This window comes from Methylobacterium sp. 001424705, assembly GCF_059816145.1.
The window spans coordinates 1-54,289 of the sequence record NZ_JCBANU010000006.1 but is presented as its reverse complement, the minus strand read 5'-3'; the positions used below and the strand labels follow the sequence as shown (position 1 = coordinate 54,289).

General features: G+C 71.0%; 56 protein-coding genes (1 of these 56 cut by a window edge). 28 read left to right on the top strand and 28 right to left on the bottom strand.

Going from position 1 to position 54,289, the window contains the following annotated elements:
• The 4 genes from AC6EUL_RS06790 to AC6EUL_RS06775 all read left to right on the top strand — a co-directional run.
• On the top strand, window positions 1-1,252 hold the 3' portion of the coding sequence (locus AC6EUL_RS06790) for a TolC family protein (protein WP_056270522.1). The gene continues 284 nt to the left of window position 1, outside the view; 1,252 of the gene's 1,536 nt are visible here — the last part of the coding sequence; the start codon falls outside the window, past its left edge; the stop codon is at window positions 1,250-1,252.
• A gap of 41 nt (window positions 1,253-1,293) precedes the next feature.
• On the top strand, window positions 1,294-2,712 hold the full coding sequence (locus AC6EUL_RS06785) for a multicopper oxidase family protein (protein ID WP_056382703.1): 1,419 nt from the start codon (window positions 1,294-1,296) through the stop codon (window positions 2,710-2,712).
• A 166-nt stretch (window positions 2,713-2,878) separates the two neighbouring features.
• The gene (locus AC6EUL_RS06780) at window positions 2,879-3,169 is read left to right on the top strand and encodes a copper-binding protein (protein ID WP_056270518.1); all 291 of its coding nucleotides are present in this window, start codon (window positions 2,879-2,881) and stop codon (window positions 3,167-3,169) included.
• Window positions 3,170-3,247: 78 nt separating this feature from the next.
• Window positions 3,248-3,949 (top strand): copper-binding protein, encoded by a 702-nt coding sequence (locus tag AC6EUL_RS06775; RefSeq protein WP_056382701.1) that lies wholly within the window; start codon window positions 3,248-3,250, stop codon window positions 3,947-3,949.
• 447 nt (window positions 3,950-4,396) lie between these two features.
• On the opposite strand, the gene AC6EUL_RS06770 is transcribed toward AC6EUL_RS06775, so the two are convergent.
• From AC6EUL_RS06770 to AC6EUL_RS06755, 4 genes are all read right to left on the bottom strand, one after another.
• Window positions 4,397-4,837, bottom strand: coding sequence for a glucokinase (locus AC6EUL_RS06770; protein WP_499869567.1), 441 nt, complete (start codon window positions 4,835-4,837; stop codon window positions 4,397-4,399).
• Window positions 4,838-4,856: 19 nt separating this feature from the next.
• The gene (locus AC6EUL_RS06765; protein ID WP_499869565.1) at window positions 4,857-5,216 is read right to left on the bottom strand and encodes a c-type cytochrome; all 360 of its coding nucleotides are present in this window, start codon (window positions 5,214-5,216) and stop codon (window positions 4,857-4,859) included.
• Window positions 5,213-5,590 (bottom strand): SPW repeat protein, encoded by a 378-nt coding sequence (locus AC6EUL_RS06760; protein WP_056220126.1) that lies wholly within the window; start codon window positions 5,588-5,590, stop codon window positions 5,213-5,215. The genes AC6EUL_RS06765 and AC6EUL_RS06760 overlap by 4 nt, the downstream gene beginning before the upstream one ends.
• Window positions 5,591-5,705: 115 nt before the next feature.
• Window positions 5,706-5,945 (bottom strand): biotin/lipoyl-containing protein, encoded by a 240-nt coding sequence (locus AC6EUL_RS06755; protein ID WP_056220123.1) that lies wholly within the window; start codon window positions 5,943-5,945, stop codon window positions 5,706-5,708.
• Between the two features lie 211 nt (window positions 5,946-6,156).
• On the opposite strand from AC6EUL_RS06755, the gene AC6EUL_RS06750 reads away from it, so the two are divergent.
• The 8 genes from AC6EUL_RS06750 (at window position 6,157) to AC6EUL_RS06715 (ending at window position 11,242) form a co-directional block, all read left to right on the top strand.
• Complete coding sequence (locus tag AC6EUL_RS06750) at window positions 6,157-6,774, top strand: potassium channel family protein (RefSeq protein WP_499869562.1); 618 nt, start codon at window positions 6,157-6,159, stop codon at window positions 6,772-6,774.
• Window positions 6,771-6,986, top strand: coding sequence for a hypothetical protein (locus AC6EUL_RS06745; RefSeq protein WP_056348500.1), 216 nt, complete (start codon window positions 6,771-6,773; stop codon window positions 6,984-6,986). Before AC6EUL_RS06750 ends, AC6EUL_RS06745 begins: the two co-directional genes overlap by 4 nt.
• Window positions 6,987-7,011: 25 nt before the next feature.
• Window positions 7,012-7,302, top strand: coding sequence for a hypothetical protein (locus tag AC6EUL_RS06740; RefSeq protein ID WP_499869560.1), 291 nt, complete (start codon window positions 7,012-7,014; stop codon window positions 7,300-7,302).
• The gene (locus AC6EUL_RS06735; protein ID WP_056220114.1) at window positions 7,299-8,642 is read left to right on the top strand and encodes an NRAMP family divalent metal transporter; all 1,344 of its coding nucleotides are present in this window, start codon (window positions 7,299-7,301) and stop codon (window positions 8,640-8,642) included. Before AC6EUL_RS06740 ends, AC6EUL_RS06735 begins: the two co-directional genes overlap by 4 nt.
• Window positions 8,643-8,704: 62 nt before the next feature.
• Window positions 8,705-9,235 (top strand): response regulator, encoded by a 531-nt coding sequence (locus AC6EUL_RS06730; RefSeq protein WP_244479974.1) that lies wholly within the window; start codon window positions 8,705-8,707, stop codon window positions 9,233-9,235.
• A complete protein-coding gene (locus tag AC6EUL_RS06725; protein WP_056348492.1) occupies window positions 9,232-9,879 on the top strand; it encodes a BON domain-containing protein in 648 nt (215 codons plus the stop codon). Before AC6EUL_RS06730 ends, AC6EUL_RS06725 begins: the two co-directional genes overlap by 4 nt.
• 75 nt (window positions 9,880-9,954) lie before the next feature.
• Window positions 9,955-10,764 (top strand): universal stress protein, encoded by an 810-nt coding sequence (locus tag AC6EUL_RS06720; RefSeq protein ID WP_056220108.1) that lies wholly within the window; start codon window positions 9,955-9,957, stop codon window positions 10,762-10,764.
• Between the two features lie 31 nt (window positions 10,765-10,795).
• Window positions 10,796-11,242 carry a host attachment protein gene (locus AC6EUL_RS06715; protein WP_499869557.1) on the top strand — a complete coding sequence of 149 codons (447 nt, stop codon included), beginning with the start codon at window positions 10,796-10,798 and terminating at the stop codon, window positions 11,240-11,242.
• Between the two features lie 132 nt (window positions 11,243-11,374).
• Here AC6EUL_RS06715 and AC6EUL_RS06710 read toward each other — a convergent pair whose 3' ends face one another.
• The 6 genes from AC6EUL_RS06710 to AC6EUL_RS06685 form a co-directional block, all read right to left on the bottom strand.
• Window positions 11,375-12,235 (bottom strand): universal stress protein, encoded by an 861-nt coding sequence (locus AC6EUL_RS06710; protein WP_499869555.1) that lies wholly within the window; start codon window positions 12,233-12,235, stop codon window positions 11,375-11,377.
• A gap of 14 nt (window positions 12,236-12,249) precedes the next feature.
• Window positions 12,250-12,597 (bottom strand): c-type cytochrome, encoded by a 348-nt coding sequence (locus AC6EUL_RS06705; protein WP_499869553.1) that lies wholly within the window; start codon window positions 12,595-12,597, stop codon window positions 12,250-12,252.
• Window positions 12,597-13,412: a universal stress protein gene (locus AC6EUL_RS06700; RefSeq protein WP_499869551.1), complete on the bottom strand. Its 816-nt coding sequence runs from the start codon at window positions 13,410-13,412 to the stop codon at window positions 12,597-12,599. The genes AC6EUL_RS06705 and AC6EUL_RS06700 overlap by 1 nt, the downstream gene beginning before the upstream one ends.
• A 446-nt stretch (window positions 13,413-13,858) precedes the next feature.
• Window positions 13,859-14,506, bottom strand: coding sequence for a BON domain-containing protein (locus tag AC6EUL_RS06695; RefSeq protein ID WP_056348475.1), 648 nt, complete (start codon window positions 14,504-14,506; stop codon window positions 13,859-13,861).
• Window positions 14,507-14,538: 32 nt separating this feature from the next.
• The gene (locus AC6EUL_RS06690; RefSeq protein WP_244480207.1) at window positions 14,539-14,727 is read right to left on the bottom strand and encodes a hypothetical protein; all 189 of its coding nucleotides are present in this window, start codon (window positions 14,725-14,727) and stop codon (window positions 14,539-14,541) included.
• Window positions 14,728-14,837: 110 nt separating this feature from the next.
• The gene (locus tag AC6EUL_RS06685; RefSeq protein WP_056382678.1) at window positions 14,838-15,848 is read right to left on the bottom strand and encodes a zinc-dependent alcohol dehydrogenase family protein; all 1,011 of its coding nucleotides are present in this window, start codon (window positions 15,846-15,848) and stop codon (window positions 14,838-14,840) included.
• Window positions 15,849-16,526: 678 nt separating this feature from the next.
• Here AC6EUL_RS06685 and AC6EUL_RS06680 point away from each other — a divergent pair.
• From AC6EUL_RS06680 to AC6EUL_RS06670, 3 genes are read left to right on the top strand one after another with little or no spacing between them, the layout of a single operon-like run.
• Entirely contained in the window at window positions 16,527-19,055 is a 2,529-nt protein-coding gene (locus tag AC6EUL_RS06680; RefSeq protein WP_499869547.1) for a phosphoketolase family protein, read from the top strand.
• A complete protein-coding gene (locus tag AC6EUL_RS06675; protein WP_499869545.1) occupies window positions 19,052-20,221 on the top strand; it encodes an acetate/propionate family kinase in 1,170 nt (389 codons plus the stop codon). The genes AC6EUL_RS06680 and AC6EUL_RS06675 overlap by 4 nt, the downstream gene beginning before the upstream one ends.
• A 55-nt stretch (window positions 20,222-20,276) precedes the next feature.
• The gene (locus AC6EUL_RS06670; RefSeq protein ID WP_056270463.1) at window positions 20,277-20,477 is read left to right on the top strand and encodes a polyhydroxyalkanoate synthesis regulator DNA-binding domain-containing protein; all 201 of its coding nucleotides are present in this window, start codon (window positions 20,277-20,279) and stop codon (window positions 20,475-20,477) included.
• Between the two features lie 139 nt (window positions 20,478-20,616).
• On the opposite strand, the gene AC6EUL_RS06665 is transcribed toward AC6EUL_RS06670, so the two are convergent.
• The 4 genes from AC6EUL_RS06665 to AC6EUL_RS06650 are packed head-to-tail and all read right to left on the bottom strand — an operon-like array spanning window position 20,617 to window position 23,383.
• Window positions 20,617-21,093 carry a hypothetical protein gene (locus AC6EUL_RS06665; RefSeq protein WP_200941273.1) on the bottom strand — a complete coding sequence of 159 codons (477 nt, stop codon included), beginning with the start codon at window positions 21,091-21,093 and terminating at the stop codon, window positions 20,617-20,619.
• An 11-nt stretch (window positions 21,094-21,104) separates the two neighbouring features.
• Entirely contained in the window at window positions 21,105-21,755 is a 651-nt protein-coding gene (locus tag AC6EUL_RS06660; RefSeq protein WP_056220072.1) for a BON domain-containing protein, read from the bottom strand.
• A 52-nt stretch (window positions 21,756-21,807) separates the two neighbouring features.
• Window positions 21,808-22,155 (bottom strand): DUF1476 domain-containing protein, encoded by a 348-nt coding sequence (locus AC6EUL_RS06655; protein WP_056220069.1) that lies wholly within the window; start codon window positions 22,153-22,155, stop codon window positions 21,808-21,810.
• A 49-nt stretch (window positions 22,156-22,204) separates the two neighbouring features.
• On the bottom strand, window positions 22,205-23,383 hold the full coding sequence (locus tag AC6EUL_RS06650; protein ID WP_499869665.1) for a S41 family peptidase: 1,179 nt from the start codon (window positions 23,381-23,383) through the stop codon (window positions 22,205-22,207).
• Window positions 23,384-23,768: 385 nt separating this feature from the next.
• Here AC6EUL_RS06650 and AC6EUL_RS06645 point away from each other — a divergent pair, with 385 nt between their 5' ends.
• From AC6EUL_RS06645 to AC6EUL_RS06630, 4 genes are all read left to right on the top strand, one after another.
• Window positions 23,769-24,815 (top strand): bifunctional enoyl-CoA hydratase/phosphate acetyltransferase, encoded by a 1,047-nt coding sequence (locus AC6EUL_RS06645; RefSeq protein ID WP_499869542.1) that lies wholly within the window; start codon window positions 23,769-23,771, stop codon window positions 24,813-24,815.
• Window positions 24,816-24,929: 114 nt separating this feature from the next.
• Window positions 24,930-25,205 carry a hypothetical protein gene (locus tag AC6EUL_RS06640; protein ID WP_499869540.1) on the top strand — a complete coding sequence of 92 codons (276 nt, stop codon included), beginning with the start codon at window positions 24,930-24,932 and terminating at the stop codon, window positions 25,203-25,205.
• A gap of 769 nt (window positions 25,206-25,974) precedes the next feature.
• Window positions 25,975-28,569, top strand: a complete 2,595-nt coding sequence (locus AC6EUL_RS06635) for a cation-translocating P-type ATPase (RefSeq protein WP_499869538.1) — start codon at window positions 25,975-25,977, stop codon at window positions 28,567-28,569.
• A 115-nt stretch (window positions 28,570-28,684) separates the two neighbouring features.
• On the top strand, window positions 28,685-29,545 hold the full coding sequence (locus AC6EUL_RS06630; protein WP_056220066.1) for a universal stress protein: 861 nt from the start codon (window positions 28,685-28,687) through the stop codon (window positions 29,543-29,545).
• 514 nt (window positions 29,546-30,059) lie between these two features.
• On the opposite strand, the gene AC6EUL_RS06625 is transcribed toward AC6EUL_RS06630, so the two are convergent.
• From AC6EUL_RS06625 to AC6EUL_RS06610, 4 genes are all read right to left on the bottom strand, one after another.
• Window positions 30,060-30,248, bottom strand: a complete 189-nt coding sequence (locus tag AC6EUL_RS06625; protein ID WP_499869536.1) for a hypothetical protein — start codon at window positions 30,246-30,248, stop codon at window positions 30,060-30,062.
• A gap of 149 nt (window positions 30,249-30,397) precedes the next feature.
• Window positions 30,398-31,084, bottom strand: coding sequence for a helix-turn-helix domain-containing protein (locus AC6EUL_RS06620; protein ID WP_056220062.1), 687 nt, complete (start codon window positions 31,082-31,084; stop codon window positions 30,398-30,400).
• A 124-nt stretch (window positions 31,085-31,208) separates the two neighbouring features.
• Window positions 31,209-31,520: a hypothetical protein gene (locus tag AC6EUL_RS06615; protein ID WP_244476302.1), complete on the bottom strand. Its 312-nt coding sequence runs from the start codon at window positions 31,518-31,520 to the stop codon at window positions 31,209-31,211.
• A 7-nt stretch (window positions 31,521-31,527) separates the two neighbouring features.
• Entirely contained in the window at window positions 31,528-31,896 is a 369-nt protein-coding gene (locus AC6EUL_RS06610) for an SPW repeat protein (RefSeq protein WP_056270439.1), read from the bottom strand.
• 284 nt (window positions 31,897-32,180) lie between these two features.
• Between AC6EUL_RS06610 and AC6EUL_RS06605 the strand changes: the two genes are divergently transcribed.
• On the top strand, window positions 32,181-32,498 hold the full coding sequence (locus AC6EUL_RS06605) for a phasin family protein (RefSeq protein ID WP_056270437.1): 318 nt from the start codon (window positions 32,181-32,183) through the stop codon (window positions 32,496-32,498).
• Window positions 32,499-32,578: 80 nt separating this feature from the next.
• A complete protein-coding gene (locus AC6EUL_RS06600; protein ID WP_499869532.1) occupies window positions 32,579-32,884 on the top strand; it encodes a hypothetical protein in 306 nt (101 codons plus the stop codon).
• 102 nt (window positions 32,885-32,986) lie between these two features.
• Here AC6EUL_RS06600 and fixJ read toward each other — a convergent pair whose 3' ends face one another.
• Both fixJ and AC6EUL_RS06590 read right to left on the bottom strand, forming a co-directional pair.
• Window positions 32,987-33,595: a response regulator FixJ gene (gene fixJ, locus AC6EUL_RS06595; RefSeq protein WP_056220050.1), complete on the bottom strand. Its 609-nt coding sequence runs from the start codon at window positions 33,593-33,595 to the stop codon at window positions 32,987-32,989.
• Window positions 33,585-35,135, bottom strand: coding sequence for a PAS domain-containing sensor histidine kinase (locus AC6EUL_RS06590; RefSeq protein WP_499869529.1), 1,551 nt, complete (start codon window positions 35,133-35,135; stop codon window positions 33,585-33,587). The genes fixJ and AC6EUL_RS06590 overlap by 11 nt, the downstream gene beginning before the upstream one ends.
• A gap of 302 nt (window positions 35,136-35,437) precedes the next feature.
• Here AC6EUL_RS06590 and AC6EUL_RS06585 point away from each other — a divergent pair, with 302 nt between their 5' ends.
• Window positions 35,438-36,304: a universal stress protein gene (locus AC6EUL_RS06585; RefSeq protein WP_499869527.1), complete on the top strand. Its 867-nt coding sequence runs from the start codon at window positions 35,438-35,440 to the stop codon at window positions 36,302-36,304.
• A 197-nt stretch (window positions 36,305-36,501) separates the two neighbouring features.
• Here the strand turns inward: AC6EUL_RS06585 and AC6EUL_RS06580 are convergent, their stop codons facing one another.
• The 4 genes from AC6EUL_RS06580 to AC6EUL_RS06565 form a co-directional block, all read right to left on the bottom strand.
• Window positions 36,502-36,843: a BLUF domain-containing protein gene (locus AC6EUL_RS06580; RefSeq protein ID WP_244472509.1), complete on the bottom strand. Its 342-nt coding sequence runs from the start codon at window positions 36,841-36,843 to the stop codon at window positions 36,502-36,504.
• 121 nt (window positions 36,844-36,964) lie between these two features.
• Window positions 36,965-37,288 (bottom strand): c-type cytochrome, encoded by a 324-nt coding sequence (locus AC6EUL_RS06575; protein WP_499869525.1) that lies wholly within the window; start codon window positions 37,286-37,288, stop codon window positions 36,965-36,967.
• Window positions 37,288-38,103, bottom strand: coding sequence for a universal stress protein (locus tag AC6EUL_RS06570; protein ID WP_056220428.1), 816 nt, complete (start codon window positions 38,101-38,103; stop codon window positions 37,288-37,290). Before AC6EUL_RS06570 ends, AC6EUL_RS06575 begins: the two co-directional genes overlap by 1 nt.
• Window positions 38,104-38,178: 75 nt before the next feature.
• Window positions 38,179-40,125 carry a heavy metal translocating P-type ATPase gene (locus AC6EUL_RS06565; protein WP_499869523.1) on the bottom strand — a complete coding sequence of 649 codons (1,947 nt, stop codon included), beginning with the start codon at window positions 40,123-40,125 and terminating at the stop codon, window positions 38,179-38,181.
• Between the two features lie 266 nt (window positions 40,126-40,391).
• Between AC6EUL_RS06565 and AC6EUL_RS06560 the strand changes: the two genes are divergently transcribed.
• Genes AC6EUL_RS06560 through AC6EUL_RS06550 form a run of 3 tightly spaced genes read left to right on the top strand, consistent with a single transcriptional unit; the run spans window position 40,392 to window position 42,981 of the window.
• Window positions 40,392-41,834 carry a cytochrome ubiquinol oxidase subunit I gene (locus AC6EUL_RS06560; protein ID WP_499869522.1) on the top strand — a complete coding sequence of 481 codons (1,443 nt, stop codon included), beginning with the start codon at window positions 40,392-40,394 and terminating at the stop codon, window positions 41,832-41,834.
• Between the two features lie 5 nt (window positions 41,835-41,839).
• On the top strand, window positions 41,840-42,853 hold the full coding sequence (gene cydB / locus AC6EUL_RS06555; RefSeq protein ID WP_056270418.1) for a cytochrome d ubiquinol oxidase subunit II: 1,014 nt from the start codon (window positions 41,840-41,842) through the stop codon (window positions 42,851-42,853).
• Window positions 42,854-42,864: 11 nt separating this feature from the next.
• Window positions 42,865-42,981, top strand: a complete 117-nt coding sequence (locus AC6EUL_RS06550; protein ID WP_082486892.1) for a DUF2474 family protein — start codon at window positions 42,865-42,867, stop codon at window positions 42,979-42,981.
• A 221-nt stretch (window positions 42,982-43,202) separates the two neighbouring features.
• Here AC6EUL_RS06550 and gyrB read toward each other — a convergent pair whose 3' ends face one another.
• Both gyrB and AC6EUL_RS06540 read right to left on the bottom strand, forming a co-directional pair.
• A complete protein-coding gene (gene gyrB, locus AC6EUL_RS06545; RefSeq protein ID WP_499869519.1) occupies window positions 43,203-45,650 on the bottom strand; it encodes a DNA topoisomerase (ATP-hydrolyzing) subunit B in 2,448 nt (815 codons plus the stop codon).
• 220 nt (window positions 45,651-45,870) lie between these two features.
• On the bottom strand, window positions 45,871-46,515 hold the full coding sequence (locus tag AC6EUL_RS06540; RefSeq protein WP_056220021.1) for an MBL fold metallo-hydrolase: 645 nt from the start codon (window positions 46,513-46,515) through the stop codon (window positions 45,871-45,873).
• Window positions 46,516-46,851: 336 nt separating this feature from the next.
• On the opposite strand from AC6EUL_RS06540, the gene AC6EUL_RS06535 reads away from it, so the two are divergent.
• A complete protein-coding gene (locus tag AC6EUL_RS06535) occupies window positions 46,852-48,486 on the top strand; it encodes an ABC1 kinase family protein (RefSeq protein ID WP_499869516.1) in 1,635 nt (544 codons plus the stop codon).
• 15 nt (window positions 48,487-48,501) lie between these two features.
• Here AC6EUL_RS06535 and AC6EUL_RS06530 read toward each other — a convergent pair whose 3' ends face one another.
• Window positions 48,502-48,801, bottom strand: coding sequence for a HigA family addiction module antitoxin (locus tag AC6EUL_RS06530; protein WP_499869514.1), 300 nt, complete (start codon window positions 48,799-48,801; stop codon window positions 48,502-48,504).
• A 140-nt stretch (window positions 48,802-48,941) separates the two neighbouring features.
• Between AC6EUL_RS06530 and AC6EUL_RS06525 the strand changes: the two genes are divergently transcribed.
• Window positions 48,942-49,202 carry a DUF3892 domain-containing protein gene (locus AC6EUL_RS06525; protein WP_056270413.1) on the top strand — a complete coding sequence of 87 codons (261 nt, stop codon included), beginning with the start codon at window positions 48,942-48,944 and terminating at the stop codon, window positions 49,200-49,202.
• A gap of 80 nt (window positions 49,203-49,282) precedes the next feature.
• Here AC6EUL_RS06525 and AC6EUL_RS06520 read toward each other — a convergent pair whose 3' ends face one another.
• Window positions 49,283-50,950: an alpha-amylase family protein gene (locus AC6EUL_RS06520; protein WP_499869512.1), complete on the bottom strand. Its 1,668-nt coding sequence runs from the start codon at window positions 50,948-50,950 to the stop codon at window positions 49,283-49,285.
• Between the two features lie 227 nt (window positions 50,951-51,177).
• Here AC6EUL_RS06520 and AC6EUL_RS06515 point away from each other — a divergent pair, with 227 nt between their 5' ends.
• Window positions 51,178-54,246 carry a penicillin-binding protein 1A gene (locus AC6EUL_RS06515; RefSeq protein ID WP_499869510.1) on the top strand — a complete coding sequence of 1,023 codons (3,069 nt, stop codon included), beginning with the start codon at window positions 51,178-51,180 and terminating at the stop codon, window positions 54,244-54,246.
• Window positions 54,247-54,289: the final 43 nt, after the last annotated feature.

Here is a 54,289-nt window from a genome sequence, read left to right as displayed (position 1 = left end):
GGATGGCGCCGTCCAGGTCGCGCTTCTCAGGAACAGGGGCTTGCAGGCCGCCTTCAACGGCCTCGGCGTCTCCGAGGCGCAGTACGTGCAGGCGACCCTGCCGCACGCCCCGACCTTCTCGATCACGCAATGGGGGCTCGGGTTCAACACGGAGATCGAGCGCTCCGTGGCCGCCAGCGTGCTGGACCTGGCGACGCTGCCGGCCCGCGCCGAGATCGCCCGCCAGCGTTTCCGGGGCGACCAGTACAACGCGGCGGACCAGGTCCTGAAACTCGCGGGCGAGGCCCGGCGCCAGTTCTATCGGACGGTGGCGGCCAACCAGGCCATCGCCTTCCTCGAACAGGCGCTGGCGAGCACCGAATCCGCGTCGACCCTGACCCAGCAACTCGGCGAGACGGGCGCACTGAACAAGCTGGAGCAGGCGCGCGAGCACGCCTTCTACAGCGAGTTGGGGGCGCAGCTCGCCAAGGCGCGTGTCCAGCAGCGGGCGGAGCGGGAGCGCCTCACCCGCCTGCTCGGCCTCTGGGGGCGGGACATCGAGTTCCGCCTCCCGAAGGACCTTCCCGCGCTGCCCAAGCGCCTCGTGGACGGTCGAGGCATTGAGGTGGAGGCGCTGAGGCGGCGGGCCGACGTGCAGGCGGCCCGCTTCGAACTGCAGTCGCTTGTCGGGCAGTTCGGCCTGGACCAGGCCACTGGCTTCATCAGCGTCTTCGACGTGGGCTTCGCGAACCAGTACGCCCGGTCGCGGACGTTCGAGAGCGGTGCCGCCCCGAAGGTCGACAAGGGCAGCCTGAACGGATTCTCGGCCGACCTGACCATCCCCATCTACGATTTCGGCACGACGGCGGTCCGGGGCGCGAAGGAGGCCTATCTCGCCACGGCGAACCGGCTGGCGGAGCGTGCGGTGAACGCCCGCTCCGAAGTCCGCGAGGCCTATCAGCGGTACCGCGGCCAGTACGACATCACCCGGCATTACCAGACGAGCGTCCTACCCTTGCGCAGGACGATCCAGGACCAGGCCCTGCTCCAGTACAGCGGCATGCTCCTGGACGTGACGACGCTCATCATCGACGCCCGGGCCAGGATCCTGAGCAACATCCAGGCCATCGAGGCGAAGCGCGACTTCTGGATCGCGGCGACCGACCTCAAGGCGGCGACCGTCGGCGGCGGGTTCTCGGCGGACAACTTCGGCGGCGAAGCCGCCGGAGGCACCCCGGGCGAGAGCCTCGCCGTCGGGACGCCCGGCGGTTGAGCCCCGAAGCCCGGTCCGCCCATGTCATTCGGAGAGGCCTCATGACCGACATCTCGCGCAGAAGGATCCTGGGAGCGGGCGGCCTCGTGCTCGCCGGCACGTCGATGATCAGCGGACGGGTCCAGGCCGCGGGCCTGCCGGAGGCCCCGATCATGGACAAGGCGACCATGCAGCCGCCGCTCTATCCGACGAGCGGGCCGGACTACCAGCCGGTGGTGACGCTCAACGGCTGGACGCTGCCGTGGCGCATGCGCGGCGACTGGAAGGAGTTCCACCTGATCGCCGAGCCGGTCGTGCGGGAGATGGCGCCCGGCATGAACGCGCGGCTCTGGGGCTACAACGGGCAATCGCCGGGCCCGACCATCGAGGCGGTCGAGGGCGACAAGATCCGCATCTTCGTCACCAACCGCCTGCCGGAGGCGACCGCCGTGCACTGGCACGGGCAGACGCTCCCCAACGGCATGGACGGGGTCGCCGGGCTGACCCAGCCCGGCATCCCCCCGGGCAAGACCTTCGTCTACGAGTTCATCCTGAGGCGCTCCGGCACCTTCATGTACCACCCGCACTCGGACGAGATGGTCCAGATGGCGATGGGCATGATGGGGTTCGTCGTCGTGCATCCGCGCGACCCGGCCGAGCGGCGGGTCGACCGCGACTTCGTCTGGTTGCTGAACGCCTACGACATCGAGGCCGGGTCCTACGTGCCCAAGGTCAACACGATGCTCGACATGAACCTGTGGTGCTTCAACAGCCGCGCGTGGCCCGGCATCGACCCCCTGGTCGTCCGCCAGGGCGACAAGGTGCGGATGCGCTTCGGCAACCTCACCATGACCAACCACCCGATCCACGTCCACGGCTGCGACTTCAAGGTCACCGGCACGGATGGCGGCTGGATCGACGAGCGCTATCAGGTGCCGGAGGTGTCGGCCGACGTCGCCGTCGGACAGATGCGGGTGATCGAGTTCAACGCCGACAACCCGGGCGACTGGGCCCTCCACTGCCACAAGTCGCACCACACTATGAACGCGATGGGCCATGCGGTCCGGACGTATATCGGCGTCAACCTGAAGAGCACGGTCAAGCAGATCCAGAAGATCGCGCCCGGCTACATGCCGATGGGTTCGACGGGCGGCGGCATGATGGCCGAAATGGAGATGCCGCTCCCTGAGAACACGCTGCCGATGATGACCGGCGCCGGTCCGTTCGGCTCCGTCGAGATGGGCGGGATGTTCACGGTCCTGAAGGTGCGGCCTGGACTGGCGGCCGACGATTATCGCGACCCGGGTTGGTACCAGCACCCGGCAGGCTCCGTGGCCTACGAATGGACCGGCGAGCCGATGCCCGAGCCGGCGCGCGCGCCGGGCACGACGAAGGGCCGGCGGGCGCGCCAGACCGACCTCCGGGCCGTGGATCCGCGCACGCGGCGCACCGCGTCCAACGCGGGCGGCCATGAGCCCTAACCGGTCGACCGCGCGTCGCCCGCGCCCGCGGACGGCCCCCCCTGGGCTGCCGCCCGGGCAGATCCGTTCGGACCGGGAGCGATCCCGTCCGGACTCCGCCGCACCGGTCGCCGATCCGCTCGACGGGGCCGGCGTGGTGCTTCGCTGGTTTCAAGGAGAACCGACCATGAGACGCAAGATCCCGCTCGCCGTCCTCTCGATGGCCTTCCTGGCGGTCGCGATGCCCGCCTGGGCGCAATCCGTGAGGGGGACGGTGACGAAGATCGACCCGGCCGCCGGCAAGGTGACCCTCGACCATGCCGCGATCCCGAAGCTCGACATGGGCGCGATGACGATGGCGTATCCGGTCAAGGACCCTGCGGTGCTCAAGGGCCTCAAGGCCGGGGACAAGGTCGATTTCGACGTGGTCGAGACCGGCGGTGCGTACACCGTCACGACGATTCAGAAGGCGAAATAGCGCCCTCCCCCCAGGGGCCCTCGCACGATCGCCACCCGGTCCGGTGCGAGGGCCGTCGAGCCTTGAAATGGAGCCCCGATGCGACGCCTGATCCTGTCCACCGCGCTCGCGGCCGTGCTTGTCGGTTCGGTCGCGCCTCCCGCCGGCGCACAGCCCGCGACGGGCGCGCCCGCAGCCCTGGAGCGGGCGCGCGACACGATGGCGACCCGGTTCCGGGACACGAAGCTTACCGGAGACCCGGACCGGGATTTCGCCGCGCTGCTGATCGCCAGCCTCGAGGAGACGCTGTTCCTGGCCAAGGCGCAGCTCGATTACGGCGCCGACCGTCAGCTGCGCGAGATCGCGCAGACGATCCAGGACACGCAGCAGGCGCGGATCGACGCCCTGAAGCAGTGGCAGGTCCGCAGTCGCGAGGCGGGCTACCGGCCGCAGCCCAACCAGACGCCGCCGGGCGAAGGCCCCCTCGACCGGGCGGTCCAGGCGGCGCCGGCGAAAACCCAGCCCGCATCGCCCCCCGCTCCGGAGAAGCCGGCCGCGTCGGCGACGCCCGCCAACGCGCCCCTCGTCGCCGGGACGGTGAAGAAGGTCGACGAGGCTGCGGGCAAGGTCACCCTCGACCACGCGTCCATCCCCAATATCGACATGGACGCGATGACGATGGCCTACCGGGTCCAGGACCCCGCTCTGCTCAAGGGTCTCAAACCGGGCGAGAAGGTGCGCTTCTCCGCCGAGCGCATCAACGGTTCGATCGCGGTGACGCGGATCCAGAAGGCGAAGTGAGGGCCGGCGGCGGGCATCCTGGCCATCGTCTCGCGATCGAGCCCAAAACCCCGGGCTGCCTCGCGACGAGCGTTGCCGCCGATGAAACCGAACCGCCACGGAGACCTCCACGGCAAACATCCTGGGGCCCTCCCGAAAGCGAAGCCTCCCACTGGCGGGCTTTGACCCGCCCGTATCCGCCCTTCGCGGACGCTCTCGGGGAGGGCTCTCGGGGAGGGGCTTGTCACCGCCCGACACGGACAGGTCGCGGGTACAACGGCCGAGCAGGCGTGCGTACGGTTCGATTGCCTCGCCTGCGACCGCGTTCTTGAACCGCACTTGTGGACCGCACTCTTGGACCGCATGGCGAGGACCCCCGCTGGCAGGGGCCGGTCGATCGCGGCATCGCCTGCCGCCGCGAGTGCCCGGGCTCCGTGGTCCGGAACAGGAGGCGGTCACCGGCCGGGATCAGGGCCCCCGCGCCGAAGTCTCTGCCCGGCCCGATGACCCCGTGCCCGAGGGGGGCCCCGGGGGACCGATTCGCACCAGTTCGGCCGGGTTCTCCTGGTCGAGGATCGTGAGGGCGGCCGCGAGCGGCACGTAGTCGTTGACCAGCCTCACGGCATCGAGGCCGAGCGCGATGCCGATCTCACCGGGGTCGAACCGCCAACCCGCGTTGGTCAGGCGCGTCCCATCGCCCCCGACCCGCCCGGCGACGGCGAGGAAGGCGGCGCACGGCCTGACCGTGCCGGGTCGATCGAGATAGGACCGAATGGCCTCCACAGGGCCGGGGAAGCCGGCGGTCGCGACCTTCCAGATCGGCGTCGGGTCGGCGCCCGGCCGCGGCAAGACGGCGAACCGGGCGTAGGTGCCGCCGATGTCGGCCAGGAGTACGGGAAAGGGAAGCATCGCTTTCGATCTCCGGGCCTCAAGGCCTCGCGGCTTCCGCCGTCTTCAGGCTGAGGACGTAGTCGATGACCGCATCCAGCTCGTCCCGGTCCAGCCGCACGCTCGGCATCCATTGATGGTGGCTCTGCAGGAAGACGTTGAGCGCGACGCCCGTGGTCGAGGGCATGGCGGCGATGGTCCGGAAGTCTGGTCCGACGTGTCCGCCGTCCTGTGGCTCCCTGCCGATGACGTGGCACCGGCTGCAAAGCTGCGCGGCCACGGTCCAGCCCCGGATGCGGTGATCCTCCCCCGGGCCGGAAGTGGCCGGAAAACCCAGCGTGACCACCGCCAGCCCCGAACAGGCCAGCCATCCGATCCGGGATGGTGTCGCTGGGGTCATGGCTTTCGCGCCAGCTTGAGCCATGCCAGAGCGGAGGCGAGACTCACGCCGCCGAGCGTCACGTGGGCCCAGGTCGCGACATCGTTGGCGGCGAACCCGAGCATCCAGGGGGCCAGCAGCGTCCAGGCCCCGATGAGCGCGATGGCACGCTCCAACACGGCGCGGAAGCGAAGCTGGTTGGCGGTGGACAGCCCGAAGACCAACAGGCCCGGCAGGAGCGCGGAGGCGCCGGGGCGGCCTTGGTCGACGAGGATGAGGACCCACGCGGCCAGCACCAGCGCGACGCCGGCCGCGTGCTGCAGGGCGCCGAGCAGGATCTCGTCCGTCCGCCATTCCGGTGGCGAGGGGCGCGCGTGCAGGTTGGATCGAGCCATGGGACGCCTCCGACCGGTGCCCGCGACAACATCCGCCGCGGTTCGCTGCCGTCATCCTCTCGCCGCGCGGGCCGGCCGGCCTTGATCTCGCTCAAAGTCTCTCCGCGGCGCGGCGTCAGGCATGAACCTCGGCGATGATGCAGCCTGGGTCGACGACCTCGCTGGCCGGCGCAACGACCTCCAGGCGCCCGCCGACCGGCGAGACGATGTCGTGGAGCGCCTCGCCGATCCGCACGGCGGCCACGGCCTCCCCGGCCCTCACCCTGGCCCCGTCCTCGACCAGCCAGCGCTCCAGGATGCCTTCGGGCAGCATCCCCGTGGACCACAGATCCTCGGATACGCGAACGTCCGGCATGGCCGGCCTCCCTTGCTGACGCGCGCCCGGAAGATCGGGGCGCAGTGACAAGGTAATGTTACGGGATCGGGTGACGCGTTGATCTGGATCAGGACCCGCTGACCTCCGGCCCACGACGGCGGGGCGGACGTCGGGGCCGCGTTGAGGCAGGTCAAGGCGCCCGGTGCGGCGCGGCGCATGCTGCTCCCGGGTTCCTTCTCGGGACAGCCGCATGCTCCTCGCCATGTCCGCCAGCGTCGCCCTCGTCATCACCACCATCCTGGTGCTGTACGAGATCCTGCGCCTGACCTCCGAGCACCTGGCGGAGCTTCCGATTCCACCGCGCGCCCGCATCCTCGTCGTGGTGCTGGCGGCCTTCGTCGGGCATACGGCGGCGGTGTGGATCTATGCCGGCGCCTATTGGCTGCTCGTGCTGCGGCTCGGTAACGGCGCCTTTGCGGGCGTACCGGTCACCACCTTCGAGGACTGCCTGTACTTCTCGGTGGTGACCTACACGACGCTCGGCTTCGGCGACCACTTCCCGGTCGGGCATGCGCGCCTCATCTCCGGCGTCGAGGCCCTGAACGGCCTGTTGCTGATCGGCTGGTCGGCCTCGTTCACCTATCTCGCCATGGAGCGATACTGGCCGCTGCACGGCAAGGGCCAAGCCCATCGGGTGGCGTCGTCCGGCTCCGGCAGCACGCTCCTTGCGCCGAAGCGGACGCGCTTCTTTCCGCAGACGGGGGCCGAGTTTGCGGCAGATCAAGGCGCCCAGCCGGATCCGGGGTCAACTCCGCTCGCGGGGGACGCGGCGGCGTCTCGTCGCGCGCGCACGGAGGCGACCCGATGAGGATGTTCCTGGTCACGTTCCACAAGCTGGTCAGCGACGATACCGGTCACGAGCGGCCTGCGCGCCAGCACCAAGTCCTCGTTCCGGCCACGTCGGAGGCCTCCGCCCGCGCAGCCGGGCAGGCGCTGTTCTGTGAAGCCAACGGCATCGTGGATTGGCGGCTGCGTGCGGACTCCTGCGAGGCCGCCGCGGTGCAGGAAGAACGCGCCTAGCGGCGCGAGGATCGGGAGCGAGGTCATGGCGCACGAGCTTACCGAACCGGTGCACTGGCGCGGGCGGCAGTGGGCCGTCACCGGCTACGGCATCGAGGCACTCGATGGGATGTACCACGTGTCGGCCGCGGAGATCTGGTCGGGCCCCGACGGCACGCTGCCGTGGCTCGAAGCCCTGCACCGTCGCTACGGCACGGACCGCGAGGACCTGGACGCGGCCCTGAAGGTCGCCCGCACGATCTGGTCCGCCCCCGATGCCCTGCCCCCGCTTGGGCACGACACGGGCCCTCGTGGCGCGCACGGCATCGACCGATGACCGAGATACCGGTCCCGGTCGCAAGCGTCCTGACCGAGCCGAATGACCCGGAGGGCCTGAGCGCCGCCGTCGGCCCCTCGAAACCACGCCTGCTGGGTGTTCTCGGACCGGGCCTGATCACCGGGGCCTCGGACGACGATCCCAGCGGCATCGCCACCTACGGGCAGGCCGGGGCGCAGCTCGGGTACGGCCTGTGCTGGACCATGCTCTACAGCCTGCCCCTGATGGCCGCCGTGCAGATGGTCTCGGCCCGGATCGGGCGCACCACCGGCCACGGCATCGCCGGCGTGCTGCGCCAGCACTATCCCAACGGCCTGCTCCAGGGCGTGGTCCTGCTCCTGCTCATCGCCAACATCCTGAACCTCGGCGCCGACCTCGGCGCCATGGCCGATGCCCTGAATCTCCTGCTGCCGGGCCCGCGCTGGCTCTATGTCGGGCTGTTCTCGGGGGCCTGCGTGTTCATGCAACTGGTGCTGCAGTACACCCGCTACGTCGCCGTGCTGAAGTGGCTGACCCTGAGCCTGTTCGCCTATCTCGGTGTGGTCGTGTTCGCCCATGTCTCCTGGTCCGAGCTCGGATGGGCCATGGCCGTGCCGCGTCTCGACGGCAGCGGGGCGAGCCTCACCACCCTGGTGGCGATCTTCGGCACCACGATCAGCCCGTACCTGTTCTTCTGGCAGGCGGCGGAGGAGGCCGAGGACCTGCACGCCTTCCCGCGGCGGCGCGACCTCGCCCACGCACCCGAGCAGGGAAAGGCGGCCCTTCACCGCATCCGGGTCGATACCCTCGTCGGCATGACGTTCTCGAACATCGTCGCCCTGGCCATCATGGTGACGACCGCCGCGGTGCTGCACCCGCACGGCATCACCGACATCCAGACCTCGGCCCAGGCCGCCGAGGCGCTCCGGCCCATCGCCGGCCCCCTGTCGGCGGGCGTCTTCGCGCTTGGCATCGTCGGCACCGGGCTCCTGGCGGTGCCGGTCCTGGCCGGCTCGGCGGCCTACGCGGTCGGCGAGGCGCAGCACTGGCCGGTCGGATTCGGACGTCACCTGCTCGAGGCACGCGCCTTCTACGGGACGGTGGCCCTCGCGACCCTCGTCGGCATGATCATCAGCCTGGGCGCCGTCGACCCGATCCGGGCGCTCTACTGGAGCGCGGTCGTCAACGGCGTCATCGCGGTGCCGATCATGGCCGTGATGATGCTGGCCGCGTCCCGCACCGACATCATGGGGGCCTTCGCCGTGCGCGGGCCGCTCCGGTGGCTCGGCTGGGCGGCCACCGCCTGCATGATGCTCACCGTCGCCGCGATGCTGATCAGCGCCGTCCTTCCGTTGCGATAGATCAAGGTCGACCGGACCTCCCTCCCCGATTCTCGGCGCCTGCAGCTTTGGAAGGACGGGCCATGCCAGGGACGGATCAAGCCTCGAGACGGGTCGTGCTCGTGGCCGAGCCGCAGGCGCTGCCGGCCATGTGGCTGGAGGACACGCTGACGGATGAGGGCTACGCGGTCGAAGGCCCCTATCCCACCTGCGAGGAGGCCGTGGACGGGTTGGCCCGCAGCGAGCCGGCCTTCGCCCTCGTCAGCGTCGACCTGCAGGAAGGCCCCTGCTTCCCCCTGGCCTGCGCGCTGCGCCGCCGCGGGATCCCGTTCGCGCTGTTCGCGGGCTCGATTCCCGTTCCAAAAGCCTTCGGCGACGTCCTCGTCCTCGACCGCCCCTGCCTGACGGAGGCCGTCGCACGGGCGATCCGGCTCCAGCGATTGGCGGAAGGGGCGCGGGCCGAGCCCAGGGAATGCCCGATGGAGGGCGGGATCCGCTCCGGCCAGGCCCTTGAGGTGGATCAATGCCCCGCGGCCTGCGGAAGCCAGGATACGGCACCCGGCCATCGTCACGAGGACGGATGCCGGTCCCTCCCCGAAGGAGATCTCTCATGAACGACAAGATCCTCCGCCAAAGCATCGTCGACGAACTCGACTTCGAGCCCAGCATCGATGCGGCCAACATCGGCGTCGCCGTGGACAACGGCATCGTCACGCTCACGGGCCATGTCGGCAGCTACACCGAGCGGCTGGCGGCCGAGAAGGCGGCCCGGAAGGTGCGCGGCGTGCGCGGCGTGGTCGAGGAGATCAAGGTCCGCTTCGCCGGCGAGGCACCGCCCCGCGACGAGGACCTGGCCCGACGCGCCGTTCAGATGCTCGACTGGTCCGTCAGCGTTCCGCCGAACGCCATCCAGGTGAAGGTGCAGGACGGCTGGGTCACGCTCACCGGCGAGGTCGCGTGGCAGTACCAGAAGGAGGAGGCCCAGGCCGCGCTCAAGCGCCTCTCGGGCGTTGCCGGCATCATCAACATGATCGAGGTCAAGCCGGCGGCGAGCGCCACGGACGTGCGCGCGAAGATCGAGGCGGCGCTCAAGCGCAACGCCGAGGTCGAGGCCGACGCGATCAAGGTGACGGTCAAGGACGCCAAGGTGACCCTGGAGGGCAAGGTGCATGCCTGGCACGAGCGCAACCTCGTCGAGAACGCCGCCTGGTCCGCTCCCGGCGTGCGCTCCGTCGTGGACCACCTGACGCTCGCTTGAACGACCGACCGGGGTCGGGCTCGCCGCCGGCCCCGCGCCGCCCCTTCCGAAGCCGACGCCGAACGGGAGATCCCCATGTCCTATGCCAGCCTCATGGTCTCGGTCGATCTCGGCGAAGCTGCGCGCGGCCGGATCCGCCTCGCCGGGCACCTCGCCGACGACTTCAAGGCCCGCCTCATCGGCATCGCGGCCGAGATGCCGGCTTACGAGGCTGCGCCCATCGGCCCGATGCTCGGAGGCGCCTTTTGCCTCCCCTCGGTTCAGGAGGCCGTCCTGAACGACCTTCGGATCGCGCACGCGACCTTCGACGAAGCCGCCGCCGGCCGAAGCCGCGTCGAGTGGCGCTCGAACCTGGACTTTCCGCTGGAGTTCCTGGCCCGCCAGTCGACCGCGGCGGACCTCGTGATCGTTGGCCGGGGCGACGCGGGCAACCCGCTCCTGTCGGTCGATCCAGGGGATGCGGTGATGCGGCTCGGCAGCCCGGTGCTGGTGGTCCCGCCGGAGATCGACCACCTCGATGCGCAGCGGGTGGCGGTCGCGTGGAAGAGCACCCGCGAAGCGCATCGGGCCGTCCGCGATGCGGTGCCCTTCCTGAAACGGGCGTCCCATGTCGTCGTGCTGACCGTCGATGAGGGCCAGGGCGCCGGCGATACCCGGGACATTGTCAGCCTCCTCCAGGCCCATGACGTCCACGCCACCGCCATGCCGAAGGACGCCTATGGCGCCACGACCGCCGAAGCGCTCGTCGAGGCGGCTAGCGAGTACGCCGCCGACCTGATCGTGGCAGGGGCCTATGGCCACGGCCGCCTGCGCGAATGGGCCTTCGGGGGCGTCACCCGCAACCTGCTCGCCGGCTGCCCCGTCTGCTGCCTCCTGAGCCACTGACGGAGACGAACGCTCGGCTTGGAGCGACCCCATGACCGGCAGGCTGAACCTCATGATCCCGCACGACGGCTCCGTCGTCGTCTGCGACGGCCGCAAGGCCTTGGTGCTCCGCAACGAGGGGCACCCGCGCGCCCTGGACCTGCGAATGGAGAGGGTGTTCGACGCCCCGCCCAACCCGCCGACCCGCGAGCAGGGCACGGACAGGCCTCCGCGGGTCAGGCTGGGCGACCGCCGCAGTTCCATCGAGCAGACGGACTGGCATCGGATGGCCGAGACCCGCTTCGCCCTGGACGTGGTGACGGCCCTGGACCGCATCGATCCTCTCCTCGCCTTGGTCGTGGTCGCACCGCCGAGGATGCTCGCGGAACTTCGGCGTGTCCTGCCCGAGCGCTTGCGGCGGGCCATCGTGGCCGAGGTCGACAAGGACCTGACCAAACACCCGGTCGAGGAGATCGGGCGCCATCTCGCCGATGCCTGAAGGACCGACCCCGGGCCGCCGGCCCGAAGCCGATGGTGGGCGACTCCACAGGCCGCCCGCAAGCCGGGCCTGCCGGGTGAGGCGAGAACGGGAGGATCCGGGCGCGGAGCGCGGCGTGCCGGGACCGGCGCCTCAGTGAGCCATCAGCACCGGCATCCGGGCGTTCTCGATGACGTGGCGGGTGACGCCGCCGAGCAGGAACTCGCGGACCCGGCTGTGGGTGTAGGCGCCCAGCGCGAGCAGGGAGGCGTCTCGCGCCTCGGCCTCCGCCAGGATCGCCGCCCCGACCGAAGCCGTTGCCGTCATCGGCAGGTTCACCGTCTCGGCCACGATGCCGTGCCAGCGCAGGTGTTCCGAAAGGTCGGCGGCGCAGGCCTCCGCGAACCGCTCGGTGCGGACGTGAAGGACGGTCACGCGGGTGGCCTCGCGCAGGAGGGCGATGGACTGGCCGATCAGGCGCGTCGCTTCCAAGCTGCCGTTCCAGGCAATGACCACATGGTAGAGCGGATCGTAGGTGACGGGCTCCCCGATCATCAGGGTCGGTCGGCCGACGGAGAACAAGGCCGTGTCGAGTGCCCGCCCGGTGAAGGGCCGCGCCGGATCGGGGCGGTCGACGATGATGAGATCGTTGACCCGGCCGAGGCGCGTCAGGAGCGGTTCGACCTCGCCGGAATGTTCGGACCAAGCCGCGAAAGTGGCATCGAGGCGCTCGCCGGCCGGCATGAACGCGACGCCCTGCCGGGCGCACCAGGCTTGCAGGGCTGCCTTTCCGGCGATGGCGGCCTCGCGCACGCCCTGCTCGATCGCCTGGATGGTCAGGTCGTCCACGGCCACCAAACTCGCCATTCCGGCGAGGACGTGCTCGGGACCGGGGGCCATGAAGCCGACCCCGATATGGGCGTGCAGGCGGCGGCTGAGGCGCAGCGCGGCATCGAGCCGGGGCGTCGCGTCGTTCCCGGGGGCCGTGGGTACGAGGAGGCAGCGCAGGTACACGAGTTCCTCCTCGATCAGCGTTCCAGCGTCTTCAGGTAGGCGATCAGGTTGTCCGCCTGGTCTGGTTCGAGGCGAAATTCCGGCATGGCGGGATGCCCGGTGGTGATGCCCTCCGCCAATGCCTCCGCGAGATCCTCGACGGGGTAGTGCGTGTGCAGCTCACGGAATGGCGGTGCGTCCCGGAGCGGGCTCGCACCCTGCCGCCCCACGGCGTGGCACCTGGCGCAGTTCGTCCGGGCGATGGTCTCCCCTTGCTTCGCCTTGAGGTCCCAGGCGGCGGCGGGGGCGAAGACGGACAGCCAAAGGAATGGCGCCGCGCTGATCGCCAGCAGATCACGTCGTTTTTGGGAGACGCGGCGCATCAGTGGCTCATCAGGCAGCAGAGGGGGGTCGTCTGAAGGATGTCGCGGGTGACGCCGCCGAAGATCCATTCACGAAGGCGGCTGCGCCCGTAGGCCCCCATCACCACCAAGTCGGCCTCCTCGCGCCGGGCGAACCGAAGGATCTCCTCAGCGGGGCTGATCTCCGGGCTGCGCAGCAGATGCGTGGTGACCGTGACGCCGTGGCCGGACAGATAGGCGGCGGCATCCTCGGCCCCCTCCTGGTCCGCCGCCGGGCCGACCACGGCGATGTGGACCTTGTCCGCCCGTGCGAGGAGCGGCAGAGCGTCATGGACGGCCCGGCGCGCCTCGCGGGTGTCCTTCCAGGCCACCACGATCCTCTTTGCCGCGAGATGTGCGAGTCCGGGCGGCGTGAGCAGCACGGGGCGTCCGACCTCCATCAGGAGCGGACCGACCGAGACAGCCATCACCCCCGGGTCGCCGTCGCCCGGCCCCTGCCGTCCGACGACCACGAGATCGGCGCTGCGCGCCTGTGCGGCGAGGTAGGCCAGGGGCGAGCCGGTCACGGATCTCCAGGCCCGAGACTGCGCCGCTGCCGCCTCGCGCGCGAAGAGGGCCTGGGCCGCGGCGAGATCCTCCTCGGCCGATCGCTCCTCGGCCGCCCAGGCGCGCTCGGCCTGCAGCACGTCCCCGATCGGTATCGGACCGAGGACCGGGCGCCCGGCGACGCCGGTGAGCTTGGACCCGAAGCGCTCGGCGAGGCCGGCGGCAAGCCGAACGCGGTCCGACGCAGCGGCCCCGAGATCGACCGAGACCATGATGTTGGAGATCGTCACGAGTTCCCCCCCGAGCCCGGGCTCGACCGCACTGTCGGGACACCTTGCCTGCGATGGCCCCCGGGGCCTTTGATCCATCTCAAGGACCGGCGGATGGCCGGCCACGTCCGCTTCGCGGCAGCGGCGTCTGGCGCGCGACGGTCCTTCGCGAGGGCGCGCCTGGCGGGGAATCGGGCGGGCGCCGAAGCCCTCCCCGGTCCCCGATCGAACGACCCGAATCCGGGCTTCGCCCTCCATCGGGCCCATCCTCTGCGCGTCCCGCGCATGACGGGGAGTGGCCGCCGCCCGTCCCTTGGACAATCCCTGAAACAGTCCCTCGGACAGCTTCGTGCGCCGCCCCCGCGGGAGGAGACGTCCGGATTGGCAGCGCGCCATCCGGCCCCCCTGATCCGCGTCGGTCATTCCGAACCCGCCTGCATCGGTGGGGCGGGGAAACACCGGTCCCGTCACCAAGCCAGCCGGAGGCGGTCGTCGACGGCATGGACGCCCGGGGTCGACCAGGCCGCACGCTCCGCGAGCTCGCGCTCCCGCCACAGGTCGACGCATCCGTCGAGGATCACCGTGTCGCCCTCCACGCGCACGGTAATCGTGTCGGGATCCCGCGCCGTCCGTTTCAGGGCTGCGAGCACCTTCGCCTTCACGTCGCGCGACCGAACGGAGGGCTTGACCGCGAGGAGGTTCAGGACCTCCCGGACTCCGGCGAGCTTCGCCACTGCGGATTGCGCCGCAGCCCTCTGATAGTACCAGGGGACGCAGCCATCGAGGGTGACACGGCCCTCCTCGACCTTGACCTTGATGGCTTCGTCCGGGACCTGGACGTTCCAGGCCAGAACCTTCACGACGCGGGCGGCGAGCTCCTCGTCGCCGGTTTTCTGGTCTGCGGGGTAGCGGACCTCGATCTCCTCGACGACGGCCCGGACTCCGCGGACCCGCTGCGCGACCTTCTCGGCGGCGATCTTCTCGGCATAGGTGGCGACGTGGCCGGACAACGTCACGAGACCGTCCCGAACGGCCACGCCGATATGCGCCGCGTCCACCTTCGGATCGAAGTCCAATTCCTCCAGCACGTGCTGGCGCAGGGTCCTGTCGTCCATCGTCCGTCTCCCGTTCGCGTTCACGCGGGGCTTCAGAGCACGAGCCAGAGCAGGGCCGGCGTGACCAGCGAGGCCACAATCGCGAGACCCAGGGCCTGCAGGCTGCCGATGCTTCGGTAGCGGTGCCCGTTCGAGACGACCGAGGGTGCATCCGTATTGTGCGCCCGAAGCGTGACCGGCATCCGGACATGCTGGACCGGCCGGATGTAAGTGGATCTCATGACCAGGGTCATCGTCGGCTCCCGTTCGCGATTACGCGAGGCATGATGACCGTCGGACCGGCGACGGCCTTGAGATGGATCAAGGCCGTCCCCTTCGGGGCCTGCGGGCTTCACGTCGTCGGGCGCCGGGCGAGCGGCTGAGGCACCAGGACGGCCGCCCCCCGCAAGATCCCGGACCGGTGATCCGCGATCGCCTCGTTGGCCCGCTCCAGCGGGTAGGGACGCGTGTGGGTGACGATGCCCGCCCGCGGGACGAGCGCGAAGAAGCTGCGGGCGTCCTCGCGGGTCAGGTTCGCCACCGACAGCACCGCGCGCTCGCCCCAGAGAAGTTCGTACGGAAAGGCGGGGATATCGCTCATGTGGATGCCGCCACAGACGACCCGGCCACCCTTGCGCACCGCTTTCAGCGCCGTCGGGACGAGGGCCCCGTCCGGCGCGAAGACCAGGGCGGCGTCCAGCGGCGCCGGCGGCGGCGCGTCCGTCCCGCCGGCCCACTCCGCCCCGACGGATCGCGCGAAGGCCTGGGTCTCGCGGTCGCCGGGGCGGGTGAAGGCGAAGACACGCCGGCCCTGCCATCGGCAGACCTGGGCGATGATGTGGGCCGCCGCGCCGAAGCCGTACAGCCCGACCGTCTCCGCCGCGCCGGCCATCCGCAAGGTTCGCCATCCGATCAGGCCGGCGCAGAGCAGCGGTGCCGTCGCGACCGGGTCGAGATCGGCACCGAGGGGGATCGTGAAGGCTGCCTCGGCCAGGATGTCGGTCGCGAAGCCGCCGTCGCGCGTGCAGCCCGTGAAGCCGGGCGCGTCGCAGAGGTTCTCGCGGCCGGCCTCGCAATGGGAGCAATGCCCGCAGGCATGCCCGAGCCACGGCACGCCGACCCGGCTGCCCAACGGTGGCACTCGGACATCCGGGCCGCGCGCCGCGACGATGCCGACGACTTCGTGGCCGGGCACGATGGGATACGTCGCCTGCGGGAGTTCTCCGTCGATGAGGTGGAGGTCCGTGCGGCAGACCGCGCAGGCCTCGACCCGGATCCGGACCTCGCCGGGCCCCGGTTCCGGGGTCGGGCGGCACTCGGGGGCAAGGAATCCTCCGGCCTCCCGCAGGACCATCGCGAACATGGTGCCCTCCTCCGACAGCAGGCGCGTTGCGGACGTTCCGCAAGGTGACGTCGCGCGACGACCCGCCGGCGCGGCCGGTGATTGCCCCCGCGGACGCTCTGTCGGCCCTCACCCGGCGGTGCGACGGCCGCGTGGCTTCGGGGGCGGTGACCGAGCTTCGACGACCGCTGCGGGTCTCGGATCGAAGGGGAGCACGGAGGCACCGGCGGCGATGATGCCGGCCAGGGTCCGCACATCGTCCGGCATCCTCGGATCGCGCGCGATGCGTTCCGCCTCGCGCTGCAGGCGCAGATTGCAGGGGGCGGGAGGCAGGCCGGCGACAGGGGTACAGGCGTCGTGCCGTGCGCACGCCGCATCGAGGGCGTCGATGGGAGGGAGAGGGGCGTTGTTGCCCAGGCCGCAATAATTGCCGTGAAAGACCAGTGCGGGCGCAGGGGACTGCGCCCGCGCCGGAAGCGAGACGCTCAGACAGACTATGAGGGGGAGAAGGGCAGCCGCCGGCATCATGGTCCGCATCCCCGTGCGCGCAGAACGATCCGCAGGCTGCCTCCGGCAGGACGGAGCGGCGTTGATCCAGCGCAAGGCGGGACGTTTGGCAGACCGCATCATGTCCGGAAGATCACCGCACCCCGGGACCCCGACATGGATGAGCCGCTCACAGGAGGCTTGGATGGAGGCTTGGACGCCGCCAGCGGAGGCACCCCGCTCCCGCCTGCCGACTCCTTCGCGCCCGGTCCCCTCGGCCCGGACCAGTTGCGGGAGATCCACGCCTACTGGCGGGCCGCGAACTACCTGTCGGTCGGGCAGATCTACCTGATGGACAACCCGCTGCTGCGCGAGCCCCTGACGGCGGAGCAGATCAAGCCGCGGCTCCTCGGCCACTGGGGCACGACGCCGGGACTGAACTTCGTCTACGCCCACCTGAACCGCGTCATCCGGCAGCGCGACCTCGACATGCTCGCCGTGTGGGGGCCGGGCCACGGGGCGCCGGGCCTCGTCGCCAACGCCTACCTGGAGGGCACCTACAGCGAGACCTACCCGGACGTGGCGCAGGACCTCGACGGCATGACCCGTCTGTTCCGCCAGTTCTCCTTCCCCGGGGGGATCCCGAGCCACGCCTCGCCCGAATTGCCGGGTTCCATCCACGAGGGGGGCGAACTCGGCTATTCACTGGCGCATGCCTTCGGGGCGGCCCTCGACAATCCGGACCTGACCGTCGCCTGCATCGTCGGCGACGGCGAGGCGGAGACCGGGCCGCTGGCCGCCTCCTGGCACGCGAACAAGTTCCTCGACCCGCGCCATGACGGGACCGTCCTGCCGATCCTGCACCTCAACGGCTACAAGATCGCCAACCCGACACTTCTCGCCCGCATCCCGCAGGCGGAGCTGCGCAGCCTTCTCGTCGGCTACGGCTACGAGCCGGCCTTCGTCGAGGGCCACGAGCCCGCCGCGATGCACCAGGCCATGGCGACGGCTCTCGACGCGGCCTTCGACGCCATCGCGGCGATCAGGAGCGCCGCCCACCGGGGCAAGGTCGAGCGGCCGCGCTGGCCCATGATCGTGCTGCGCAGCCCGAAGGGCTGGACCGGCCCCGAGACCGTGGACGGCAAGCCCGTCGAGGGGACCTGGCGCGCGCACCAGGTTCCCGTCGCCGCCGTGCGGGACAACGCGGACCATCGCGCCATCCTGGAAGCCTGGATGCGATCCTACCGGCCCGAGGAGCTGTTCGGGCAGGACGGCGCGCTGGTTCCGGAGCTCGCGGCACTGCCCCCGAAGGGCCGACGGCGCATCTCGGCCAACCCGCACGCCAATGCCCACACGAGCGCGCCCCTACGCCTTCCAGACCTGCGCCGCCTCGCCGTCGCGGTGCCCGAGCCCGGCCGGGTCCGGGCCGAGGCGACCCGCGTGCTGGGGACCTACCTGCGGGAAGTCCTGATCCTCAACGCGGAGGCCCGCAACTTCCGCATCATGGGTCCCGACGAGACCGCCTCGAACCGCCTCGACGGCGTCTTCGCGGTGACGAGCCGGGCGTGGCAGGAGGCGATCCTACCGGGCGACGACCACCTCGGGCGCGACGGGCGCGTCATGGAGGTGTTGAGCGAGCATCTCTGCGAGGGCTGGCTCGAAGGCTACGTCCTCACCGGCCGGCACGGCCTGTTCGCGACCTACGAGGCCTTCGCGCACGTGGTCGATTCGATGGTGAACCAGCACGCCAAGTGGCTGAAGTCCGCGCGCGAGCTGCCCTGGCGCCGGCCGGTCCCCTCCCTCAACATCCTGCTGTCGTCGCACGTCTGGCGCCAGGACCACAACGGATTCAGCCACCAGGACCCGGGCTTCATCGACTTCGTGGCCAACAAGCGCGGCGACACGGCGCGCATCTACCTGCCGCCGGACGCGAACAGCCTCCTGTGCGTCATGGACCACTGCCTGCGCACCTACGACCGCATCAACGTGGTGGTGGCCGGCAAGCAGCCCGCCCTTCAATGGCTCAGCCCGGACGAGGCGGCCAAGCACTGCGCGGCCGGCGCCTCCATATGGAATTGGGCGACGAACGAGGGCGAGTCCGAGCCCGACGTGGTGATGGCCTGCGCCGGGGACGTGCCGACGATGGAGACCCTCGCGGCCGTGGACTGGCTGCGCCGGCATGTTCCCGAGCTGCGGGTCCGGGTCGTCAACGTCGTCGACCTGATGACGTTGGCGTCGCGCGAGATGCATCCGCACGGACTCGACGCCCCGACCTTCGACAGCCTCTTCACGCGCGACCGGCCGGTGGTGTTCGCCTATCACGGCTATCCCTGGCTCATCCATCGGCTGACCTACAAGCGGACGAACCACGGCAACTTCCACGTGCACGGCTTCATCGAGGAAGGCACGACGACGACGCCCTTCGACATGTGCGTCCTGAACCGGCTCGACCGGTTCCATCTCGCACAGGCCGCCCTGCAGGCCGCGCCGCGGCTGGGCGCCCGGGGGGAACACGCCGAGGAGGCGCTTCGGGACGTGCTGGCGACCCATCGCGAGCACGTCTGCCGGACCGGCGACGATCTGCCGGCGGTCCGGGACTGGGTCTGGCCCGAGGGCCCCGCGCACGCCGACCGGCGCCGGATCGAGGCGGACCTCATGCAGGGCGATCCGCCGGACAGGCACGAGCCCCCGGCCGGCGAGACCGTCGACGGCTGGACGGTCCTGCCGGAAATCGAGCAATGATCCTTGTCCTCAACGCCGGCTCCTCCAGCCTGCGCTGCGCCTTGTTCCGGTCCGGTGCGGATGCCCCGGTCTGGCGCGCGCACGTCGCCGACATCGGAAACGCCCCGCGGCTCGCGGTGGATGGCCTCGCCCGCGGCGACGAGCAGCCCCCGGCCGGGGACCATCCCGAGGTCGCCCGGTGGCTCTTCGGACGGCTGCCCGCCGCGCCGACGGTGGCCGGGCACCGCATCGTCCACGGGGGCTTGCGCTACGCCGCGCCGGTGCGCCTCGATGCCGAGGTGCTCGCCGACCTGGAGACGTTGGTCCCGCTGGCGCCGGCCCATCAGCCCCAGGCGTTGGCCTGCATCCGGACGGTGACGGAGATTTGGCCTGGCCTGCCGCAGGTCGCCTGCTTCGACACCGCCTTCCATCGCACCCAGGACCGGCTCGCCCAGATCTATCCCCTTCCCCGCGCTCTCCTCGACGAGGGCCTCATCCGCTTCGGCTTCCACGGCCTCTCCTACGCCCACGTCGCCCGGCTTTGCCCGCAGGGCCGGGTGCTCGCCGCCCATCTCGGGCACGGGGCCAGCCTCTGCGCCATCCTGGACGGGCGCAGCGTCGCCACCACCATGGGCTTCACGACGCTCGACGGGGTGATGATGGGCACCCGCAGCGGCTCGGTGGATCCGGGCCTGGTCCTGCACCTGATCCGCGGGCGCGGCCTGTCGCCCGATGCGGTGGCCTCGCTCCTCAACGAGCGGTCGGGCCTCCTCGGGGTCTCGGGGATCAGCGACGACGTGCGGGTGCTGGCGGCGAGCCCAAGTCCCGATGCGCGGGAGGCCCTCGACCTGTTCGCCTACAGGATCGTGCGCGAGGCGGGCTCGCTGATCGCGGCCCTCGGCGGCCTCGACACCCTCGTGTTCACCGGGGGCATCGGCGAGCACGCCGCCGAGGTCCGCACCGCCGTCTGCCGCGGACTGGCGTTCGCAGGCGTGGCCCTCGACGCGGACGCCAACGCCCGTGCCGCGGGGGTCATCGGGGCCCGCGCCTCCCGCGTGCAGATCCGCGTCGTCTCCGCCGACGAGGAGCGCGAGATCGCGGTCGCGACCGGAGGCTCGGTGCACGGGGGCCTCGAGGGGCGCGCGGCCCGGGCGCCGGCCCTTGCACATCCGGCGTCCAGACTTTAATTATTCCAGATAAGATCTGTCCCACGTCGGAGGCGGCCGGCGCCGTGCAGTCGAGATGACGCCCAACACGAAGCCCTCACCCGTCCGCCAGCTCAAACGGTATGGCGGGTGCAGGCTCTACGACCCCGAGAGCCGAGCCTATCTGGCGCCCGAGGACCTGGAGCGGCTGATCCGCCGCGGCGTCAGGATCAGCGTGCGCGAAGCCGGGTCGGGTCAGGACGTCACCCATGAGGTCGTTCCCCCGAATCTCCAGTGAGCGGCGGGCCGAAACCCCGCACGGGCCGCGCGCCACCGCTCACCGCCGATCTCGCTCCGCAGCGGTCGCTCCCGAGGCCCGGAGCGACCGGCTCCATCGCCGCGAGCGGCCCGCCTTCCCCCCGTGGGAACCCTCGGCGTCAGGTCTGACGTCCAGCGCCGGCGCGGTCGACGCGGGCGACCATGAACGTGCGGTAGACCCCGTCGTCGGCATCACGGATCGAGACGTAGTCGCCCGGAACGAAGGCGTGCGTGCCGAGGTGGTAGCCCGGCTCGTCGTCCTCGTTCGTCCAATCCTCGTAGTCGATCAGCCAGGTCGCGCCGCCCTCCCCGCCGGCCCGGTGAACGAGGCGACCGTCGCGGTCGCGTTGGCCCGCCCAGAAGCGGCGCACACGGCAACTGTCGCGGGTCTCGCGCCAGAGGGCGGGATCGAGGTGCCCGTCCGGTCCGAGCGGCACGACCATCTCGTAGCCCCGGGCCACGCTGCCGTCCGGAAAGTCCGGGCAGCGGGCCAGCGTCAGGGTCACCCGATACAGCATCCCCGGCAGGGCGTGCTGTCCGGGAGGCTTGCCGTGTCGCTGGTCGGATGGGGAGGATCCCTGTGTCCCATGAGGCATGTCCCGTCTCCTCAGCGCAGGGCGACGATGTGATCGACGACGGTCCGGACGCCCGGTACGGACCAGGCCGCCTGCTCGGCGGCATCCCGTTCGATGCCGACCGTGACGGCCCCCTCCAGGGTGACCCGGTCGCCCTCGACGCTGACCTTGATCGCGTCCGCCTCGAACAGGGCGTTCCGCCGGAACGCCTCCAGGATCTTCGCCTTGACCGCCGTCGGTTGCACGTCCGGCCTGACCTCGACGAGGTTCGTCACACCGAAGACGCCGGAGAGCTTGCGGACGGCCGCCTCGGCGCCCATCGCCTGGTACTGCCAGGGCACCGCCCCGGTGAGCGTCACCCAGCCCTGCGCGACCTTCACCTGGATGGCGTCCTTCGGGAGGTGGACGGACCAGTCGAGGATGGCCAGGGCCCGCGCGGCGATCTGATCGTCCTCGATCTTCTTGGCGTCGGGAAGGCGAACCTGGATCTCCTGGGCGATGGCCCGCACGCCCTTGACCCGTTTCGCCGCGCGCTCGGCCTCCACCTTCTCGGCATAGCTGCCGACATGCCCCGTCAGGGTCACCACGCCGTTCGAGACGGCGATGCCGATCTCGGCGGCATCCAGGCTCGGGTCGAAGTCGAGCTCGTCGAGCACATCGCGGCGAAGATCCTTGTCGGTCATGGCGTCTCTCCCGTCTGCTGTCGTGAGGAAGTCCGGACCAGGATGACGCGCCCTAGGCGGAGGAGCCTTGATCCAGCGCAAGCCCGACGCGCTGTTCGGCGCGGACGAAGGCGATGCAGCGCTCCATTTCCCGGCGCAGGTTCGCGAGGGGCTCGTCGATGCCGCAGGCACGAAGGTCCGCGCGAAGGCGCGCGAGCAAGGCGTCGTCGTCGGACACCACGGCTTCCTCGGCGAAGGACGTGACGTAGGCGGAGGCCGCGTCCCCGGTCAGGTGCATCCGCTCGGCCGCCCAGGTCGCCAGCAGGCGATTGCGGCGGACACGCGCCTGGAAGCGCAACTCCTCCTCGTGGGCGAAGCGGCTCTCGAAGGCCCGCTCGCGCTCGTCGAACGTCGTGTTCATCGGATGCCTCACCTGTCGGGCCACGTCGGGCCACGTCGAAACGGCTCCCTCACTCTCGCCCCGCCGGGATGCGCGCACCTTGAGGCAGATCAAGGCCCGGCGGGCGGCGTCCGGCACGGCTCTCCACCACGGTCCCGAGATGCCGGAGTGCGGTCGCGAGCGGGGCATCGCCGGCCGGATCGATGCGGGCATCCTCGACGATGCCGTTCTGCAGGGACGTGGCGTCCCCGTCGGGATGGCCGGTCGGCACCGCTTCCTCGTCCCGCGTCGTGACATCGCCATCCTGCGCGACCACGAGGTCGGGCTCGATGCCGCGTCCCTGCACCCTTCGGCCCGCCGGCGTGACGAACCAGGCCGTCGTCAGTCGCAGGCCGCGTCCGCTGCGATGGAGATACGTCGTCTGGACGGCACCCTTTCCGTAGGTGCGCGTCCCGACCAGGGTCGCGCGTCGGTGGTCCTGAAGCGCGCCGGCCACGATCTCGGCCGCGGAGGCGGTGTCGCCGTCCACGAGCACCACCAGGGGAAGCCCGTCGACGAGGTCCTTGCCGCCGCGGTCGAGCGCGAAACGCTCGACGTCCCCGGGGCCGCGTCCCACCAGGCGCACGATCTCTCCCCGCCCCAGGAACGCCCCGGCGACCGCCACGGCCTGCACGACGAGACCGCCGGGGTTCCCGCGCAGGTCGAGGACGAGACCCGTGATCGCCTCCGGACCGATGTGAGCCTGGAGGCCCGCCACGGCCTTGAGCAGCCTCCCGGTGGTGAAGTCGTCGAAGTGGTCGAGCCCGACATAGCCCACGGTGCCCAGAAGACGCGTGCGGACCGGGTGCAGGGGAAGCCACTCCCGTGTCAGGGCGACCTCGGTGGCGGCCTGTCTCTCCGAAAGGCGGACCCGCAGGTGCACGGCGGTTCCAGGATCACCGCGCAGGAGGTCGACGATCCCGGTGCGGTCGATGGTGTGGACGGCCCTGCCGTCGATCCGCTCGATGATCGTTCCGGCGTGCAGACCGGCCCGGGCCGCCGGGGCGCCGGGCAAGGCGGACCGGACGCGCCCGCCTGCCTCGACCGTCACGCCGATCCCCGCGTAAGTCCCGGTATCCTCCTCGTCGAACGCCTGAAGCTCGGCCGCGGTCACGTATCCCGAGTACGGATCCAACGATGCGACCATCCCGGAGATCGCCGCATCCACGAGCTGACCGTCGCGGCGCTCCTCCGCCGCCTTCGCGCGGATGGCATGGAACGCCGCTCCGAAGACGCTGAGGGCTTCGTAGAGACCGCCGGGCGTATCCCCGGTCCTTTCCCCGGTCCTTTCCCCGGTCCCCCGCCGGGCGTCCGGCGATGCCGTGCACGCCAGGAGGGCGGCGGCAACGGCCGCGAGGCCGGCCAGCCAGCGGGAGCGGTGGCGAACCCGACGAGGGATCGCCCGTCGCGCGGATTGGGCGTCGTTCGGGCCGGGCATGGGCTGGCCTCGGGATGGGCAGGCCTCGCGATGGGCAGGCCTCGGGGAAGGCATCCGCGAGACTGCCCAGGCCACGGTCACCCCTGCCTTGAGATGGATCAAGGTTCCCGGCTTCCCGTGCGGACAGGGTCTGCGCCTGTTCGCAGCGGAGCACCGCATGACCTGGCGCCTGTCCCTCGGAGCCGCGGCGACCCGCGGGGCACGCCTCGCGGTCGGCGACGAGGGGGGACGGACCGCCGATCCCCGAACGGTCGGGAATGCGACGTCCCTTCGGGGATGGCGCGAGGCCGCCCGCGGTCTCGCGCCGATCCGGATGGCCATCGTCCATCCCTGCGATACGACCTCCCTCCTGGGTGCGGTCGCGGCCTGGGAGGCGGGTCTGATCGAACCCGTCCTGGTCGGACCGGAGGCGCGGATACGGGCGGTCGCCGCCGAGGCTGGCCTCGCGCTCGATGGCTTCGAGCTCGTCGACGCGCGGCACAGCCATGCGGCGGCCGAGACGGCGGTGGCGCTCGCGCGTACCGGGAAAGTCGCCGCCCTGATGAAGGGGGCGCTCCATACCGACGAGATGATGCAGGCCGCCGTCCGAAAGGCGGGGGGTCTGCGAACCGAGCGGCGGATGAGCCACGTCTACGCGCTCGACGTGCCGCACCATCCCAAGCCGCTCTTCATCACGGACGCGGCGGTCAACATCGCCCCCTCGCTCGATGACAAGCGCGACATCGTCCAGAACGCCATCGAGCTCTGCCACGCCCTCGGCATCCGGGAGCCGAAGGTCGCAGTTCTCTCCGCCGTCGAGACCGTCAACGCGCGGATCGTCTCGACCGTCGATGCCGCCGCGCTCTGCAAGATGGCTGAACGGGGCCAGATCACCGGTGGCATCGTCGATGGCCCCCTCGCCCTCGACAATGCGGTGTCGGGACCGGCGGCCGCGGCCAAGCACATCGTCTCACGGGTCGCGGGTGATGCCGACGTGCTCGTCGTGCCGGACCTCGTGTCGGGGAACATGCTGGCCAAGCAGTTGGTGCACCTCGCCGGCGCCGAGGCCGCCGGCCTGGTTCTGGGCGCGAGCGTGCCGATCGTCGTGACCAGCCGGTCCGAGGGCGAACCGTCCCGGGTGGCGTCATGCGCCATGGCGCGTCTCAGCGCGCCCCACCGCTGCATCGGGTCTGGCACCGTCCGTCGATCCGCCGAGGGGCCTTGATCCAGATCATGGCCCCGGCCGACGGCCGCGGCACTGGATCGACATGCCCGCCAGCCCGGTCCCCGCGGGGCCGCGGTCCGGTGCGGAGGATTCCCGAGCCAGACGGAGATTGCGATGTCCTCCCCCATCGACGAGCCCGACCCGTTCGACCCCTTCGGCATCGTCGCCGCGACGGACGAGTGGTGCGGCCTGCTGAAGGCTGCTGAGGAACTCCGGAACGTCGACGGGGAGATGATGGAGACGATGCTGGAGGCCGGGGCGCCCGGCCCGGCCTCCCTCCGGCTCGGGCGCCAGCACGAGGCGCCGCGGCATCGCGGACCCGCGGCGACGCCTGAGTCTCGACCCCGTAGCCAGGCAGCGGCAACAGCTCGCGGCCATGCGGGCCATTGAGGCGGGCTGCTCGGACTGTACGGAACGCAGCCGCTGCGCACGCGAACCGAGGGCGGGAACGCCACCCGGCGCCCACCGGGCGTTCTCTCCGAACGGCTCGCGCTTCGACCGGCGGCAGTCCGTTTAACCCGTCCTCTCGTCCATCTCTCCGTTGCGGTGCCCCGGGCCGTGAGAGGCGGCAATGTGCCCGAACGCGCTCAGCTTTGGGCTTGCAACGGTCATCGCCGCGGCCCCGGTTTCGACAGCGGTCGGCTCGGTCCGCCGGCTCGGGGCAGGCCTCGTGTCACCGACGCACAGACGTATCGTACGCGGCTATCGCGAGCACCGGCATCGTCGCTGCGCCCGGCACCGAGGTCACGACCGCTGCCGTTGAAGGCCTCTGAGCCTTCTTGGGCGAACGGAGCGTCCGGTGCCTGTGGCCGGCTCCATTTGCCTTCTCGGGGAATCCGCGCGTCCGAACGCAGGCCTCGGGCGGTGCTTCGATGCTCACAGCGCCCGATGCCGATCCGCTCGGACGTTGACGCGGATCAACGCCCGGCCGGCCGACCATCGGGAGACTGGGACGGGGCGGACCAGACCGGGCTTTCAGATGGCATGCGATCAACCCCACGGCAGCCCCAGGACGGCCTGCGATCCGGCCGTGGCGCCTCACGGTCCCGAACGCCCGATCGCCGCGCACGGATCCACCCGGCAGGACATCGGGGCCGCACTTTGGGACCCGCGCACCGCACCCCGTTCGACGCTGGCTGGGAAGGAGGGCGCCCATGCCGTGCCGAGCGGGGACGTTCCAGAGATGTTCGGAACGTGCCAGAGCGCGGGCCTGACGGACGCGGAGGCCCAGCGACGGCTCGCCCGCTTCGGCCCGAACGTGATTGCCACGAAGGAGAAGGCCGGCACGCTGGCCCTGCTCCTGAACCAGTTCATGAGCCCGGTCGTCTCCCTGCTCGCCGCGGCGGGTGCGCTCTCGCTCTACTTCGGCGACTGGCAGGAGGCGACCGCGATCATCGCGGTGCTGGCCATCAACACCGGCCTTGGCTTCTCGACCGAACTGAGGGCGGCGCGGTCTGTCGAGGGGTTGCGGGCGCTCGGGACGCGCTCGGCCCGCGTGCGCCGCGACGGGCACGCACGGGTGCTTCCCGCAGAGGATCTCGTACCGGGGGACATCGTGTTGGTCGAAGGCGGCGATGCCGTCCCGGCCGACATCCGGCTGGTCGAGGCGTCGAACCTGGGCGCGGACGAGTCCACCCTCACGGGCGAGTCGGTGCCCGTGGACAAGGCGCCGGAGCCGGTCACCCCGGACGCGCGGCTCGCCGAGCGCACCTGCATGCTGTTCCGCGGCACGCTGATCACGCGCGGCAGCGGCCTCGGTATCGTCGTGGCCACCGGCCTGGGAACCGAGCTCGGCGCCGTCGCACGCCTCGTCGCGCAGGCCGAGCCGGACACCTCGCCCCTGGAGCGGCGCCTGGAACGTCTGTCCCGCCAGATGGTCTGGGTGATCCTGGCGCTTGCCCTCGTCCTCGCGGGCCTCGGCGTGGCGACCGGCAAGGATCTCCGCCTCATGACCGAGGCCGGCATCGCGCTGGCGGTCGCGGCCATCCCGGAGGGCTTGCCGGTCGTCGCGACCCTGGCGCTGGCGCGAGGCATGTGGCGGATGGCGCGGCGGAATGCGTTGATCGAGCGCCTGTCGGCCGTCGAGACCCTCGGCGCCACCACGGTGATCCTCACCGACAAGACGGGCACGCTCACCGAGAACCGCATGACGGTGCGGTGGCTGTCGGTGCCGTCGGGCGAGGCCGACCCGACCGATCCGGGCTCCGCCGCCGCCGAGACCGGACGGTTGCTTCGCGTCGCGGTCCTCTGCAACGACGCCTCCCTGGGGCAGGATTCCCGACAGGGCAGCGGCGACCCGATGGAACAGGCGCTGCTGCGGACGGGTCGCTCGGTCGGGCTCGACCGCGCGGCACTCCTGCGCGACCGGCCGCTCGTGGGGAAGCACGCCTTCGATGCGGGCACCCGCATGATGGCCACCGTCCATGCCGTCGAACCGGGCCACTGGGTGGCGGTCAAGGGGGCCCCGGAGGCCGTTCTGGCCGCCTCGCGCTCGGTCGGTGGCGCGGAGCGGGACGTCCCGCTGGACGACGGCGCCCGGGACCTGTGGCGGCGTCGCGTCGAAGACCTGGCCGCGCGGGGCCTGCGGGTCATTGCCTGCGCGGAGAGGTCGGGGGGCGCTGCGGGGGGCCATCCCTTCCGGGACCTCACGTTCCTCGGTCTGGTCGGGCTGGAAGACCCCGCCAGGTCGGACGTTCCGGAGGCTCTGGCCGCCTGCCGCGCCGCGGGCATTCGCGTGGTCATGGTGACCGGCGACCACGCCGTCACGGCCCTCAGCATCGCGCGCGCGGTCGGGCTCGCCGGCCGCGGGGACCGCGTCGTCGAGGGCGGCAGCACCGGCGAGATCCCGGGCCGCCTGGACGAGGTCGCGGTCTTCGCGCGGGTGAGCCCCGCCGAGAAACTGTCCCTGGTCAGGGCGTACCAGGCGAAGGGCGAGATCGTCGCCATGACGGGCGACGGCGTCAACGACGCGCCGGCGCTGAAGCAGGCGGATATCGGCGTGGCGATGGGGCGGAGGGGGACGGACGTGGCGCGTGAGGCGGCTGCCATGGTCCTCATGGACGACGCCTTCCCGACCATCGTGGGCGCGATCCGCGAGGGGCGGATCATCTTCGACAACATCCGCCGCTTCGCCGCCTATCTCCTCGCCTGCAACCTGAGCGAGGTGATGATCGTCGGACTCGCCATCGTCTCCGCCCTGCCGCTCCCCATCCAGCCGCTGCAGATCCTCTACCTCAACGTCGTGACCGACGTCTTCCCGGCCTTCGCCCTGGCGATGTGCGAGGGACGGGACGACATCCTCGCACGACCGCCGCGCGACCCGCGCGAGCCCATCCTCGGACGTCCCCAATGGGTGCGGATCGTTCTGCACGCCGCCGTTCTGACGGTCGCGACCTTCGCGGGGCTGGCGGTCGCCGAATCCTGGTTCGGCCTCGACCGGGCCTCCAGCGTGACCGTGACCTTCCTGACCCTCGCCTTCGCGCAACTCTGGCAGGTCTTCAACATGCGGGCCTCCGGCGCGAAGCCATTTCGCAACGAGGTGACGCGCAACCCCTGGGTCTGGGCCGCCCTCCTTCTCTGCACGGTGCTGCTCGTCGGCCCGGCTTACGTGCCCGCGGCCGGGAAGGTGCTCGGCCTCGTGCCGCCCGACGCGACCATGTGGGCGATCATCCTCGGCGCGAGCGTCGCCCCGCTCCTGCTCGTCCAGGTCGGGACGATGGCCAGGGGCGCCCGCGGACCCGTCGGCAGGACATGACGGCCGCCGTCCCGGCGCGATGCCCAGGCGACCCGACCGGCCGGCGTTGCGATGGATCAACGCGGGACCGAACCGCGGTGCGAAACTGGGTCCGTCAAAACGCCCGGAGCCCCGCATGTCCCGTCCGCTCTCATCCCCGCACGCCGAGATCCGCGATGTTCTCGTGTGCCTCACCGAGGAGGGCCGCGGCGACGAGGCCGAAACCGCTCTGGCTTACGGACTATCGCTCGCCGCCGCGACGCGCGCCCACCTCACCGTCCAATCCGCGGCACGGCGCCTGGCCGTGGTCGCCGGCGGGGCGTGGGGGTTCGTGAACGACCTCGTGGCGACCGAAAACAGGCGGCTGCGCGGCCTCGCGCAGGCCCTGGCCGAATGCGCCGTGGCGGACGCCGCCAGCGTGGGCGTGACCTGCACGGCCGAGGCGCCTTACCTTGCCTACACGGACCTGGTCGCGCGCCTCACCGCCCGCGCGCGGCTCGCGGACCTGACCGTCCTCGATGCCGAGGCGAGGGAGCTCGATCTCGACCGCGACCTCATCGACGGGATCCTCTTCCGGAGCGGGCGACCGCTCCTCGTGGTTCCGCCCGGCTGCGAGACCTACGCCGCGCGGCGGATCCTCGTCGCCTGGGACGGCAGCGCCCGGGCGGCCCGGGCGGCGAACGACGCGCTGCCGTTCCTGCGCGCGGCGGAGCTGGTGGAAGTCGTGTCCGTCGTCGGGGAGAAGGACCTCTCGACCTCCGCGGCCGGCGCCGAGTTCGCCCCGCACCTCGCGCGGCATGGCGTGACGGTTTCCGCGGTCGACGTGCCGGTCGTCGGCGACGTCGCCGAGACGCTCAGGGTCCGGGCCGGCGAGATCGGCGCCGACATGCTGGTGATGGGCGCCTACCGGCATTCGCGCCTCCAGGAATGGTTCCTCGGCGGCGTGACGCAGTCTCTCCTCAAGCGCAGCCCCTTGCCTCTGTACCTGTCCCACTGACCGGGGCGCCGCCGGCGGCCGCAAGCAGGGCCCCACGCAGGACGGCAGGGATCGCGGAAGCCGGCATGGGCTCGAACGAGGTCGCAGCAAGCCATCGCGCTGGGGATGGGTGGGCACGCGATCTCGCGCGCATCGCCGTCTCGGCCGGCTCGGCCGTCCTCTCCGCGGCCGGTCGCGCACCGAGATGGAAGGGGGGGATCGCCTGTCACCGATGTGGATCTCGCCGCCGAGCGCGCCATCGGCGGCCGGCTTTCGGAGCGATTCCCGAGACTGCCCATCGTCTCCGAGGAGCGGATTGCCGCGGGGGACATTCCGGCGACGGGGCCGCGCTTCGCGCTCGTCGCCCCCGGGACGGCACATCGCGTGCCGGCGCTCGGCCGTCGAGGTCCGGGACGTGCACCGCCCGCTTCAGCTTGAAGACGCGTCCGTTGCCGCGAAACACCGCGGAGATGTGCGTGCGCAGGCGGTCGACCGTTCGACCCGGCTGCCGTTCGGCCTCCCCAACGCCCCGCCGTCAGTGCGTCGGTGACGGCTGCGCGGAGCCGCGCTCGCCCGAGCCGCTCTTACCTGCCTTCTTGCCTGCACGCACGATCAGGGCCGCGAAGGCTGAACGCCGGATCTTCTTCTTGGAGACCTTTGGCCAGCGCTCGCGAACGGCCGCAATCAAGTCCTTGGCCCTCATCCCGGGTTTCACGAACTTCACGATCCTCCGGCTGATAGTCGATGTTAATGGCATGATTGGCGCTCCGTTCAACTGGTCGATGTTTCTTCGAGGCGAATTCTTCTTCGTTGATCTGCGTCAAGCCATGCCTGAACGTCGCGTGCGGCTCATGCCTTGCGGCGAGGAACCGGTCAGTCCTCGACGACCCGGCGAAGGCGCGCACGGCGCAGGCTGACCTGACGTCCGCCGGCACGCAGCAGGGCGCCGGCCTCCTCGAGCTGCGACAGGGTCCGCGACACGGTCTCGATGGTCAGGCCCAGGTAGTCGGCGATGTCGCGCCGCGTCATCGGGAGCAGGAACGTCCCGGTGCCGCCGAGCCGTTCGTCGACCTCGATCAGGAACGTCGCCACCCGTTCCACGGCGGAGCGGCGGCCGAGAAGCAACATGTGGTCCTGGGCGTGACGCAAGCCACGGGTGGCCATGTTCCAGAGGTGGCAGGCGACCTCGGCGTTGCGGGTGGCGGCGCGCTGTATCCCCAGGCGCCGGAAGATCAGGACCTTCGTGTCCGAGAGGGCCTCGGCCGAGTGCCGGTGGGTCTGGCCCTGCTCGAAGCCGAACAGGTCGCCGGGCAGGTGGAAACCGGTGATCTGGCGCCGACCGTCGCTGAGGACCTTGTGGGTTCGGACCGCGCCGTCGGTCACCCGGTAGACGAACTCGGCGTCCTCGCCCTCACCGTAGATCTCCTCCTCGCGGCCATAGGCAAACGGTGTTCCGACGATCTCGGGGCAACCCGCGAAGAGGACGCCCTCGCGGCCGATGGCAACCGGGACGTTCGCGGGGGTGAACGACGGAATGGGTCGCGTCATCTCTGTGGCCATGGATCGACTCCTCGTCCGGATCGGATGAGGGGGAAGTTGGCCGCGCCGTCGCCGGAGGGAAATTCCGGCCCGTTTCGTAAGGGCCCCTGCGTAAGGGCAATTACGTAGGTCCGGGGGTCGACCGTCATCCCCCGCCGATCGCCACGGCCATCCATCCGCCGGCATGGTCGGGCGCCATGAGCAGGCCGAAGCGGGCCGCGAGCAGGGACCCGACGGCGGTGGCGAGCGCGTAGGCCATCACCGCGAGGACGAACGTCAGGCCATCGGCGTGATGGCGCAGAGCGTGGATCGAGGCGCAGCCGGAGGTGAACGCCGCAGCGAGGAGGATCGCGAGGGGATCGGACGGCATGACCGTGGTTCGCAGCAATCGGGAGCCCTGGAGCTTCGGGGCTGCGCCGGCCGTGACGGCGCGGCGCAGCCGCTGTTTGACGAACACGCTCCGGTCAGACGGAGCGCGCCTCGGGCGACCGGTACAGCCGCCAGAGTTCAGACCCGGACAGGACGAAAACGGCGAGGCCGATGACCACGTGGGCGCCCGCGACGACCTTCAGCTCCGCGAAGCCCAGCACCCAGGGCGCCGCGGCCACCCAGAGACCGACGGCGAGGTTGAGGTATTCCTCCCAGTCGTAGGACTGGCTGAGCGCAAGCATGGCGATGACGGCGATCGCGGCGCCGCAGATGAAGGCATTTCGCGCTGCGACCGTTTCGCTGCCCAGCTCCAGGTACCAGGGGGCCAGGAACAGGGTGATGCCCAGAAAGACGTTGAGGCCGTTCAAGACCGCGTCCTCGGCTCGGTTCTCGATGGTGCGCATCGACTTCTCCTCGCGAGCAAGGCGCCCGGGAGTCGGGTCCGACCGGACGCCGAGCGACGGACGTCCCGTCGCTTCCACGCGAGGACGATCGTCGCGCGATGGGTCTGCGGCCTTGACCCAAATCAACAGAGGTCCGGTCTCGGCAGCATGAGAACTGCCGAAGATTGGTAAAGCCGTCGCTTTATCTCCAGAACGACGATGCATCCCTCGATGTTTGATTTGGGTCAAGGTCTTTGCCGTGGGCCGGCGCACCCTGCGCCCCTTCGCCAGACAAGGAGATCGCGATGCGTTCCGGACACACGCCGCACCTGCATGCCCATGACCCCAAGGACGCCGCCGAGGCGATGGGGGCTGGCTTGGCCGCCTGGCGCACCCTCGCCGTCGACGTGCCGTTGCGTCTCGCGGCCGAGACGATGCGCTTCACGGGCCGTCGCCTTCAGGCCCAGGCGGACCACCTCGTCGGGCTGGCGCGGTGCGGCTCGCTCCAGGAGGTCGTCGCGCTCCAGGCGGCGTTCGTGACCCGGGGCCTGACAGACGACCGGCAGGAGGCGACGACCCTGTCGCACGACGTCACGGAGACCGCCTTCGCCAAGGCGGCGTGACACGGGCGTCCGCCGACCGGCCAATGGCTCCGGCGGGCTTCTCCCGAGACCCTGAAGCGCTGTTGGCAGGACGGGCTCCGATGCCGGGCAGACCATGCCGCCCCCAGATCTACCGCATCTTCCAGCACCGGCATGCGCCGGGGCTGTGTTGCGCCGTCCGCGAGGACCTGTCGATCCCGTCCTTCGTCGGGGCCCAGGGCTGGAACTTCGGCGCCGAGGTCCGCGAGACCGGAAGCCTGCCGTTCGGCTTCCAACCCGCACCGGCGCGCGAGGCCAGTGCCGCGTTCGGATATTACCTGTTTCATCATCCCTGCGAGACCCTGTCGGCTCGCTACGCCCGTCCCTGGGGCGGCGAGGGGGCCGAGCCGGATCGTTGCAGGCCGTGAGCGGCCGGCGCCCTCACCGCCCCTCCGCGATGTCGGGCGCCCGTTGCGCCAGGACCGGCGGCTCCCCCACGCGTTCCGTCCTTGCCGGGCCTCGCGGCCGCGTCAGGCCAGGCCGGCCAGCACGGACCATCGCACCAGCTCCTGCAGGCTGGCCGCCTGGGTCTTGGCCATGAGCTTGGCCCTGTAGATCTCGACGGTCCGCGGGCTGATGTCGAGGGTGCGGCCGATGTCCTTGCTGGAGCCGCCCGCGACGAGTTGGTCCATCACCTGACGCTCGCGGTCGCTCAGGGTGCCGACCCGTCGGACGAACTCGTCGAGGGTGGGATCGACGACCTTGGCCGCTCCGCCCCGGTTCAGGGCGGAGCGCAGCGCCTGCACCAACGCTTCGTCGTCGAACGGCTTCTCGATGAAGTCGCAGGCCCCGAGCTTCATCGCCTCCACCGCGAGCTGCACGTCCCCGTGCCCCGTCATCACCACCACGGGGAGGGTATGGCCGCAGGCCCGCAGGCGGCGCAGCAGCTCGAGCCCGTCGACGCCGGGCATGCGGATGTCGGTCAGGACGCACCCGCGGGCCGGCTTGACCAGCGTGTCGAGGAGGTCCGTCGCGGCCTCGTAGAGCGCGATCTCGAAGCCCGCGGTGTCGAGCAGGAAGCCGACCGAATCCCGCATCGCCGGGTCATCGTCGACCACGTGCACGAGGCTATGGGCCATGGATGGCATCTCCCTCCGGGGCGGTCGCCAGGGTCAGGCGAAACGTCGCCCCGCCGGCCGCGTTGCGCTCGACCGTGAGGCGGCCGCCATGCGCCTCGATGATGGTGCGGCAGATCGAGAGGCCGACGCCCATCCCGCTGGCCTTCGTGGTCACGAAGGGCTGGAACAGCCTGTCGGCGACCTCCTCCGCGATGCCGGGGCCGGTGTCCGCCACCGTGATCTCGACCGCCTCGGCGGAGAGCGCATGGGCGTCGACGGCCAGTTCGCGCCGTTCGCTGTGCTGCATGGCCTCGCGCGCGTTGCGCATCAGGTTGACCAGGACCTGCTGGACCTGCACCCGGTCCGCCAGAACGGCCTTCAGGCCGGGGGCCACGTGGAGGCGGGCGACGAGGCCCTGCTCCCGGGCGCCGACCAGGGCCAGGGCGCCCGCCTCCTCGATCAGCCGCGAGACCGACTCGAGGCGGCGTTCGGTCTCGCCGCGGGTGACGAACTCCCTCAGGCGGCGGATGATCTGCCCGGCCCGCAGGGCCTGCTCGGCGGTCTTGTCGAGAACCTCGATGGTCTTGGCAATGGCTTCGGGACCCGGGTTCGCGAGCAGGCGACGGCAGCCCTTGGTGTAGTTGGCGATGGCGCCGAGCGGCTGGTTCAGCTCGTGGGCCAGGGTGGATGCCATCTCGCCCATGGCGCTCAGGCGCGAGATGTGGACGAGTTCGGATTGCAGTTCCTGCAGCCGTGCCTGGATCCTCTGATGCTCGGTCAGGTCGTTGATGAAGCCGGTGAAGAAGACCTGCTCGCCCGAGCGCATCTCACCGATGGCGAGCTCCATCGGGAAGGTCGTGCCGTCCGCCCGCTGGCCCGTCACGACCCGATGGATGCCGATGATGCGGCGCTCCCGGGTTCGGCGGTAGTGGTCGAGATAGCCATCGTGCTCGCCGCGCATCGGCTCCGGCATCAGCATCCGGACGTTGCGCCCGAGGGTCTCGGCGGCCGCGTATCCGAAGAGGCGCTCGGCCGCCGTGCTGAAGGAGGTGATGAGGCCGGCCTCGTCGATGACGACCATGGCCTCGGGCACCGTGTCGAGGATCGAGCGCAGGTGCGCCTCGCGGGCGCGCAGGTCCGCCTCGGCCTTCTTCTGCTCGTGGATGCTGAGGACGACGCCCCGGTGACGCACCGGTCGGCCATCTGCGTCGCGGTTCACCTGCCCGCACGAGCGCAGCCAGCAGACCTGACCGTCCGGCCGCACGACCCGGTAGTCGACCTCGTAGCTCCCGCCATCCCGCAGGGCCCCCTGGATGGCATCGGCCCGCGCCTGGCGGTCATCGGGGTGCACCAGGGCCTGGGAGGCCGTGAAGGTGGTCAGTCGCTCTGGCGGAACGCCGAAGAGCCGGGCGCAGGTCGGCGAGACCGTGACACGGCCGGTCGGGATATCCAGAGACCAGATGCAGACGCCCACGTCGTCCAGGGTCTGCCGGAGTTCGTCGACGGTCAGCGTGCCGTCGCCCAGATGGCCGAGGGACATCGAGCCGATGGGGTTCGTCATCGTTCGCCCCCTTCGGCGCTGGCTATTCCAGGGCTCCAAAGAACAATCTCTGCAACCAGTCCGTTCAAGAATGTCACGTGATGGACGCTTCCACGAACAGCAACATCTTCGGCCAACATCATGGCCCGCAGATCAATGGCCGGCGATTGATACGGTTTCTATCACTGAAGATAGTCGATGGATACCGCGCAACTGCTGGCCGCGGCTAAGCATCTTGTGGCGAAGGGGGCGTTTGAGGTGGATCAAGGCGGCTGGGTCGCGACGGGACGAACACGGGACCCAGCAGAACTTGGAGACGCCCCATGGCGAAGCCCCCCTCATCCCCGCTCGCGGCCCTTCGCGACATCCTCGTCGGCACGACCGTCGAGACCGCGTACGAGGAACCCTCGAGCGCCATCGGTTACGGCCTGACGCTCGCGAAAGCCGCCGGCGCCCACCTCACGGTCCAATCCGCCTCGTGGTGCCTCTCGGGCGACGATGCCTGGCTCGGCAGTTTCGATCTCGACGACGACGGGGTCGCGCGCATCGACCGGCGCCTCGATGCGATGGCCCGTTCCGTCGCGGACCGTGCGGCCGGGGACGCGGCGCAGGCGGGCGTGCTCTGCACGACGCAGACGCCGAGCCTGCCTTACCCGGACGTCGTCGGTCGGCTGGTGGCTCAGGCCAGCCTGCATGACCTGACCGTCCTGGATGCGGGACCGCGGACCTACGATCTGGATCGCGAGGTGATCGAGAAAGCCCTCCTCGCAAGTGGTCGTCCGGTCATCGCAGTGCCGCCGGGACACGACGCCTTCACCGGTCGGAAGATCATCGTGGCCTGGGACGGCAGTGCGCAGGCGGCGCGGGCGGCCAACGACGCGATGCCGTTCCTCTGCGCGGCGGACGCCGTCGAGATCGTCTGCGTCGCCGGCACAGAAGAACTGTACACATCGGTTCCGGGTGCCGAGTTCGCGCCTCACCTCGCGCGCCACGGCGTGACCGTCAGCGTCGTCGACGTCCCGGTGGTGGGGGACACCGCGGAGACGCTTCGCAACCAGGCGACGATGTTTCACGCCGACATGATCGTGATGGGGGCGTACGGCCATTCCCGCGTCCGCGAGTTCTTCTTCGGTGGCGTCACGCGCGCCCTCCTGAGAAGCAGCCCGGCCCCCCTGCTCCTCGCGCACTGACGAGGGGAGGTTCGGTCACGAGACCGAGCCGCCGATACCGCGTTCCCGTTGCGGCCGTCCGGGTCGCACGGCCCAACACCCCGTCCCGTCCGCGATCCCGCCGTGGCGCGGGAGGCGCCTTGGGACGAAAACGACCCGCGCGCCGTGACGGATGCCGGGGGGCTGTGGCGTGACCCGTTCGAAGCGGCGCGGGGCCTTCACCGGGGGGCGCGCGCAAACTCCCGCATGAACGCCAGGAGCCGTCGCAGATGGTGGCGGTCGGGTTCCGGCCGCGAGCCCGTCGCGAGGGCGCCGATCAAACCGTCGACGAAGAGAGACCCGCCCGAATAGGCGATCGACCAGTCGGCGAAGTCACGCCGCGGGGCGTCTCGGTCCTGCACCACGTGGACTTGCGTATGCCGCCGGTCGCGGCGGATGCTCTCCATCAGTTCGTCGATGGCGGCGCGCGAGCCTTCCAGGATCTGGGCGAAGCGTCCGTCGGTCGCGATCAGCGCGCCGGTGACGTTCAGCCGAACGTTCCTGACATGGGCGGCGTCCACGATGTCCCGGATGTCCGCTTCCGTCGCCTGCCTGCGACTGACGTAGAGAAAGGATCGCTCCATGGGCTTCTTCGACCTTCGTCTTCGTCCACCGGCCGGATCGCCATCCCGGGGAGGACTGTCATCGCCTCAGGGTCTTCAGATATGCGGTGAGGTCGTCGGCATCGGAGGGATCGAGCTGGAACGCGGGCATGGCCGGGTGACGTCGCTCGACACCCTCGACCAGGATGTCGGCGAGATCATCGATGGGAAAGCGGCGGGCGAGCGTTCGAAACGCCGGCGCCTCGGGCATCGGGCTGACTCCCCGAGAGCCGATGCCATGGCATCGCGCGCAGGTCGCGCGAGCCAACGCCTTGCCGCGTGAGGCCGATCCGTCACGGGCCGTGGCGGGGGGCGCGACGAGCCCGAACAGCGCGACCGATGCGAGGACGAGCGCGCGGCACATCAGTGGCTCATCAGGCAGCAGACGGGTGCCGTCTGCAGGATGTCGTGGGTCATGCCGCCGAAGATCCATTCCCGAAGGCGCGAATGTCCATAGGCTCCCAGGACGATCAGGTCGGCGTATTCCCGGCGTGCGAAGCGCAGGATCTCGTCGGCTTCGACCGACCGGCTTCCGAACAGGGCATGGGTGGTGGCATTCACGTCGTGGCGCGACAGGTGGGCCGCCACATCCTCGATTCCCTGGAATTGCGTCTCCTGTCCGACCGAGACGAGGTAGACGTGGTCCGCCTGTCGCAGGAAAGGCAGCGCCGCCGTGACGGCCCGCCGGGCCTCGAGGGTGTCCTTCCAGGCGACGACGATGCGGTCGGCGCCCAGGTGCTCGATCCCCGGGGGAACGATCAGGACCGGACGTCCCGCCTCCATCAGCAACGGGCCGGGCAGCACCGTCATCGCGCCCGGCACGGCATCGGCCGGGCCATGGCGCCCGACCACCACGAGATCCGCCGCGCGGGCCTCCCGGGCGAGGTTGGCCGTGGGATGTCCCTCGGTGAACCGCCAGTCGGTGCGGAGGCCCTCGCGGGCATGGCGCAGGAACAGGTCCCGGACCCGGGCGGCCTCGTCGCGCGATCGGCGTTCCTCGGCCGCGCGCAGGATCCCGTCCGCCTGCATGTTGGCGAATGCGGACGGTCCGGGGATCGGCCGGGCCGCCACGCCGGTCAGGTCGGCCGCGAAGCGCCGCGCCAGGCCGGCGGCGAGCCGGACGCGGTCGGCGGAACCGCGATCCAGGTCCACGGATACCAGGATGTGCGCGTAACCCACAGCCGCCTCCCCAAGCCGCCGAGCCCGGCGGAAGGGCAATCTGGCTCGGCCCGGCTCCGCCGGCCTTGATCCATCTCAAGGGACCGCACGAGGCCGCTGGGCCGGGCGCGCGGATTCGTCGGCATCGGATGCCGGGGCGGTCATCGGACCACCGAGCGCCCGCATGGCGTTGAGGATGACGGCGACGTCGATGACCTCCTGCAACAGGGCGCCCCGCAGCGGCGTCAGGTAGCCGAGGGCCGCCGCGACCATGCCGGCGAGCGACAGGCCGAGGCCGACCAGCACGCTCTGGAGTGCGATGGCCCGGGCCCGCCGGGCGATGCGGATCGCATCCGGAAGCGGCGCGAGGCTGTCGACCAGCAGGACGACGTCCGCCGCCTCGGCCGCCGCGGCCGCGCCCCTGGCGCCGAGCGCGACCCCGAGATCGGCGGCCGCCAGGGCGGGCGCGTCGTTGACGCCGTCCCCCACCATCATCACCAACCCCTGCCCCCGTTCGCGCGCCACGACCTGCGTCTTCCCCGCAGGATCGAGATCGGCCGCCAGGGCATCGATGGGCAGGCCCGCGATCAGCGCCTGCGCGACGCTGCGCCGGTCTCCGGTCGCGAGCACCACGCGCCGGATGCCGCAGCGGCGCAGGTCCGCGAGCGTCCGTCCGCCATCCGTTCGTACCGGGTCGGCGAAGCTCAGGATCGCGGCGGGCCTGCCGTCCACGGCCACCAGCACCGTCGCGGCCACGGCATCCGCGTTCCGGACGGCGTCCGTCTCCGGGAAGGGGATGCCGTGCGCCCGCATCGTGCGGGGTCCGCCGACCCTCACGGGCCGCCCCGCGACGAGGCCCGACACGCCCTCGCCCGGGACTTCGGCCACCTGCGTCGGCTGCGTCAGCGTAAGGCCGCGGGCGAGGGCCGCATCGACCAGGGCACGGGCCGTCGGATGGCCGGAGGCTTGGTCGAGGGAGGCGGCCAGCCTCAGGACATCCCGCTCCGCGACGGGACCGAGGCGATCCACGGCCGTCAGCCGCGCCGTCCCGTGGGTCAGCGTCCCGGTCTTGTCGACCACCAGGACGCGCACCCGCGCCAGCTTCTCCAGGGCGCCGCCGCCCTTGATGATGACGCCGATGCCGGCCGCCCGCGACAGACCGGAGATCAGGGCGACGGGCACCGCGAGGATGAGCGGGCAGGGCGTGGCGACGACCAGCACCGCGAGGGCCCGCAAGGGATCGCCCGTGGCAGCCCAGGCGCCCCCGGCCAGCATCAGGGTCAGGCCGAGGAAGGCCAGGCCGTAGCGGTCGGCGAGGCGCGCCATCGGCGCCTTCTGGGTTCGGGCGGCCTCGACGAGCCGGACGATCCCCGCATAGGTGCTCTCGGCGGCCCGGCGCTCGGCCAGGAGCGTGAAGGGCGCCCCGACATTGACCGTGCCGCTCAGCACGGACGCGTTCGCTTCGAACGTGACCGGCAGGGCCTCGCCGGTGAGCGTCGCCTGATCGAGGATGGCCCGGCCCGCGGCGACGCGGCCGTCCACCGGCAGGACGTCGCCGACGCGCACGAGGATGCGGTCGCCCGGGGCCAGGCTCTCGATGGGGACTTCCCTCACGCCGCTCGAGTCCTCGCGGAGGGCGGAGCGTGGCTGCCGGGCGAGCAGCGCCGTCATGGCCCGCCCGGCGCGTCCGGAGGCGTAGGCTTCCAGGGATTGGCCACCGGCATACATGAGGGCGATGACGACGCCGGCCAGCGGCTGCGACAGGGCGAGCGCGCCGCCCATCGACAGCAGGGCGACGAGGTCGAGCCCGACGTCGCCGCGCGCCAGGCTGGTCACGACCTGGAGCGCGAGGACGGCGAGGACCGCCAGCGTCGGAAGCGTCCACGCCCAGGCCGCGATGTCCGGGCGACCGAGCGCCTCGGCGGACAGGCCGGCGCAGAGGCCGGCGAGCGGAAGGACGGCCAGCCCTCCGCGCAGGCCCGTCAGCCAGCCGAGGCCCGCCGGCCCGCGCGAAGTCCTGGGGTCAACGGCCGCCGTCGTCATTCTCAGGGTCGCTTCCGGCTGTCGGGGGCCTTCGGGGTGCGCCCGTGTCGACCGGGAAGCCTTGCGCTGGATCAACAGGCGCCCGTTGCGTCGACGGAGAGGGCCCAAGCCTCGCGACGGCGAGCGCTGCGTCGCCGCGCCGATCCCGCATCGCCCGCCGGGAAGAGTTTTCGCTGCCTTGATCCAGCGCAAGGTCGCGGCGTCGGCCCCCCGCCATCGTCGGGCGGATGGATCCGGGCGCATCGCCCGGACGCCCGGAGATCCCGATGCCTTCCCTGACCCTGCCGAGCGCGGTGGACCTGGCCCGCACCCAGTTCGCCCTGACCGTCGTGTGGCACTTCCTGTTCCCGGCCTTCACCATCGGCCTGGCGAGTTTCCTGGCCGTCCTGGAGGGCCGCTGGCTGGCCACCGGCAAGGCCGTCTACCTCGATGTCTACCGCTACTGGCTCAAGGTCTTCGCCGTCGCCTTCGCCATGGGCGTCGTGTCGGGCCTGGTGATGTCCTACCAGTTCGGCACCAACTGGTCGGTCTTCGCCGACCGCACCGCGCCGATCCTGGGGCCGCTCCTCGGCTACGAGGTGCTCACGGCCTTCTTCCTCGAGGCCGGCTTCCTCGGCGTCATGCTGTTCGGATTGGAGCGGGTCGGCCCGCGCCTGCACTTCCTGGCGACCTGCCTCGTCGCCTTCGGCACCCTGACCTCGGCCTTCTGGATCCTCTCGGCCAATTCCTGGATGCAGACCCCCACGGGCCACGAACTGGGAGCCGACGGACGGTTCGCCCCGGCCGATTGGTGGGCCATCGTCTTCAACCCCTCCTTCCCCTACCGTTTCGCCCATACGGTGACCGGCGCCTACCTGACCACGGCGATGATCGTGGGCGCGGTCGCTGCGTGGCACCTCCTGCGCGACGGCCGGAATCCCCGTGCCCGGGTGATGTTCTCCATGGCGATGTGGATGGCCGCGCTCGTCGCGCCGGCGCAACTGGTCATCGGCGACGTGCACGGCGCCAACACCTACCAGCACCAGCCCGCCAAGGTCGCGGCGATGGAAGGGCACTTCGAGACCCGAAGCCGGGCCCCCGCCCTGGTCCTGGGATGGCCCGACGCCGAGGCCGGCGAGACGCGGGGCGCCCTCGGCATCCCGGGCCTGGCGAGCCTCTACCTCACGCACGACCTGAACGGCACCGTGAAGGGGCTCAAGGACATGCCCCGCGCGACCTGGCCGACCAACCTGCCGCTGGTGTTCTGGTCGTTCCGCATCATGGTCGGTCTCGGCCTCCTGATGATCGCCCTCGGGTTCGTCTCGCTCTGGCTGCGCTGGAAGGGCCGGCTCTACGAGACCGTCTGGTTCCAGCGCTTCGCGGTCGCCATGGGACCGTCGGGGCTGATCGCCGTCACCGCCGGCTGGACCGTCACCGAGACGGGGCGCCAGCCCTTCACGGTCTACGGCCTGCTCCGCACCGCCGACAGCGTCTCGCCGATCGCCGCGCCCGCCGTCGCCGCCTCCCTCGCGGCCTTCGCGGTGGTCTACCTCGCGGTGTTCGGGGCGGGCATCTGGTACCTGCTGCACCTCTTCAACCAGACCCCGCAGGTCCACGAATCCGGACCGCCGACCGGCGTGCCGGTGCGAACGGCCGGCATCACCCCGGCACCGGCCCTCGACGCGCCCCACGCGGGCGCGCGCCGTCCCGCCCTCCAGCCCGCGGAGTAGTCCCCATGACCCTCGATCTCACCCTCGTCTGGGCGCTCCTCATCGCCACCGCCATCTTCCTCTACGTGGTCATGGACGGCTTCGACCTCGGGGTCGGCATCCTGTTCCCGGCGATCCGGGAGAAGGCCGACCGGGACGTGATGGTGAACACCGTCGCCCCGGTCTGGGACGGCAACGAGACCTGGCTGATCCTCGGCGGGGGCGGCCTGTTCGCCGTGTTCCCGCTGGCCTACGCCACGCTGCTGCCGGCCCTCTACATCCCGCTGACGCTGATGCTGCTCGCCCTGGTGTTCCGCGGCGTCGCGTTCGAGATGCGGTTCCGGACCGTCACGCGTCTCTCCCGGACCGCGTGGGACGGCGCCTTCTCGGCCGGGAGCCTCGTCGCCGCCTTCTGCCAGGGCATCTGCCTCGGCGCCCTGGTGCAGGGCGTCCGCGTCGAGGGACGGGCCTATGCCGGAGGCTGGTGGGACTGGCTGTCGCCGTTTTCCCTGTTCACCGGGCTCGCGCTGGTCGCCGGTTACGGGCTGCTCGGGGCGGGCTGGCTGATCTGGAAGACCGAGGGTGAGCTCCAGCTCCGGGCCTATCGCCTCGCCCGGGCCTTCGGCTGGGCGACCGTCGCCGCCATCGCCGTCGTGTCCCTGGCGATGCCGTTCCTCAGCCCCGCCTTCCGCGGTCGTTGGCTGACCTTTCCGGCGATGGCCTTCGTCGCCCCCGTCCCGCTTCTCGTCGGCCTCCTGGGCTGGCGCCTGCGCGACGCCCTCGACCGGCGCGAGGAGGTCATGCCCTTCCTGTGCGGGCTCGGCCTGTTCCTGCTGTCCTATGTCGGGCTCGCCATCAGCCTGTTCCCGATGATCGTGCCGCCCTCGGTGACGATCTGGGACGCGGCCACGCACCCGAGCAGCCAGCGCTTCCTTCTCGTCGGAACGGTCGTGCTCCTGCCGATGGTGCTTGGCTACACCGCCTACGTCTACTGGCTGTTCCGGGGTAAGGTCACCGCCGGCGCGCCCGGCTACCATTAGGGAGGCGGACCATGACCATCCCCCGCTGGATGCGCCGCCTCGGTTGGTTCGGGGCCCTGTGGGCCGGCGGCATCGCCTGCCTCACGGCGGTCGCCCTGCCCCTGCGATGGCTCCTCAAGGTCGTATGACGAGGGCCGTCTCGGCCGAGCCGCGTTCACCGACCCCCTCCCGGTTCGAACGGGTCATCGGGCAGGCCGCATCGGCGCAGGCCACCGTGTCTCGCGCGGCCGAGGCGAAGCGGCCGAGGCGACGCGATCCGTCGCAAGGTCGGGGGCTCCCTGTTGGCCGCCGAAGCCCGATGGGGTTCGACGGCCGCGAGGGGGCGGTTCAGGCCCGAACCCGGCCCGCCTCAGACGTCGAGGTTGGCGACGCTGAGGGCGTTGTCCTGGATGAACTCGCGGCGGGGTTCGACCACGTCGCCCATCAGCTTCACGAACAGGTCGTCGGCGTCCTGGGTGTCCTTGACCTTGACCTGGAGGAGCGAGCGCACGTCGCGGTCGAGGGTGGTTTCCCAGAGCTGCTGGGCGGTCATCTCGCCGAGGCCCTTGTAGCGCTGGAGCTGCAGCCCCTTGCGGCCGAAGGCCATCACCGCCTCGAACAGGCCGACGGGCCCGTGCAGGGTGGTCTCGTCGCCCTTGCGCGCGTAGGTGACGGGCTGGTCGTAGATCTCGCGCAGGGCCTCCGCCCGGTCGGCGAGGCGGCGCGCCTCCTGCGAGGCCAGCAGCGAGGCGTCGAGGGTCGCCACCTGGCGCACGCCGCGCAGGGTCCGGCTCAAGACGTAGCCGCCCTCCGAGACGGCGCCCTCCCAGCCGCGCTCGATGTCGTCGGCGATCCAGTCCATGCGCCGGGCGACCTCCTCGGCCAGCACCTCGGCCTCGGCCGCGTTCTCGTCGACATTGGCCCGGAAGGCGCCGGCGATCAGGGCCTGCTCGACCACGGCGCGGTCGTAGCGGGTGTGGAGCGCCTGCATCAGCCCGCGGAACTGGCGGGCCTCCTCCACCAGGGACTTCAGCTGCGGGCCGCCGAACTCGGTGCCGGAGGCCAGCCGCAGCACGGCGCCCTCGACGCCGGCATCGATGAGGTAGTCCTCCAGCGCCCGCTCGTCCTTGAGGTAGAGCGCCGACTTGCCCTTGGCGGCTTTGTAGAGGGGCGGCTGGGCGATGTAGAGGTGCCCGCGCTCGATCACCTCCGGCATCTGCCGGAAGAAGAAGGTCAGCAGCAGGGTGCGGATGTGCGAGCCGTCCACGTCGGCATCCGTCATGATGATGATGCGGTGGTAGCGCAGCTTGTCGGGGTTGAAGCCCTCGCGGTCCGTGGACGAGCGGCCGATACCGGCGCCGAGCGCGGTGATCAGGGTGCCGATCTCGGCCGAGGACAGCATCCGGTCGGCCCGCACCCGCTCCACGTTGAGGATTTTTCCGCGCAGCGGGAGAACGGCCTGGAAGGTGCGGTCGCGGCCCTGCTTGGCCGAGCCGCCGGCGGAATCGCCCTCCACCAGCAGGATCTCGCACTTCGAGGGATCGCGCTCCTGGCAATCGGCGAGCTTGCCGGGCAGTGAGGCGATGTCGAGGACGCCCTTGCGGGTCACGGTCTCGCGGGCCTTGCGGGCCGCCTCGCGGGCCGAGGCCGCCATGATGACCTTGGCCATCACCGAGCGGGCGAGCGCCGGGTTCTCCTCGAGCCAGTTCGACAGGCCCTCGTTCAGCACGTTCTCCACGGCCGGGCGCACCTCGGAGGAAACCAGCTTGTCCTTGGTCTGCGAGGAGAATTTCGGGTCCGGCACCTGCACCGAGATCACGGCGGTGAGGCCCTCGCGACAATCCTCGCCGGTGAGCGAGATCTTTTCGCGCTTGGCGATGCCGGACGATTCCGAATAGCCGGTGATCTGCCGGGTGAGGGCGGCGCGGAAGCCCGCCATGTGGGTGCCGCCGTCGCGCTGCGGGATGTTGTTGGTGAAGGGCAGCACGGTCTCGTTGAACGAGTCGTTCCACCAGAGCGCGACCTCGACGCGGATGTTGTCGCGCTCGGCCCGCACCATGACGGGCTTCTGCATGCCCTCGATGGGTTTGCGCGAGCGGTCGAGGTAGCGCACGAAGGCCTCGATGCCGCCCTCGTAGTACAGCTCCTCGCGCTTGTGCTCGGCGTGGCGGGCGTCGGTGAGGACGATGCGCACGCCGGAATTCAGGAAGGCGAGCTCGCGCAGGCGCTTCTCCAGCGTCGCGTAGTCGAACTCGATCATCGTGAAGGTGTCGGTGGAGGGCAGGAACGACACCTCGGTGCCGCGCCGGCCGTTGCCGTCGCCGACGACGATCAGCGGCGAGACCGCGTCGCCGTGGCGGAACTCCATCGCGTGCTCGCGGCCGCCCCGCCAGATGCGCAGGCGCAGCCATTGCGAGAGGGCGTTGACCACCGAGACGCCGACGCCGTGCAGGCCGCCGGAGACCTTATAGGAGTTCTGGTCGAACTTTCCGCCCGCGTGCAGCTGGGTCATGATGACCTCGGCCGCCGAGACCCCCTCCTCCTTGTGGATGTCGGTGGGGATGCCGCGGCCGTTGTCGGAGACCGTGACGGAGCCGTCGGCGTTCAGCGTGACGGTGACGAGGTCCGCGTGGCCCGCGAGCGCCTCGTCGATGGCGTTGTCGACCACCTCGTAGACCATGTGGTGCAGGCCCGAGCCGTCGTCGGTGTCGCCGATATACATGCCGGGGCGCTTGCGCACCGCGTCGAGGCCCTTGAGGACCCGGATGGATTCCGCGCCGTAGGCATCGGCGGCGAGATTATGGGAACTGTCGGACATGAACTTCCTCGGGCAGGCGGGCATTCAGGCCGGACTTGCCGGCCCAGGCCGGGCCCCCGCCGCCTGCATTTCTTCTTGACCCGCGCAATATAAGCATTTCCCACTGGGAATGCATCGTTTTCGGGCCCGTGGACCCCCGGAATCGCGACCACGATGCCCCGTTCGCGTTAACCCCCCGTCAAGGCCCCGCCGGGATCCGGCCGACGGGGCCCGGCCGGCCTCAATCCTGCAGGAACGGGTTCGACACGCGCTCCTCGCCGAGCGTGCTGGTGGGGCCGTGGCCGGGGATGAAGGCGACGTCGTCGCCCAGCGGCAGGACCTTGTCCTTGATGGCCCGGATGAGCTGCTCGTGGTTGCCGCCGGGCAGGTCGGTGCGGCCGACCGAGCCCTTGAACACCACGTCGCCCACGAGGGCGAAGCGCGCGTCGCGGCTCATGAACACCACGCTGCCGGGGGAGTGGCCGGGGGCGTGCAGGATGTCGAAGGCCAGGCCGCCGACCTCGACCACGTCGCCGTCGCCCAGCCAGCGGTCCGGCGTCACCGCCCGGGCCCCGTCGAGGCCGTAATTGGCGCCCGTCTCCGGCAGGCTGTCGAGGAGGTAGCGATCGGCCTCGTGCGGCCCCTCGATCGGCACGCCGAGCCGGTCGCGCAGCTCGGCCGCGCCGCCGGCGTGGTCGATGTGCCCGTGGGTGAGCAGGATCTTTTCGATGGCGATGCCCTGGGCGGCGATCGCCGCCTCGATCCGGTCGAGGTCGCCGCCCGGATCGACCACGGCGCCGACCTTGGTCTCGTCCGACCAGATCAGGGTGCAGTTCTGCTGGAAGGGGGTCACCGGAATGATTCCGGCGCGGGGCGTGCCTGGCATCAGGGGTCTCGCGGGATGGCGCCGCGGCGGCGCGGGGGTCGGCGCCGCCGGAGCGCGGGGTGGACGTGAGGGCGGGCGCCGCAGCGGCGCCGGTGGCGGCCTGTCTAGCCCGAGATCGGTGCGGGCGCGAATCCGCCGCGCCCGTCGCGGCCCCCGCCGCGCGGCTCCCCGGTCGCCGTTCCCGTGTCGCGGCCCCCATGTCGCGGCCCCCATGTCGCGGCCTCATGGTCAAACTTCGGCCTCGCCACGGGCCTAACGGAGCCTTAACCACGGTCCGGCCGCACGCCTCGCCGGGCGAGCCACCGTCCCCCTCCCCCATCCGGGCCCCTTGCGCACATGCTGAAAACCGCCTTCGTCGCCGCACGGGACCGGCAGCGCCTCGGGGAGATCGCGTCCGTCCTCATCGGCTTCGGCGTCACCAAGGTGGTGGAGCGCCTCGGCCTCGCCCAGGTGGCGCGCCTCGCCAAGCGCCGGACGCCGCAGGTGGACATCGCCCGCCTGTCGCAGCCCCAGCGGGTGCGGCGCGCCATCGAGACCCTGGGGCCGACCTTCGTGAAGCTCGGCCAGATCCTGGCGAGCCGGCCCGACCTCCTGACCCCGGAATGGACCGAGGAGCTGGAGAAGCTCCACAGCCAGGTCTCGCCGATCCCGTGGGAGCGCATCCGGCCCCAGCTCGAGGAGGACCTCGGCGGCCCGGCCTCGGAGATCTTCGCCGAGTTCGACACCACGCCGCTCGCCGCCGCCTCCATCGCCCAGGTCTACCGCGCCCGCCTGCAGACCGGCGAGGAGGTGGTGGTGAAGGTGCTGCGCCCGGGCCTGCGCAAGACCATCGAGGCGGACCTGCGCCTGATGGGCCACGCCACCCGCATCGTCGTGGACGAGTGGCCGGAATTCGGGCGCTACCAGCCCCAGGAGCAGATGCGCCACCTGGCCAGCGGCCTCTACGGCGAGCTCGACCTCATCAACGAGGCGCGCAACTGCGAGACCATCGCGGCGATCTTTGCCGACCGCGACGACATCGTGGTGCCCAAGATCCACTGGGAATGGACCTCCGAGCGGGTGCTGGTGCAGGAATTCGTGCACGGCATCCCGCCCAACGACCATGCCCGCCTGGACGCCGCCGGCTACGACAAGGTGCTGCTCGCCCAGAAGGGCACCGACGCCTTCCTGCAGATGGCCCTGATCGAGGGCGTGTTCCACGCCGACCCGCATCCCGGCAACATGCTGATCATGCCGGACAACCGGATCGGCTTCATCGATTTCGGCATCATCGGGCGCCTCTCGCAGCGCCGCCGCACCCAGCTCCTGATGCTGATCGGCGCCATGCTCAAGGAGGATTCCGACGGGCTGATGGCCGTGCTCCTCGACTGGAGCGGCTCGAGCAACCCGGACCTCACCAAGCTCGAGGCCTCGTCGCAGGCCTTCGTCGCCCGCCACACCGGCGCCTCCCTGGATTTCGGGGCGCTGCTCACCGACTTCATGACCATGGCCCGCGAGAACGACCTCGCCATGCCCACGGATCTGGCCATCCTGTTCAAGGGGCTGGTGACCGCCGACGGGGTGATGCGCCAGCTCGACCCCGGCTTCGACCTGTTCTTGGCCGCCGGGCCGACCGTGCGGCGCAAGCTCGCCTCGCAGTTCTCGATCAAGGGCCTGACCCGTAAGGTCGAGGCGGTGGGCGCCGGCCTGTTCGGCGCGGCCTCCGAGCTGCCGACCCTGATCCACCTCATGCTGGTGCGCCTGAAGCAGGGCCGCGTCACCGTCGAGATCGAGCTCAAGGGCATCGAGAAGCTCACCCGCGGCATCGAGCGCGCCGCCGCCCGCATCGCGGTGGCGCTCATCGTCGCCGCCTTCGCCACGCAGCTCGCCCCCCGCTTCATGGACCTCGGCACGCCGGCCTTCATCACGGTCGGCGCCATGGTCTGCGTGATCGGGATCGGCTGGCTGGTCCTGCTGGGGCGCAACAAGTAGCGGGGCGGGCGCCCCCTAGGACGCCGCGGCAGGCTCGGCCGCGCGGGGGCGGACGCCGGAATCATCCACCGTCGCCCGCGCCTTCGACAGGTCGTGGGCGTTCTGGAGGTTGAGCCAGAATTGCGGCGTGGTTCCGAAGCGGACGCCGAGGCGGATCGCGGTGTCGGCGGTGATGCCGCGCCGGCCCCGGATGATTTCGGAGACCCGGTTGGGCGGCACGCCGATCTCCGCCGCGAACTGCCGGGCCGACAGGGCGAGCGGCGTCAGGTACTCCTCCACGAGGATCTCGCCGGGATGGGTGCGGATGCGGGCCATGGCCGATCTCCTGTGCGGTCGCGCGAGGATACATCGGCCCGCGCCCCGCGGAAAGTTTCTCTCAGGTTGCATTTCTGATGAAACAAATTACCTGAAGTTCGTATGCCCCATCGGGCTGCCAACGGAAGGACGCGGACACCATGGCTGATCGTGCGGTCAGGAAGACCGGAAAGAACGCTGAAGGCGACATCACGGCGTTGTGCAACGATGGCGACGCGTGGTCGCCGCGCCGGAAGCAGGACGCCATCAACGACATCGAACTCGGGCTGCACAGCTATCACGTGCCCTGGACAAACGGACGGACCGAGATCCGGGTCGTCCAGGGGCCGAACGGCAAGTACCTGCGCACGGATCGGGATACCACCACCCGGAACAACCTGGACGATCTTCCGGATTGCTGATCCGGTTCGGGGTTCGGGCGTGAACGCCGCGGCGGTCCTGCTCCCAGCAGGGCCGCCGTCCCGGCGCCGGGGCGGCTGGCCTACCCCACCCGCCGCTTCAGCGGGGCGTCGAGGCCGCCGACGCGGAACCAGTGGTAGCCGTAGCGCTCCATCATCAGGCAGTGGCGGCCCTCCGCGTCCGCTTCGCAGCGGCGGCCGGTGAGGAGGTCGACGAGGAGGTGGCCCTCCGGCCCCTCGATTCCGGCCGAGAGTGCGATCTCCATCGGCGTGCCCGCGAGGTTGTGCACGCAGAGCACGGAATTGCCCTCCCAGTCGTAGCGGATCGCCAGGATCGCCGGCGAGGCCGTCTCGATCACGGTGAAGTCGCCCCAGCCGATCTCCGGCACCTCCTTGCGGGTGCGGATCACGCTCTCCATCCAGTTCAGGAGGGAGCCGCGGTCGTGGCGCTGGCTGGCCACGTTGACGTGGTCGAAGCCGTAGGCGCCGTGGTCGATCACCGGCAGGGTCGGGGTCTCGCTCTTGGTGAAGCCGCCCTGGGCCTCGCCGCTCCACTGCATCGGCGTGCGGGCGCATTCGCGCTCCTTGAGCGAGAGGTCGTCGCCCATGCCGATCTCGTCGCCGTAGCGCAGCACGGGTGTGCCCGGCAGGGTGAACATCAGCGAATAGGCGAGCTCGATGCGCTGCTGGTCGCCTCCGAGCATCGGGGCGAGGCGCCGCCGGATGCCCCGGTCGTAGAGCTGCATGCCCTTCTCGGGCCCGAAGGCGGAAAACACCGCCTGGCGCTGGGCCTCGGTGAGCCGCCCGAGGTCGAGCTCGTCGTGGTTGCGCAGGAACACCGCCCACTGGGCGGAATCGGGCCGGTTCCAGGTCTTGCGCATGGCCTTGGCCAGGGGGCGCCCGTCGCCGGCCGCGAGGCCGTAGAACAGGGCCTGGTTGACGGGGAAGTTGAACAGCATGTGGAGCCGGTCGGCGTCGTCGCCGAAATAGGCGAGGTCCTTCTTGGGCAGGATGTTGGCCTCGCCCAGGATGATGGCGTCGCCCTGGCGCCACTGCAGGAACTCGCGGAAGTCGCGCAGCATGTCGAACTGCTCGTCGGGCTCGCCCGTGACCTCCGGCCCCTTCTTGGCGATGACGAACGGCACCGCGTCCATGCGGAAGCCCGAGACCCCGAGCTGGATCCAGAAGCCCATGATCTTCTGGATCTCGGCCCGCACCGCCGGATGGGCGGTGTTGAGGTCCGGCTGGAACGGCATGAAGCGGTGGAAGTAGTAGGCCCCCGCCTTGGCGTCGCGGGTCCAGGTGGTGGTCTGGACGCCGGGAAAGACCATGCCCTCGTCGGCGTGCGGCGGCCGGGTCTTCGACCAGACGTACCAGTCCCGGTAGGGCGAATCCGGGTCGGAGCGGGCGGACTGGAACCAGGGATGCTGGTCCGAGGTGTGGTTGACCACGAGGTCGATGAGGACGCGCAGGCCCCGCTGCTTGGCCGCGTGGGTGAAGGCGACGAAGTCGCCGAGCGAGCCGTAATCCGGGTCGACGCCGTAATAGTCGGAGATGTCGTAGCCGCCGTCGCGCTTGGGCGAGGGCTGGAACGGCATCAGCCAGATCGCCGTGATGCCGATGCCCTGCAGGTAGTCGAGCCGGCGCTCCAGCCCGGCGAAGTCGCCGATGCCGTCGCCGTTGCCGTCGAGGAAGGTCCGGACCGAGAGGCAGTAGACGATGGCGTTCTTGTACCAGAGGTCCTTGATCATGCCGTCATCCCCGGGGGCGGGGGCCCCGGGCCACAACGCGGGCCCGCGGGAAAGCGTTGCCGTGAGCGTTGCCGTGAGCTTGGCCAGTGCGGAACGCCCCGAGCGTGGCCGTCCCGTCCTTAAATCAGCCGCCTTGTGCAGCGCATCTGCCACGCTCCGGCGCGCGGTCTCGGCTATGACCGTGCGGCCCTCCGCGCCACGACCCCACTCCCGGTATCCCGGCCCGCATGAACATCATCCTGATCAAGCTGTTCGCCACGGCGCTGACGCTCAGTCAGGTCACGACGCGGCCGGATGCGGTCAAGACGCAGTTCGATCCCGTGGCCGACAAGGCCCAGGTGGTGCAGATCCTGCGCGACGGCTGCGCCCACATGCGCAAGGCCTTCGACATCGAGGACATCAACCTCGACGAGCTGATCTCCACCGCCATGGAGGACCCCAGCGCGGTGGCGGGCGCGAGCGCCCCCAAGATCCTGCACGGCCTCGACATCGGTGAGCTCAACGTCAGCTACCGCCAGTTCTGCAAGGGCGAGACCCCCAAGGACTCGCCCTTCGACGCGGCCGAGGTCATCGCCTTCTACAACAAGGCGGTGGCCGACCTGCCCTCGGCCGAGGCCCTGAAGGAGCGCAAGCTCCCCGGCGCCTCCCTGATCCTCGACGGATCGGGCAAGCGCTACGCCGAGGCCTTCGAGGCCAACGGCCGGCGCCTCAGCGTGCCCATCGCCGAGGTGCCCACGATGGTCCAGAAGGCCTTCGTGGCGGCGGAGGACAAGCGCTTCGAGACCCACCGGGGCATCGACGAGCGCGGGGTGATCCGCGCCTTCATCGGCAACCTCGCCTCCCCGGGCCGCCCGGCCGGCGGCTCCACCATCACCCAGCAGGTGGTCAAGAACCTCTCGGTCGGCGACGACGTCACCTACGAGCGCAAGATCCGCGAGATGATCGTGGCCTCCCGCCTGGAGCACATCCTGGGCAAGCCGCAGATCCTGGAGCTCTACCTCAACGGCATCTATCTCGGCCGCGGCGCCTACGGCATCGAGATGGCCGCGCGCAGCTATTTCGGCAAATCGGTGGGCCAGCTCACCGTGCCGGAGGCCGCGCTGCTGGCCGGCATGCCCAAGGGCCCGAACTTCTACAGCCCCGACAAGTACCCCGACCGGGCGCGCGAGCGCCGGGCCTACGTGCTGGCGCGCATGAAGGAGGAGGGCGTCATCACCGAGGCGCAGCTCGGCGAGGCCGCCAACGCGCCCCTCGGCCTGAAGCCGATCGACGCGGTCCGGCGCGATTCCGGCTTCTACTTCGTCGACCACCTGGCCCGGGAGGTGCGCACCTTCGCGGGCGTCGACTCCCTCACCGCCGCCAGCCACGTGGTGCGCTCCACGATCAACGCCGGCCTGCAGACCGCCACCGAGACCGCCCTGCAGGAGGGCCTCTCCACCTACGAGCGCGCCACCGGGCGCGCCCGCTACGAGGGGCCGGAGCTCAACCTCGCCGAGGCCGTGCGCAAGCTCGAGGCCGCGATCCCCGCCGCCGAGGCCTCGCCCCTGGGCGTCCCCCTCCTCACGGGCGATCCGGTCAAGCCGGCCGCTGCCCCGGCTCCGAAGCCGGCCCCGAAGACGAAGGCGGAGCGCAAGGCCGCCGCCGCCGAGAAGGCGGCGGAGCAGGCCGCGCCCAAGGTCGAGCGCCCCAAACCGGCCTGGCAGCGGGCGCTGGAGACCGCCCGGCCCGTCCTCTACGACGTGCACTGGCCTCTGGCCGTGGTCCTGGATACCGGGCGCGGCGGCACCGCGAAGGTCGGCCTCGCCGACGGCCGCACCGCCAGCCTCGAGCCCGGCCCGGCGCGCGGAAAGCTCCAGCCCTACGACGTGGTGCGGGTCAAGCTGCGCGATCCGAACGCGAAGGCGCCGCGCGCCGACCTGCGGGTCCGGCCGAGCGTCCAGGGCGCCGCCCTGGTGCTGGAGAACCGGACCGGGCGCATCCTCGCCATGGCGGGCGGCTTCTCCTATCCGGTGAGCCAGCTCAACCGCGTCACCCAGACCGTGCGCCAGCCGGGCTCGACCCTGAAGCCCCTCACCTATCTGGCCGCGCTCAATGCCGGCCTGCAGCCCAACACCCTGGTGCTGGATTCCGCCATCACCCTGCCGCCCATCGGCGGCGTCGGCGATTCCTGGTCGCCCAAGAACTACGAGGGCACGGGAGCCGGGGCCACGACCCTGCGCCGGGGCCTGGAATTCTCCAAGAACCTCGTCACTGCCCGCCTGCTCCAGGGCGGCATCGCCGACAAGGCGCCGGCCAGCCTGCAGAAGGTCTGCGACCTCGCCCTGGAGGCGCAGATCTACGCCGAGTGCGAGCGCTACTATCCCTTCGTGCTCGGCGCGCAGCCCGTGCGGATGGTGGACCTCGCCGCGTTCTACGCCGCGGTGGCCAACGAGGGCGCCCGGCCCGCGCCCTACGCCCTGGAATCGGTCGAGCGCGACGGCAAGACCCTCTACACCCGCGAGGCCCGGGCCCCGACCCGGATCGGTTCGGCCGACCGGGTGGCGTTCTACCAGCTCAAGACCATGCTGCAGGGGGTGACGAACCACGGCACGGCCGCGGCGCTCGCCCGGTTCTCGTCGTCGATCGCGGGCAAGACCGGCACCTCGGAGAACGAGAACGACGCCTGGTTCGCCGGCTTCACCAACGAGATCACCATCGTGGTCTGGGTCGGCTACGACAATGCCGACGGCACCCGCCGCACCCTCGGGCGCGGGCAGACCGGCGGCCACCTCGCGGTGCCCATCGCCGGCACCATCCTCCAGGCGGCCTGGGCCAACGGCGTGCCGCGCACGGCCCTGGCCCCGCCCTCCCCGGAGGCGCGCCAGGACCTCCTCGAGGCCAGCATCGATCCGCGCAGCGGCCAGCGCGTCGACGGCGGCGGCGTCCTGGAGCATTTCCGGATCAAGGACGGCCGCATGGCCGACACCCAGTACAAGCTGCTGCCCCGCGAGACCCGGACCGCCATGCGGCCCGATCCCGAGGACGGCGACCTCGGCGCCGAGGACGACGCCCCCGACCTGGCCGGGGGCCTGTTCGGCGGCCTGCGGGGCCAGCCGGACGACGATCGGCGCCGGGCCCAGCCCGAGAGCGACCTCCTCGATCCCTACGGCGAGCGGCGCAACCGCCGGGCCCAGTCCGAGACCTACCAGCCCTGGCCGGGCACGCAGCGCTCGCCCTTCGGCGACGAGGAGGAGATCCGGCCGCGCCAGCGCCGCCGCGATCCCGACTACCTGTTCGGCGACGAGCCGCGCTTCTGAGGGCGCCCCGCCCGGGGCACGGCCCCGACCCCCTCTCCTCGAC

What these genes read in the sequence shown, in the direction of transcription:
- gyrB (WP_499869519.1), bottom strand. Translation starts at nt 45,650, where the DNA reads ATGTCCGACAGTTCCCATAATCTCGCCGCCGATGCCTACGGCGCGGAA.
- AC6EUL_RS06705 (WP_499869553.1), bottom strand. Translation starts at nt 12,597, where the DNA reads ATGCGCCGCGTCTCCCAAAAACGACGTGATCTGCTGGCGATCAGCGCG.
- AC6EUL_RS06550 (WP_082486892.1), top strand. Translation starts at nt 42,865, where the DNA reads ATGACCATCCCCCGCTGGATGCGCCGCCTCGGTTGGTTCGGGGCCCTG.
- AC6EUL_RS06605 (WP_056270437.1), top strand. Translation starts at nt 32,181, where the DNA reads ATGCGTTCCGGACACACGCCGCACCTGCATGCCCATGACCCCAAGGAC.
- AC6EUL_RS06740 (WP_499869560.1), top strand. Translation starts at nt 7,012, where the DNA reads ATGGCGCACGAGCTTACCGAACCGGTGCACTGGCGCGGGCGGCAGTGG.
- AC6EUL_RS06520 (WP_499869512.1), bottom strand. Translation starts at nt 50,950, where the DNA reads ATGATCAAGGACCTCTGGTACAAGAACGCCATCGTCTACTGCCTCTCG.
- AC6EUL_RS06730 (WP_244479974.1), top strand. Translation starts at nt 8,705, where the DNA reads ATGCCAGGGACGGATCAAGCCTCGAGACGGGTCGTGCTCGTGGCCGAG.
- AC6EUL_RS06715 (WP_499869557.1), top strand. Translation starts at nt 10,796, where the DNA reads ATGACCGGCAGGCTGAACCTCATGATCCCGCACGACGGCTCCGTCGTC.
- AC6EUL_RS06540 (WP_056220021.1), bottom strand. Translation starts at nt 46,515, where the DNA reads ATGCCAGGCACGCCCCGCGCCGGAATCATTCCGGTGACCCCCTTCCAG.
- fixJ (WP_056220050.1), bottom strand. Translation starts at nt 33,595, where the DNA reads ATGGCCCATAGCCTCGTGCACGTGGTCGACGATGACCCGGCGATGCGG.
- AC6EUL_RS06770 (WP_499869567.1), bottom strand. Translation starts at nt 4,837, where the DNA reads ATGCTTCCCTTTCCCGTACTCCTGGCCGACATCGGCGGCACCTACGCC.
- AC6EUL_RS06720 (WP_056220108.1), top strand. Translation starts at nt 9,955, where the DNA reads ATGTCCTATGCCAGCCTCATGGTCTCGGTCGATCTCGGCGAAGCTGCG.
- AC6EUL_RS06535 (WP_499869516.1), top strand. Translation starts at nt 46,852, where the DNA reads ATGCTGAAAACCGCCTTCGTCGCCGCACGGGACCGGCAGCGCCTCGGG.
- AC6EUL_RS06690 (WP_244480207.1), bottom strand. Translation starts at nt 14,727, where the DNA reads ATGAGATCCACTTACATCCGGCCGGTCCAGCATGTCCGGATGCCGGTC.
- AC6EUL_RS06655 (WP_056220069.1), bottom strand. Translation starts at nt 22,155, where the DNA reads ATGAACACGACGTTCGACGAGCGCGAGCGGGCCTTCGAGAGCCGCTTC.
- AC6EUL_RS06660 (WP_056220072.1), bottom strand. Translation starts at nt 21,755, where the DNA reads ATGACCGACAAGGATCTTCGCCGCGATGTGCTCGACGAGCTCGACTTC.
- AC6EUL_RS06760 (WP_056220126.1), bottom strand. Translation starts at nt 5,590, where the DNA reads ATGGCTCGATCCAACCTGCACGCGCGCCCCTCGCCACCGGAATGGCGG.
- AC6EUL_RS06775 (WP_056382701.1), top strand. Translation starts at nt 3,248, where the DNA reads ATGCGACGCCTGATCCTGTCCACCGCGCTCGCGGCCGTGCTTGTCGGT.
- AC6EUL_RS06755 (WP_056220123.1), bottom strand. Translation starts at nt 5,945, where the DNA reads ATGCCGGACGTTCGCGTATCCGAGGATCTGTGGTCCACGGGGATGCTG.
- AC6EUL_RS06565 (WP_499869523.1), bottom strand. Translation starts at nt 40,125, where the DNA reads ATGACGACGGCGGCCGTTGACCCCAGGACTTCGCGCGGGCCGGCGGGC.
- cydB (WP_056270418.1), top strand. Translation starts at nt 41,840, where the DNA reads ATGACCCTCGATCTCACCCTCGTCTGGGCGCTCCTCATCGCCACCGCC.
- AC6EUL_RS06530 (WP_499869514.1), bottom strand. Translation starts at nt 48,801, where the DNA reads ATGGCCCGCATCCGCACCCATCCCGGCGAGATCCTCGTGGAGGAGTAC.
- AC6EUL_RS06575 (WP_499869525.1), bottom strand. Translation starts at nt 37,288, where the DNA reads ATGTGCCGCGCGCTCGTCCTCGCATCGGTCGCGCTGTTCGGGCTCGTC.
- AC6EUL_RS06525 (WP_056270413.1), top strand. Translation starts at nt 48,942, where the DNA reads ATGGCTGATCGTGCGGTCAGGAAGACCGGAAAGAACGCTGAAGGCGAC.
- AC6EUL_RS06585 (WP_499869527.1), top strand. Translation starts at nt 35,438, where the DNA reads ATGGCGAAGCCCCCCTCATCCCCGCTCGCGGCCCTTCGCGACATCCTC.
- AC6EUL_RS06620 (WP_056220062.1), bottom strand. Translation starts at nt 31,084, where the DNA reads ATGGCCACAGAGATGACGCGACCCATTCCGTCGTTCACCCCCGCGAAC.
- AC6EUL_RS06560 (WP_499869522.1), top strand. Translation starts at nt 40,392, where the DNA reads ATGCCTTCCCTGACCCTGCCGAGCGCGGTGGACCTGGCCCGCACCCAG.
- AC6EUL_RS06750 (WP_499869562.1), top strand. Translation starts at nt 6,157, where the DNA reads ATGCTCCTCGCCATGTCCGCCAGCGTCGCCCTCGTCATCACCACCATC.
- AC6EUL_RS06640 (WP_499869540.1), top strand. Translation starts at nt 24,930, where the DNA reads ATGTCCTCCCCCATCGACGAGCCCGACCCGTTCGACCCCTTCGGCATC.
- AC6EUL_RS06745 (WP_056348500.1), top strand. Translation starts at nt 6,771, where the DNA reads ATGAGGATGTTCCTGGTCACGTTCCACAAGCTGGTCAGCGACGATACC.
- AC6EUL_RS06600 (WP_499869532.1), top strand. Translation starts at nt 32,579, where the DNA reads ATGCCGGGCAGACCATGCCGCCCCCAGATCTACCGCATCTTCCAGCAC.
- AC6EUL_RS06515 (WP_499869510.1), top strand. Translation starts at nt 51,178, where the DNA reads ATGAACATCATCCTGATCAAGCTGTTCGCCACGGCGCTGACGCTCAGT.
- AC6EUL_RS06630 (WP_056220066.1), top strand. Translation starts at nt 28,685, where the DNA reads ATGTCCCGTCCGCTCTCATCCCCGCACGCCGAGATCCGCGATGTTCTC.
- AC6EUL_RS06685 (WP_056382678.1), bottom strand. Translation starts at nt 15,848, where the DNA reads ATGTTCGCGATGGTCCTGCGGGAGGCCGGAGGATTCCTTGCCCCCGAG.
- AC6EUL_RS06665 (WP_200941273.1), bottom strand. Translation starts at nt 21,093, where the DNA reads ATGCCTCATGGGACACAGGGATCCTCCCCATCCGACCAGCGACACGGC.
- AC6EUL_RS06695 (WP_056348475.1), bottom strand. Translation starts at nt 14,506, where the DNA reads ATGGACGACAGGACCCTGCGCCAGCACGTGCTGGAGGAATTGGACTTC.
- AC6EUL_RS06725 (WP_056348492.1), top strand. Translation starts at nt 9,232, where the DNA reads ATGAACGACAAGATCCTCCGCCAAAGCATCGTCGACGAACTCGACTTC.
- AC6EUL_RS06590 (WP_499869529.1), bottom strand. Translation starts at nt 35,135, where the DNA reads ATGACGAACCCCATCGGCTCGATGTCCCTCGGCCATCTGGGCGACGGC.
- AC6EUL_RS06785 (WP_056382703.1), top strand. Translation starts at nt 1,294, where the DNA reads ATGACCGACATCTCGCGCAGAAGGATCCTGGGAGCGGGCGGCCTCGTG.
- AC6EUL_RS06645 (WP_499869542.1), top strand. Translation starts at nt 23,769, where the DNA reads ATGACCTGGCGCCTGTCCCTCGGAGCCGCGGCGACCCGCGGGGCACGC.
- AC6EUL_RS06675 (WP_499869545.1), top strand. Translation starts at nt 19,052, where the DNA reads ATGATCCTTGTCCTCAACGCCGGCTCCTCCAGCCTGCGCTGCGCCTTG.
- AC6EUL_RS06735 (WP_056220114.1), top strand. Translation starts at nt 7,299, where the DNA reads ATGACCGAGATACCGGTCCCGGTCGCAAGCGTCCTGACCGAGCCGAAT.
- AC6EUL_RS06610 (WP_056270439.1), bottom strand. Translation starts at nt 31,896, where the DNA reads ATGCGCACCATCGAGAACCGAGCCGAGGACGCGGTCTTGAACGGCCTC.
- AC6EUL_RS06670 (WP_056270463.1), top strand. Translation starts at nt 20,277, where the DNA reads ATGACGCCCAACACGAAGCCCTCACCCGTCCGCCAGCTCAAACGGTAT.
- AC6EUL_RS06780 (WP_056270518.1), top strand. Translation starts at nt 2,879, where the DNA reads ATGAGACGCAAGATCCCGCTCGCCGTCCTCTCGATGGCCTTCCTGGCG.
- AC6EUL_RS06765 (WP_499869565.1), bottom strand. Translation starts at nt 5,216, where the DNA reads ATGACCCCAGCGACACCATCCCGGATCGGATGGCTGGCCTGTTCGGGG.